The 57,671-nt window shown below is 30.4% G+C and carries 50 protein-coding genes (1 of these 50 running past the window's edge); 33 read left to right on the top strand and 17 right to left on the bottom strand.

What is annotated here, in order from left to right; all coding sequences use genetic code 11:
• The 3 genes from BVC87_RS12925 to BVC87_RS12915 all read right to left on the bottom strand — a co-directional run.
• Positions 1-242: the 5' portion of a hypothetical protein gene (locus tag BVC87_RS12925; RefSeq protein WP_075342805.1), read on the bottom strand. It extends 502 nt beyond the left edge of the window; the window shows 242 of its 744 coding nt (coding positions 1-242); it begins with the start codon at positions 240-242; the stop codon falls past the left edge of the window.
• A gap of 2 nt (positions 243-244) precedes the next feature.
• Entirely contained in the window at positions 245-982 is a 738-nt protein-coding gene (locus BVC87_RS12920) for a hypothetical protein (protein ID WP_075342804.1), read from the bottom strand.
• A gap of 202 nt (positions 983-1,184) precedes the next feature.
• Positions 1,185-1,910: a YebC/PmpR family DNA-binding transcriptional regulator gene (locus BVC87_RS12915; protein ID WP_075342803.1), complete on the bottom strand. Its 726-nt coding sequence runs from the start codon at positions 1,908-1,910 to the stop codon at positions 1,185-1,187.
• A gap of 390 nt (positions 1,911-2,300) precedes the next feature.
• Between BVC87_RS12915 and BVC87_RS12910 the strand changes: the two genes are divergently transcribed.
• A complete protein-coding gene (locus BVC87_RS12910; protein ID WP_075342802.1) occupies positions 2,301-3,161 on the top strand; it encodes a coiled-coil domain-containing protein in 861 nt (286 codons plus the stop codon).
• Positions 3,162-3,788: 627 nt separating this feature from the next.
• Here BVC87_RS12910 and BVC87_RS12905 read toward each other — a convergent pair.
• The 8 genes from BVC87_RS12905 to BVC87_RS12865 form a co-directional block, all read right to left on the bottom strand.
• The gene (locus BVC87_RS12905) at positions 3,789-4,127 is read right to left on the bottom strand and encodes a hypothetical protein (RefSeq protein ID WP_075342801.1); all 339 of its coding nucleotides are present in this window, start codon (positions 4,125-4,127) and stop codon (positions 3,789-3,791) included.
• 22 nt (positions 4,128-4,149) lie between these two features.
• The gene (locus BVC87_RS12900; RefSeq protein WP_075342800.1) at positions 4,150-4,515 is read right to left on the bottom strand and encodes a hypothetical protein; all 366 of its coding nucleotides are present in this window, start codon (positions 4,513-4,515) and stop codon (positions 4,150-4,152) included.
• 35 nt (positions 4,516-4,550) lie between these two features.
• Positions 4,551-4,859 (bottom strand): hypothetical protein, encoded by a 309-nt coding sequence (locus BVC87_RS12895; RefSeq protein ID WP_075342799.1) that lies wholly within the window; start codon positions 4,857-4,859, stop codon positions 4,551-4,553.
• A 4-nt stretch (positions 4,860-4,863) separates the two neighbouring features.
• Positions 4,864-6,120, bottom strand: coding sequence for an OmpA family protein (locus BVC87_RS12890; protein WP_075342798.1), 1,257 nt, complete (start codon positions 6,118-6,120; stop codon positions 4,864-4,866).
• Between the two features lie 567 nt (positions 6,121-6,687).
• On the bottom strand, positions 6,688-7,425 hold the full coding sequence (locus BVC87_RS12880; protein WP_075342796.1) for a LytR/AlgR family response regulator transcription factor: 738 nt from the start codon (positions 7,423-7,425) through the stop codon (positions 6,688-6,690).
• Entirely contained in the window at positions 7,422-9,251 is a 1,830-nt protein-coding gene (locus BVC87_RS12875; protein ID WP_075342795.1) for a tetratricopeptide repeat-containing sensor histidine kinase, read from the bottom strand. Before BVC87_RS12875 ends, BVC87_RS12880 begins: the two co-directional genes overlap by 4 nt.
• 9 nt (positions 9,252-9,260) lie before the next feature.
• Positions 9,261-10,889 (bottom strand): acyl-CoA carboxylase subunit beta, encoded by a 1,629-nt coding sequence (locus BVC87_RS12870; RefSeq protein WP_075342794.1) that lies wholly within the window; start codon positions 10,887-10,889, stop codon positions 9,261-9,263.
• A 60-nt stretch (positions 10,890-10,949) separates the two neighbouring features.
• Positions 10,950-12,434 carry a helix-turn-helix domain-containing protein gene (locus tag BVC87_RS12865; RefSeq protein WP_083629448.1) on the bottom strand — a complete coding sequence of 495 codons (1,485 nt, stop codon included), beginning with the start codon at positions 12,432-12,434 and terminating at the stop codon, positions 10,950-10,952.
• 127 nt (positions 12,435-12,561) lie between these two features.
• On the opposite strand from BVC87_RS12865, the gene aceB reads away from it, so the two are divergent.
• The 15 genes from aceB (at position 12,562) to BVC87_RS12790 (ending at position 29,120) form a co-directional block, all read left to right on the top strand.
• Positions 12,562-14,157 carry a malate synthase A gene (aceB, locus tag BVC87_RS12860; protein WP_075342793.1) on the top strand — a complete coding sequence of 532 codons (1,596 nt, stop codon included), beginning with the start codon at positions 12,562-12,564 and terminating at the stop codon, positions 14,155-14,157.
• 108 nt (positions 14,158-14,265) lie between these two features.
• Positions 14,266-15,894, top strand: coding sequence for an isocitrate lyase (locus BVC87_RS12855; protein ID WP_075342792.1), 1,629 nt, complete (start codon positions 14,266-14,268; stop codon positions 15,892-15,894).
• A gap of 365 nt (positions 15,895-16,259) precedes the next feature.
• Positions 16,260-17,603: a microtubule-binding protein gene (locus BVC87_RS12850; RefSeq protein ID WP_075342791.1), complete on the top strand. Its 1,344-nt coding sequence runs from the start codon at positions 16,260-16,262 to the stop codon at positions 17,601-17,603.
• A gap of 85 nt (positions 17,604-17,688) precedes the next feature.
• Positions 17,689-18,738, top strand: a complete 1,050-nt coding sequence (locus tag BVC87_RS12845) for a hypothetical protein (RefSeq protein WP_075342847.1) — start codon at positions 17,689-17,691, stop codon at positions 18,736-18,738.
• 42 nt (positions 18,739-18,780) lie between these two features.
• Positions 18,781-19,152 carry a four helix bundle protein gene (locus BVC87_RS12840; RefSeq protein ID WP_075342790.1) on the top strand — a complete coding sequence of 124 codons (372 nt, stop codon included), beginning with the start codon at positions 18,781-18,783 and terminating at the stop codon, positions 19,150-19,152.
• Positions 19,153-19,219: 67 nt separating this feature from the next.
• Complete coding sequence (locus BVC87_RS12835) at positions 19,220-21,181, top strand: AAA family ATPase (RefSeq protein ID WP_075342789.1); 1,962 nt, start codon at positions 19,220-19,222, stop codon at positions 21,179-21,181.
• 9 nt (positions 21,182-21,190) lie between these two features.
• On the top strand, positions 21,191-21,958 hold the full coding sequence (locus tag BVC87_RS12830; protein WP_075342788.1) for a YwqG family protein: 768 nt from the start codon (positions 21,191-21,193) through the stop codon (positions 21,956-21,958).
• A gap of 21 nt (positions 21,959-21,979) precedes the next feature.
• Positions 21,980-22,576: an NUDIX domain-containing protein gene (locus BVC87_RS12825; protein ID WP_075342787.1), complete on the top strand. Its 597-nt coding sequence runs from the start codon at positions 21,980-21,982 to the stop codon at positions 22,574-22,576.
• On the top strand, positions 22,564-23,805 hold the full coding sequence (locus BVC87_RS12820; protein ID WP_075342786.1) for a DUF6638 family protein: 1,242 nt from the start codon (positions 22,564-22,566) through the stop codon (positions 23,803-23,805). The genes BVC87_RS12825 and BVC87_RS12820 overlap by 13 nt, the downstream gene beginning before the upstream one ends.
• Before the next feature lie 73 nt (positions 23,806-23,878).
• Positions 23,879-24,403: a hypothetical protein gene (locus BVC87_RS12815; protein ID WP_075342785.1), complete on the top strand. Its 525-nt coding sequence runs from the start codon at positions 23,879-23,881 to the stop codon at positions 24,401-24,403.
• A gap of 77 nt (positions 24,404-24,480) precedes the next feature.
• The gene (locus BVC87_RS12810) at positions 24,481-24,807 is read left to right on the top strand and encodes a hypothetical protein (protein WP_075342784.1); all 327 of its coding nucleotides are present in this window, start codon (positions 24,481-24,483) and stop codon (positions 24,805-24,807) included.
• Positions 24,808-25,350: 543 nt separating this feature from the next.
• The gene (locus BVC87_RS12805) at positions 25,351-27,057 is read left to right on the top strand and encodes a hypothetical protein (RefSeq protein WP_075342783.1); all 1,707 of its coding nucleotides are present in this window, start codon (positions 25,351-25,353) and stop codon (positions 27,055-27,057) included.
• A gap of 148 nt (positions 27,058-27,205) precedes the next feature.
• Positions 27,206-27,589, top strand: a complete 384-nt coding sequence (locus BVC87_RS12800) for a hypothetical protein (protein ID WP_075342782.1) — start codon at positions 27,206-27,208, stop codon at positions 27,587-27,589.
• 223 nt (positions 27,590-27,812) lie between these two features.
• Positions 27,813-28,520: a hypothetical protein gene (locus BVC87_RS12795; protein ID WP_075342781.1), complete on the top strand. Its 708-nt coding sequence runs from the start codon at positions 27,813-27,815 to the stop codon at positions 28,518-28,520.
• Positions 28,521-28,526: 6 nt separating this feature from the next.
• On the top strand, positions 28,527-29,120 hold the full coding sequence (locus BVC87_RS12790; protein WP_075342780.1) for a hypothetical protein: 594 nt from the start codon (positions 28,527-28,529) through the stop codon (positions 29,118-29,120).
• 47 nt (positions 29,121-29,167) lie between these two features.
• Here BVC87_RS12790 and BVC87_RS12785 read toward each other — a convergent pair whose 3' ends face one another.
• From BVC87_RS12785 to BVC87_RS23930, 3 genes are all read right to left on the bottom strand, one after another.
• Positions 29,168-30,070, bottom strand: coding sequence for an EamA family transporter (locus BVC87_RS12785; RefSeq protein WP_075342779.1), 903 nt, complete (start codon positions 30,068-30,070; stop codon positions 29,168-29,170).
• A 152-nt stretch (positions 30,071-30,222) separates the two neighbouring features.
• On the bottom strand, positions 30,223-31,626 hold the full coding sequence (locus BVC87_RS12780) for a pyridoxal phosphate-dependent decarboxylase family protein (protein ID WP_075342778.1): 1,404 nt from the start codon (positions 31,624-31,626) through the stop codon (positions 30,223-30,225).
• Positions 31,627-31,641: 15 nt separating this feature from the next.
• Positions 31,642-32,601: a bifunctional helix-turn-helix transcriptional regulator/GNAT family N-acetyltransferase gene (locus BVC87_RS23930; RefSeq protein WP_083629447.1), complete on the bottom strand. Its 960-nt coding sequence runs from the start codon at positions 32,599-32,601 to the stop codon at positions 31,642-31,644.
• A 135-nt stretch (positions 32,602-32,736) separates the two neighbouring features.
• On the opposite strand from BVC87_RS23930, the gene BVC87_RS12765 reads away from it, so the two are divergent.
• The 4 genes from BVC87_RS12765 to BVC87_RS12750 are packed head-to-tail and all read left to right on the top strand — an operon-like array spanning position 32,737 to position 34,789.
• Entirely contained in the window at positions 32,737-33,093 is a 357-nt protein-coding gene (locus tag BVC87_RS12765; RefSeq protein ID WP_075342777.1) for a DoxX family protein, read from the top strand.
• On the top strand, positions 33,086-33,616 hold the full coding sequence (locus tag BVC87_RS12760) for an NADPH-dependent FMN reductase (RefSeq protein ID WP_075342776.1): 531 nt from the start codon (positions 33,086-33,088) through the stop codon (positions 33,614-33,616). The genes BVC87_RS12765 and BVC87_RS12760 overlap by 8 nt, the downstream gene beginning before the upstream one ends.
• Positions 33,617-33,619: 3 nt before the next feature.
• Positions 33,620-34,060, top strand: coding sequence for a MarR family winged helix-turn-helix transcriptional regulator (locus BVC87_RS12755; protein ID WP_075342775.1), 441 nt, complete (start codon positions 33,620-33,622; stop codon positions 34,058-34,060).
• A gap of 3 nt (positions 34,061-34,063) precedes the next feature.
• Positions 34,064-34,789, top strand: a complete 726-nt coding sequence (locus tag BVC87_RS12750; protein ID WP_075342774.1) for a pirin family protein — start codon at positions 34,064-34,066, stop codon at positions 34,787-34,789.
• A gap of 3 nt (positions 34,790-34,792) precedes the next feature.
• On the opposite strand, the gene BVC87_RS12745 is transcribed toward BVC87_RS12750, so the two are convergent.
• Positions 34,793-36,517, bottom strand: coding sequence for a T9SS type A sorting domain-containing protein (locus tag BVC87_RS12745; protein ID WP_075342773.1), 1,725 nt, complete (start codon positions 36,515-36,517; stop codon positions 34,793-34,795).
• Between the two features lie 151 nt (positions 36,518-36,668).
• On the opposite strand from BVC87_RS12745, the gene BVC87_RS12740 reads away from it, so the two are divergent.
• A complete protein-coding gene (locus tag BVC87_RS12740; RefSeq protein WP_075342772.1) occupies positions 36,669-38,696 on the top strand; it encodes an NADPH-dependent 2,4-dienoyl-CoA reductase in 2,028 nt (675 codons plus the stop codon).
• A 1-nt stretch (position 38,697) separates the two neighbouring features.
• Here the strand turns inward: BVC87_RS12740 and BVC87_RS12735 are convergent, their stop codons facing one another.
• Positions 38,698-39,657, bottom strand: coding sequence for a glycogen-binding domain-containing protein (locus BVC87_RS12735; RefSeq protein ID WP_075342771.1), 960 nt, complete (start codon positions 39,655-39,657; stop codon positions 38,698-38,700).
• 1 nt (position 39,658) lies between these two features.
• Positions 39,659-40,633 (bottom strand): aspartyl protease family protein, encoded by a 975-nt coding sequence (locus BVC87_RS12730; RefSeq protein WP_159439354.1) that lies wholly within the window; start codon positions 40,631-40,633, stop codon positions 39,659-39,661.
• A gap of 196 nt (positions 40,634-40,829) precedes the next feature.
• Between BVC87_RS12730 and BVC87_RS12725 the strand changes: the two genes are divergently transcribed.
• From BVC87_RS12725 to serA, 12 genes are all read left to right on the top strand, one after another.
• Positions 40,830-41,009, top strand: coding sequence for a CAL67264 family membrane protein (locus BVC87_RS12725; protein ID WP_075342769.1), 180 nt, complete (start codon positions 40,830-40,832; stop codon positions 41,007-41,009).
• Positions 41,010-41,085: 76 nt separating this feature from the next.
• Positions 41,086-42,777, top strand: coding sequence for an energy-dependent translational throttle protein EttA (ettA, locus tag BVC87_RS12720; protein ID WP_075342768.1), 1,692 nt, complete (start codon positions 41,086-41,088; stop codon positions 42,775-42,777).
• Between the two features lie 195 nt (positions 42,778-42,972).
• Complete coding sequence (locus BVC87_RS12715) at positions 42,973-43,314, top strand: hypothetical protein (RefSeq protein WP_143569779.1); 342 nt, start codon at positions 42,973-42,975, stop codon at positions 43,312-43,314.
• Between the two features lie 126 nt (positions 43,315-43,440).
• On the top strand, positions 43,441-43,797 hold the full coding sequence (locus BVC87_RS12710; RefSeq protein WP_200799191.1) for a hypothetical protein: 357 nt from the start codon (positions 43,441-43,443) through the stop codon (positions 43,795-43,797).
• A 137-nt stretch (positions 43,798-43,934) separates the two neighbouring features.
• Entirely contained in the window at positions 43,935-44,687 is a 753-nt protein-coding gene (locus BVC87_RS12705; RefSeq protein ID WP_075342766.1) for a hypothetical protein, read from the top strand.
• Positions 44,688-44,689: 2 nt separating this feature from the next.
• Positions 44,690-45,433, top strand: coding sequence for a PoNe immunity protein domain-containing protein (locus tag BVC87_RS12700; protein WP_075342765.1), 744 nt, complete (start codon positions 44,690-44,692; stop codon positions 45,431-45,433).
• Between the two features lie 97 nt (positions 45,434-45,530).
• The gene (locus BVC87_RS12695; protein WP_075342764.1) at positions 45,531-46,091 is read left to right on the top strand and encodes a T6SS immunity protein Tdi1 domain-containing protein; all 561 of its coding nucleotides are present in this window, start codon (positions 45,531-45,533) and stop codon (positions 46,089-46,091) included.
• Positions 46,092-46,108: 17 nt separating this feature from the next.
• The gene (locus BVC87_RS12690) at positions 46,109-46,330 is read left to right on the top strand and encodes a hypothetical protein (protein WP_143569778.1); all 222 of its coding nucleotides are present in this window, start codon (positions 46,109-46,111) and stop codon (positions 46,328-46,330) included.
• A complete protein-coding gene (locus BVC87_RS12685; RefSeq protein ID WP_075342762.1) occupies positions 46,314-46,667 on the top strand; it encodes a hypothetical protein in 354 nt (117 codons plus the stop codon). The genes BVC87_RS12690 and BVC87_RS12685 overlap by 17 nt, the downstream gene beginning before the upstream one ends.
• A 419-nt stretch (positions 46,668-47,086) precedes the next feature.
• On the top strand, positions 47,087-50,458 hold the full coding sequence (locus tag BVC87_RS12680; RefSeq protein WP_143569777.1) for an RHS repeat domain-containing protein: 3,372 nt from the start codon (positions 47,087-47,089) through the stop codon (positions 50,456-50,458).
• A gap of 9 nt (positions 50,459-50,467) precedes the next feature.
• Positions 50,468-55,033, top strand: a complete 4,566-nt coding sequence (locus BVC87_RS12675; protein WP_083629445.1) for a DUF6443 domain-containing protein — start codon at positions 50,468-50,470, stop codon at positions 55,031-55,033.
• A 695-nt stretch (positions 55,034-55,728) separates the two neighbouring features.
• On the top strand, positions 55,729-57,612 hold the full coding sequence (gene serA, locus BVC87_RS12670; protein WP_075342759.1) for a phosphoglycerate dehydrogenase: 1,884 nt from the start codon (positions 55,729-55,731) through the stop codon (positions 57,610-57,612).
• The last annotated feature ends 59 nt before the right edge of the window (positions 57,613-57,671 follow it).

Genomic DNA, 57,671 nt, shown 5'->3' with positions numbered 1-57,671 from the left:
TGATTGATGGCAATTTTATAATGTAAATATTGCTGATCAATGTAGTGATGGTGCATCTGATCATCATTGTATTCATCTTCTATATGTAAATCATCTAAAACAGTAACTTCTTTTATACCATCTATAAAAGGTAATTTTAATGTTTTTTTATTGTTTACTGATGATAATGCTTTGACTGGAGAAGGAACCAAATGTAATGCTAATGCACTAGTTCCTAACTTTAAAAATGTTTTTCTATCCATGATTAAATTCTTTTTTCTATAATTATTTCGTCTAATGCATAATTAGGACTAAGTGCATATTCTTTACCTGTGAGATAATATCTGGCTACATTGACATATTCGGTATAATCATTATCATATTGGAGGAAGAATTCCCCTTTTTCATGAAAATGTTGATTTCCCCAACCGGGTTGTAACTCAAAAAGTTCACCATTTAAAACATATAGTATACTAGATGATGTGCTATTAAATAATAGTATATCTCTTTGTTTAGGTTTAATTTTTTTGGGAGGTATACGAATATATGATGGCACTCGTTCTTTTGTAGTTTTTAGATGCTTTGGAGGAGATTGTTTTACGCCACCAGAACTAAGTAATTGAGATACTTCTTTAGACGCAACTTTCTGTAATTGTTCAAAAGCTACTTTTTCCATAACAGCAGTATTTCCACTCAATATGGCACCCGTTTCGAAAATTCGCTGCTTTAATTTTCCTGTTTTTAAGGTAGCGATACCCATATCTATGTACACTTTATCTTTAGATAAATCTAAATTAAGTATGTCTTTACCACCGCTACTTATTCGAATCCGATTAGGATCAATTTTTAAGGGGCGTTTGCCAATTACGGTTGGAATAGCTTCATTATTGATCCATTTTGTAAACTTTTTGGCTGCTTTTTTAAGAAAACCTAATTGAGCTTCTGATGTTTGTGGGAGTAATATCAAAGGAATAATAATTGCAAGTAGTCTGAGTTTTCTCATGAGATCTTGATTTTTGATTACTATTCAAAATAAATGATATTATCACTATGGAAGTATACCTATAGTTAGGTATTTATTTGTTGTTTAGGTGTTTAGGTTGTATTGTGAAGTTTGTTTCTAAATATGTAGATAAAGTAATGGCATAAAAAAATCTCATCTAAATTTTAGATGAGATTTTTTAAAATATTAATGTGTATTGTCATTAAGATAACTCCATACTATGGTAGACTTGGTTTACATCATCATCTTCTTCTAAACGCTCTAATAGCTTTTCAACTTCTTCTTGCTGTTCTGTACTAAGTTTACTAGTTGTGGTAGGGATTCTTTCAAATTCAGAAGAAATAATTTCAATATTATTTTCTTCTAAATATCCTTGGATTGCTCCAAACTGTCCAAAAGGAGCATATAACATCACGCTATTATCTTCTTCATCAGTAAACATTTCTTCAACCTCAAAATCGATCATTTCCATTTCAAATTCTTCTAGGTCCATTCCTAAAGTTTCTTCCTTTACTTTAAAGTTTACTACGTGATCAAACATAAATATAACTGATCCAGAAGTTCCTAAATTCCCATTACATTTATTAAAAGCAGCTCTTACGTTAGCAACAGTTCTATTATTATTATTAGTAGCAGTTTCTACAACAATAGCAATACCATGTGGCGCATAACCTTCAAATAATACTTCTTTATAATTGGCAGTATCTTTATCAGAAGCTTTTTTAATGGCACGTTGCACATTGTCTTTAGGCATGTTAGCTGCCTTAGCATTTTGAATAACTACACGTAAACGAGAATTAGTTTCTGGATTAGGTCCACCTTCCTTAACAGCCATTACAATATCCTTACCAATTCTGGTAAAAGTTTTGGCCATGGCAGACCAACGTTTCATTTTTCTTGCTTTCCTAAATTCAAATGCTCTTCCCATTTTTAAGTGTTAAAATTTTAATGATAGCAAATGTAAAAATTAGAAAGTGGATTTACAATATATTTTAGTGTTCACATATAAACATGTGAATAAAGGTTTTATGTTGCTATACTAGCATCCAATACTGAATATTAGAAAAATAGATTATGGAAAATAATAAAGGCTATAAGTTTAAAAAAGTCTCATTTTTTAGTAGAAATTACTATGGAAGTTTGATTGTTTAAGCTAAGACTTTGGTTTTAAGTATATTTTACTGAAAATTTGCTTGGTGTTAAATTAGGATTTATGGTATAATATTAGTTCTTTTGCGCCGTTAAAAACTGGATTAATAATCTTAACATAGATTATTGTCATTAGTTCGAATTCATAATATTAAAAATGTATATAAAAATGAGAATGTTAAAGTTTTTGATTCTAGTAATCACTTTTTCAACTGTAGCAAATGTTCACCAAGTTGGGGCACAAAACACTAAAGAGGTTAAAAAGAAAATTAAGAATTTAGAAGAGGAAATTCGTGCAAACGAAGAAATGTTAGTGAGTGGAGTAGAAGGACTAGATAGAATAAAGAAAAGATTTGCAAAGTCAGAAAAATCTAAAAAAGTAAGTCAACAAGAATTAGATAGAAAAAGAAAAATCTTTAAAAATGTTGAAGCTAGATTAGAAAGGTTAAATAAGCAGATTAAAAAGCAAAAGAGAAAATTAGAAGATTACAAGGAAGAATTAGCAGAGGTTAAGGGAGAAAAGAATGTAGCAACTAAAGTTGAGGAGACTAAAGTATCATTTGCAAATAATGAACAAGAATTAGCGCAGCGTCAAGAAAGATTAAAAGCAGCTAGAGAAAAATTAGAACAAGAAAGAAAAGCAATTGAGGAAGCTTATTTAAAAGAGCAACAAGAGCTACAGAAAGAAGCTAATAAATTGGCTCAAATAAACGATCAAATTAAAAAAGAGCAAGAAAAAATTGAACAGCAAAAGCAAGCAATTTTAAATAAAAAATTAGAAGAAAATAGAGAAAAAATTAATGAGCTAGAGGATGATGTTTTTGTAAATGAAGAAATGTTAGCTAGTGGTAAGGAAGGGTTGAAAAGAGCAGAAGCAAAATTACAAGAAGTAAAAGCAGATAGTAATTCAACTCAAAAGGATATTGAGAGAAAAGAATCTATAGTACTTAAAATTCAAAATAGATTAAATAAAATTCAAGCTGAGATTAATATCAAAAAGGGTGAAATTGAAAAATTAAAAAACCTTTAAGTTAATTAAAGTTAGAAAAAATAAAAAAAGCCTCAGTTCTATTTAGAATTGAGGCTTTTTTTATGCGGTAAAATTAAGGGTTATTTGTAGTAACGTATTCTTAAATAAGGAATTTTGTATGTTCGATACCCCGACAAAAATTTTGAGAAACGGCTGAAATGACATGTAACTAAGAAAAGTAACCTATTGACAAGAACTTTAAATAACAGAATATATTATAAAGCGATTACAAGCAGGGCTTTTGAATCTTCTTCACGGAATAAAATTTTATTTCGTGAAGAAATCTCAAAGCCTTGGACAGATTTTAGAAGTGAAATTTGGTTCTTAGCAATGCTAAAAAATTCATTGAAGAAGTGTCGTTTTTTTGGTTCGTTTTTTGGGACAAGCAAAAAAATGAACAGCAAACCTATAAAAGTACGAATATTTATAACTTGGTTATGTGACAGACAAAGGAGAGTAAATATAGGTTATTTGGAATATTAATGTAAATATTTGTTTTTCAGTATTTAAAAAAAGATGTCAATGATGGTAATTTTACTGATGATTGAGTTTATCAAAATCAAAAGTAAAATTGTACCGAATCTAGTTCAGTAGAACTATTGAGAACAAGATTATTATCTTCTACTTCTACATAAAACCATAATGATTCATAACTTTTAATGAGATTAGAATACCAATACAACCTGAAACAGTCCAAGCTATTTTATGCATTAGAGGTGCTGTACTCCATAAACTCTTTACGTTACCTTCTAATTTTAGTTGTTGGTAAGTAAAATCTCCACCAGAAAAAATGAGCATACTTAATCCAACCAATACAAAAGAAGGGCCAGCAAAAAGTATTTTATACAATGAAGATTTAGTTATGGATAAAAAAAGGATAATAGTTAATAAAGTACCGACAATTAAAAAAGTTAAACCAATTACAGTTGCTGCTTTATATTCTTTCTTTAAGTTAGAATCACTCATAGTATTTTGTTTTCAAAGTTGGTTAATATTCATCATCTGGTGGGCAATTAATTAAGAATTGAGAAACTATGCTGTCGTCTAGTTTCATAAAGTCATTATATAAAATTTCAATAACTTCTTCCTGAGTCTTATTAGTTTTAAATAGCTCATAAGCTTTGCTAGGAGCTTCTTTAATTGAAGGTTTTACAAGATCTTTTGTAAGTGCTATTATTTTAGATTTCGTAAAATTAAGATCGATAAAAGGCTTTACGTTTCCAACTACACTAACAGCTGCGCCTCTACATATTACATCTTTAGAAATTTGATTACTTTTTACTTCTTGTGAATAGATTTGAATTACACAAAAGCACAGAAATATAAATACGAATATTTTGTTTGTTTTGATCATTAGACTAGGTTTAATAATGTTTATAAGAAGAGAAATTATTCAACATCAGGTTGAACGCCGCAGTTTAAAGATATTTCTAATCTTTTAGCTAAGCCTTCAGGTGTTTCTGTTTCGCAAAGTGTAAGTTCTTTTGCAGTTGTTTCAACTGCGCAAGTACAAACTTCTACAGTATTATTAGTGGCAATGCAAGCTTCTATACCTCTATCAATCATTTCTTGAGTCCATTTTCTATCACAATTTGTGTTTTTATACTCATCATTATTTGATGTGGTGTTATCATTTCCTCCACAAGAGTAAATAAATAATGATATTGATAATACGCTTAAAATTATTTTTCTGTTCATGGTTTTATTTTTTTATGAATTCAACTCTTCTATTATTTGATTTTTCTAGTTCATTAGTGTTTCCGTTTAAAGGAACTGTTTCTCCTTTTCCAGAAACGGATAATCTATCTTTATTTACCCCTTGAGCAACAATAGCTTCTTTTACAGCTTCAGCACGTTTCACAGAAAGTGCTAAATTGGTGTTTGCATCACCATCGGAATCCGTGTGACCAATGATTTCAAAATTCCAATCTGATTTTTCTTTCATAACAGCAACTATCTTATTAATAATTCCCATAGATTGAGGTTTAATAATTGCTTTACCAGAGTCAAATAGAATACCATTGGTCACATATTTTCCTTCAGAAATTATTCGCTTATACATTTGCCCACCCCCATGCGCTATACGTATATTTTTAATGGCTACTTTTTGTTCCTTATCATAAGAATATAATTGAATAGCAAACTTTTCAATCGGTAATTGAAAGTTAGGTAAGTTTGAAATTCGATGTCCATCATAATAAATCTTTAGTTTCTTTTTGTAATATGAAATAGAAACATGATGCCAGCTATTGTTTAGACCGGTAGGTACAGTCTCAAAGTCAAAATTTCTATTATTATCTTTTACACTACCAGATACACCATTTTTATCTATTTCTATTTTGATATCACTAATACCAACATAAAAGCTCTCTTCTCTAAAAGAAATATGATACTTGGTGTCATGTTGGTTATCTGTATACTCATTTACATATACATCAAATTCAATAGTAAATTCATCTGAAAGATAATTTTTTGTGTTAAAAAGAGGAGTAATACGGTTGTAGTCTTCGCTAGTTCCATAAATCATTTTATCATTTCCCAATTTAGCGACTTCAACACCACCTCTAATTAAATCCCATTTAGAAGGGAATTCTCCAATTTCTTCATATTGCAAGTCATCGTAAAAAATGATTTTTTCCCCAGGGATAAACTTAAAAGTTCGGTATAACTCTTTTTTAGGTAAAGAAGTTTTAGAAGTTGTTTTTTCTTTTTGTTGTTTATCTTCCTGTACTGTTTCTTGAACCTGTTTCTCCTTTCGAGATCCTGATGAATCTGAAGATTCATCTTCTTTTTTCTTTTCCTTTTTACCGTTTACGACATCATTAATTTCTTTATCTGCTTTTTTAATGACTGCATTTTCAGCAGTCTTTTTTAGTTTTTTCCAAAATTGAGCTTCAACCGTATTGGGAATTAGAAAAAACATAGCTATGACTAGTAAATTAAGTAGTACTGGCTTCATTATTATTTGGTTTTTTAATTAAAAATAAACCAAATGCAATATTGAATTGAGGTGTTATAGAATTTGAAGCTGTTTTTCTTGAATTTAGTCAGTTTTGTTTAGAATAACATTAGTTCAATATAACTAAAAGGTATCAGTCCGAGGCCCTTGACAAAAGCTTTGAGAAATGGTTGTAATGACATGTTATTAAAAAAATGACCTATTGATAAGAATTTGTAAAAATCAAGGCGGCAGGGTTGGTTGTAAGATGAAAAGCTGTTTGAGCGGAAGCGAGTTCTTTTCATCTGTGGCTGGAGATGCCGTAGTATTTTTAAATTCTTATCATTATAGTCTTGATTTTTGCTCCTTTGCATCAAGGCAAAGGAGAGGAAATAAAGGTTACTTACATATTAATGTTTATTTTTCAGTATTTAAAAAAAAGATGTCAATGGTAGTGAAATACTGAAGTAATTTTGTGTCTAGAACAATCTTTTAGTGATCAAAATAGTCTTTCTCGATACGATTTTCTACTGAAAATCACTCGAATTGACAATTTAGATAATTTTAAATTCTTATATCGAACTTAGGTTAGAATAAATCTTTTAAAGCTTTTATAAGTACTTCTTTTTTACCTTTGGAAACAGGTAAAATAGTTCCATCTAATAATATAATTTCCTCGTTTCTTTTATGAAATTTATCAATATAATTAATGTTAATTAAATACTTCTGATGTATTCGAATAAATGAATATGGAGTCAGTTTTTCTTCAAATGATTTTAATGATTTTGTAACTACAATTTCCTCGTTACTTTTTAACTTAAATATAGTGTAGCTATTATCTGACTTGGCAAAAGCAATATTTTCTACGGGAATAACATGAATGTTTTCAGCATCAGATAGCACAATTTTTTTATGCTGCGAATTATAGTTATGAATAAAAGTGGTTAATTTTTCGAGTTGACTTTGATTTTTATGCTCTTGAATTACTTTATATATAGCATCATTAATTTCAAAAGGAGTGAAAGGTTTAAGTATAAAATCTAAAGCACTAAATTTAAAAGCTTCAATAGCATACTTGCTATAAGAAGTAATAAAAATTACATTAAATTCAGGGTTTGGAAATGCATTCAAAATTGAAAAACCTTCACCATCATCTAGATTTACATCTAAAAAAACAAAATCAGGTTGATGAGTTTTAATCAAAGAAATTCCATCAGTTATAGATGACGCATTCCCTGAAATTTCAATAGTAGGGAAATTATCACTAATGATTTGTTGTAGCATGGCTACTGTATGTTTATCATCTTCAATTAAAAGGCAATTCATAAAGTTTCTTTCTTTTTTGGAAAAAGTAAAGTGATTGTGGTACCATTGCTATCAGATTGTATATGATGTTCTATAGCGTACTTTTTGGTTTGTTTTAAGTTTAAAATTCGCTCTTGGTTTACGGTAGAGCTAGAATGTCTCTCTAATAGTTGATTGTTACTTTTACTTTTAAATCCTTTTCCGTTATCAAAGATAGTAACTCTTATGTTATTTGTATTATTGTAGTAGTGTATAGAAACTTTCCCGTTTTCAATATGCTTTATTCCATGTTGTATAGCATTTTCTATATAAGGTTGAATAAATAAAGGAGGGATTAAAAATTCATCAATATCATTGTCTAAAGTCAAAGAGAATTCAACATTATGTTCAAAATTAACACGTTGTAAGTCTAAATAAGCCTGCATTGCTTCAGCATCTTCTTTAATCATAATAAAGTCAGATGAGGAATTTTCAAAAATAGATCGCATCAATTTACTATAGCTTGAAAGGTATTGTATAGAATCGTCTTTTTTATTACTGTAAATAAATGATTGAATACTATTAAGTGAATGAAATAGAAAATGAGGGTTGAGCTGAGTACGTAATAACTTATGTTGTAAAGAAGCTTTTTGTAGCGATTGTTTTGTTTTTTGATTACGAAACCATAAAAAAGCAGAAGCCACTATTAAGAAGAAAGATAAAATTCCTCCGATGAGCAAACTTCGTTGATTTTGTATTTTACTTTCTTTTAATTCGTTTTCTGAATTGAGTAATTGGATTTGTTGTTCCTTTTTTTCTGATTCAAATTTTTCAGTGATTGCCGTAACTTTTTCTTTTTGTTGCGCATTGTGCAACGAATCTTTAATCTTGTCTTTAAGTTCAGCAAAAGCCATTGCTTTTTTAAAATTACCTAAGCCGAGATAAGCATCTTTTAAATTATTAAGTACATAACTTTTAAGTAATCCTTTTGCTTTGGGTAATGCACTATCTAAATAGGGAATAGCATTGCTAAATTGTTTATCTTTTAAATATGCGTATCCTAAATTGTTATAGGGTAACGCTAAAAAACTACTATGATTTAATTCTTTTTTTAGTGCAATAGATTTTTTACCATACAAAACAGCTTTTGTAATATCTATTTTATTACTTGTGTAATAATCCGAGAGATTATTGTAAATAACAGATAGTATTCTTTTTGAATTGAATTTTTTAGCCAATTTTTCAGCGACTAAAATATTGTCTTCAAATTTTTCAAATTGTTTGAGGTTTTTGTAAATGGTAATTAAGTTAGTCAATATTTGTAGTCGTAAAGGCGTGTCCGAATGAATATAAGTCAGTGCTTTTTCTAAATATTTTTGAGCGTTTTCAAAATTCTGAATACGAGCATGTATAACTCCCATATTGGTATATGTATTTACCAATAATTGTTTGTTTTTTGATTTTTCTGTGGTTTTAGCCGCTTCAACATATAAATCTAAGGCCTTTTCAAACTCTTGCTTTTTGTATTGAATAGTACCCAAATTATGAATTACTTGTCCTTTAATATGAAGAGGAAGTTTCTTTTTAAGCAACAAAGAAAGGAGAGAATCCGATTTTTTAAATTGATTAGAAAGAAGATGTAAACTACTTTGTTGCAATAACGATTTTGCTAAAAGTGTATCATTATGTATCTGTTTAGCTAATTCAATTGATTTTTCAGCATATAAAAAAGAGCTATCTACTGCTTTTTGAGATAGCTCTTTCGATTTTTTTATATACGATTCAATTAATTGTATGTTTTCTGTTTGAGCTTTTACAGTTGAGATAAAAAAACAACATGAACATAAAAAAGAAAAAAGATAACGCATATATGTATATTAAACTTGTATAACTCCTAAGTTAAAAGGTTTCTCAATAGGAGAATGATCCGCAGCTTCAATTCCCATAGAAATCCATTTTCTAGTATCTAAAGGATTGATTACTCCATCTGTCCAAATTCTAGCAGCTGCATAGTAAGGAGAAATTTGTTCGTCGTATCTAGATTTAATTTTAGAAAACAATTCTTCTTCCTTTTCTTTGGTAATTTCTTCCCCTTTTTTCTTTAAGGCTGCAGTTTCAATTTGTAATAATACTTTAGCAGCAGAGTTACCACTCATTACAGCTAGTTCAGCACTTGGCCAAGCAGCAATCAATCTAGGATCATAAGCTTTTCCGCACATTGCATAATTACCTGCTCCATAAGAATTTCCAATAACTATAGTGAATTTAGGAACCACAGAATTACTCACAGCATTTACCATTTTTGCACCATCCTTAATAATTCCTCCGTGTTCAGATTTACTACCTACCATAAAACCTGTAACATCCTGTAAAAATACTAATGGTATTTTCTTTTGATTACAGTTGGCAATAAAACGAGTAGCTTTATCAGCAGAGTCAGAGTAAATAACACCACCAAACTGCATTTCTCCCTTTTTTGTTTTTACGATTTTTCGTTGATTAGCAACAATTCCAACTGCCCAACCATCTATTCTAGCATAACCAGTTATGATGGTTTGTCCGTAACCAGCTTTATATTCTTCAAATTCAGAATTATCTACTAAACGTTCTATAATTTCAAGCATGTCATATTGTTCATGACGAGCCTTTGGTAAAATTCCAAAAATATCGCTTTCTTCTTTTGCAGGCGCTTTACTTTCTTTTCTATTGTAACCCGCTTTGTCGTAATCACCAATTTTATCCACTATATTTTTAATAGTGTCTAAAGCAGCTTTATCGTCTTTAGCTTTGTAATCAGTTACACCAGATATTTCACAATGCGTAGTTGCTCCTCCTAAAGTTTCATTATCAATCGATTCTCCAATAGCAGCCTTTACTAAATAGCTACCAGCTAAAAATATACTACCAGTTTTATCAACAATTAAAGCTTCATCACTCATAATAGGTAGATAAGCTCCACCAGCAACACAACTTCCCATTACGGCAGCAATTTGAGTAATCCCCATACTACTCATTACAGCGTTATTCCTAAATATGCGGCCAAAGTGCTCTTTATCTGGGAAAATTTCATCTTGCATAGGTAAATACACACCTGCAGAGTCTACCAAATAGATAATAGGTAATTTATTCTCAATAGCTATTTCTTGAGCTCTTAAGTTCTTTTTTCCAGTAATAGGAAACCAAGCACCAGCTTTTACAGTAGCATCATTAGCAACAACAATACATTGTTTACCCTGAACATAACCAATTTTTACAACTACACCACCAGAAGGACAACCGCCATGCTCAGCGTACATTCCTTCACCAGCAAACGCACCAATTTCAATTGAATTAGCATCTTCATCTAGTAAATAATCGATACGCTCTCTAGCAGTTAGTTTTCCTTTTTCATGATGTTTTTTTATTCTACTCTCTCCACCACCTAATTTTATTTTGGCTAACCTACGTCTTAAATCTGAAGCAAGTAATCTGTTGTGATCTTCGTTTTTATTGAAGTTGATATCCATTATTGTAGTTTGTTTGTTTTGTCCCCGCTAAAATAGCAAAATCAAAGCAGATTTGAATCTTTATTGGTAAGATGTCATAATATCATTTACCGTTTTTTCTATCGATTTATAACGAGATTTTTTCTCTAATATCCACGGACTAGCAACTCTTTCGCTACAATCTTTAACAGTGCACGATTCACAAGTTACTCCAACCAATGCTTTTTCAAAGGTATCTTCCTTAAGAAAATTGACTTTTCTTTTTAAATGAGGGGCAAGTAACATACCTATACTGATACTGCGATAAATATCTTTTTTAAAAGGATCTTTATTGGCAGACGATAACACTAAATATTCGTTGTTAGAATTTTCATAAGAAGATATCTGAATACCTGAGGAAGATTTTTTCTGATCAGAATTGATAAATTTTTGAATTGTTTTTAAAGAAATCCATCGTCTACAATAATGCTCTTGATTTCTATTCGCGTGTGGAGATTGTTGTTGAGTAATATGCAGTTCTTTACTTAGTCTATATTTAGTAGATCCTTCTTTATATGTAAAACGTAAAAAGAATAAATTTTTAATATTGAATACCTTAGGTAAGATGTTAGTCAATCTTTGATAAAATGTTTCATCGGAACAATTATAACTTTTTATAATTTTATGCAATCGAATAGGATTCCAATCTTCTTTATTGAATAATTCTTCCAATTGTTCTGATAGTTTTTGTTTTGGAATAATTAAAGCACCAGCAAAATAAGAGGCTATAAAGTTATTCAATACTTGGTCAAAACTTTCAAACTTTATCCAAGGAAAAGTATATAGTCGATTTTCAATTTTTAGAAAATTATAGGCAATTTCCTTCGCATAAATAAATGTTTTTTGAGCTTCAGAAATCTCTTTACTTAATAACAGAATGCCTTTTTTAGGAATAAAAATGCTTCTTAAATCAATTAGATCTTTATGTTTGGCAAGTTCATCAGTGTCTATTTTATAATTGAATTCTTCTATTAAAATTTCTTCTAAATCAACTGAAGTAATTTGTTGGGTCAAATCAATTTGGTAAGATTTGGCGAATTTTTCAACATGATCTTCGATTTCTTCAAAGTAATTATTGTGTGCCTCTTGATAAGAACGTAAAGAAGCTAAGAAAAAACTTTCTCGAGTTAAATTGTAATTTTGAGAAATCTTGATAATGGTACTAATGAATGCATTAACCTTAGCAGGAGCATTGGCTACAATATCGATTAGGTTATTTTCTTTTATCCCAAATAAGTCTAAAGGTATCTCTTTTAAAATTTTCGATTGTAAAATTTCACCAATAGGAGCAAGGTTCTTATCTAGTTTCAAAGAAACTAAATGGTCATAAGGAACTTCTAAACTATCAGAAAGTATCGCTATTTTATCTGTCTTCGGATATTTTTTTCCCTTCTCAATCTCGTTCAAATAAGATTTTGATAATCCAGTAAGCTTTGCTAAACCAAATAAAGAAAGGTTTTTTTTAGTACGTATTTGCTTGAGTTTTAGCCCAAAAATCAGGCGAATATATTCGTCTTCTATAATCATAAAATCAAATATAATGAATTAAGCGAATATGATAAAAATAAAAATTTTATAAAAAACAGCGAACGTTCGCTTGTTGTGTAAAATATTTTTTATATCATTGTAGTGTAATTGTAATTAAAGTTTAAAAATGGAAACAAAAGCAATGTTAAAAGAGATTCAATTCAGTGGATTTGAACAAGAGTCTTATCAGTCAATTTTAACGCCAGAAGCTAAAGCGTTTTTAATTGAGTTGCACACTAAATTTAATGCTAGAAGATTGGAATTGCTTAAGGAAAGGGTCAAGATGCAAGAGTATTTTGATAAAGGGAATTTTCCTTCGTTTCCTGAAGAAACTGAGGAAATAAGATCTTCGAGTTGGGTGTGTGCTCCATTACCAGAGGACTTATTAGATAGAAGGGTCGAAATTACAGGTCCAGTAGATAGAAAGATGATTATTAATGCATTGAATTCTGGAGCTAAAACATTTATGGCGGATTTTGAAGATAGTAATTCTCCTACCATTGAAAATATATTAAACGGTCAGCAAAATTTATTTGATGCTAATACGAAATCGATTTCGTTCCGTAATGAAAAGAAAAACAAAACGTATACATTAAATGATGAAGTAGCGGTTTTATTAGTACGCCCTAGAGGTTTACATTTAAATGAAAGACATTTTACTGTAGACGGAGAAGAAATGTCAGGTTCTTTGGTTGATTTTGGATTGTACTTCTTCCATAATATAAAGTGGTTGTTGTCTCAAGGTTCTGCAACATATTTCTACTTGCCAAAATTAGAGCATTACTTAGAAGCAAGATGGTGGAATGAAGTATTTGTATTCGCACAAGAATATTTAGGAGTCCCTCAAAATACTATTAAGGCAACGGTACTTATTGAAACGATTACAGCTAGTTTTCAATTGGATGAAATCATCTTTGAGTTAAGGAATCATATGGCTGGTTTAAACTGTGGTCGTTGGGATTATATTTTCTCATACATTAAAAAGTTTAGAAATCATGAAGGGTTTTTAGTACCTAATAGAGCGCAAGTAACTATGAGTTCGCCATTCATGAAAGCATATTCACAGCGAGTAGTTCAACGTTGTCATATGCGTGGTGTGCATGCAATGGGAGGTATGGCAGCTCAAATTCCTGTAAAGAATGATGAAGAAGCTAATAAAGCTGCTTATGCAAAAGTGTTTAAAGATAAGGAGCAAGAAGTGAAAAATGGTCATGATGGTACTTGGGTAGCACATCCAGCTTTGGTGCAAGTAGCTATGGATGTTTTTAATGAACATATGCCTAATGCAAATCAAATTGAAAATAAGAGAGCAGATTTACGTGTAGTAGAAGAAGATTTAGTTGAGTTGCCAGTAGGTACAGTAACTGAAAAAGGAATTCGTGAAAACATCAATGTTGGAATTTTATACATCGAAAGTTGGTTGTCAGGAAATGGTGCTGCGGCATTATATAATTTAATGGAAGATGCAGCTACTGCTGAAATTTCAAGAACTCAAGTTTGGCAATGGTTACATAAAGGTGTTCAGCTTGAAGATGGAAGAAGATTTACTTTAGAAATGTATCAAGATTTAAAAGCGGAAGAGATTGAAAAAATCAAGGAATTGGTTACGCCAACAGCTTTTGAAAGGAGAAGGTTTGAATTAGCAATTCAGTTATTTGATGATTTGGTGTTAAGTGAAGAATTCGAGGAATTCCTAACCTTACCGGCATATCAATACATATAATTTCAATAGGTTGAAAACCCATTGAATCAAAAAAGCCCCGATTAATGCGGCAACATTAACAAGGGCATAATTAAAAATTTTACACAACTTTTAAAGTCATACAAAAATATGAAAAATTTAGCACAAGCAAGTTATGGTTCAGCGTTAGAAACTGTAAGAGAATTAAAACAAAAGTATGGAAATACATGGAGTGCTATTAGTCCAGAAAGTGCTGCAAGAATGGCAACTCAAAATCGTTTCAAAACAGGTTTAGATATTGCAAAATATACCGCAGCTATTATGAGAAAAGATATGGATGAGTATGATGCAGATCCAGCGAATTATACACAATCTTTAGGGTGTTGGCATGGGTTTGTGGCACAACAAAAAATGATCTCAGTTAAAAAACACTATAAAACAACAAATAAAAGATATTTATACTTATCAGGTTGGATGGTAGCAGCGTTGCGTTCAGAGTTTGGACCGTTACCAGATCAGTCTATGCATGAAAAAACTGCAGTACCTAGTCTCATTGCAGAGATTTATGATTTCTTACGTCAAGCTGATGCGATTGAATTGAATGATTTATTCAGAAGATTAGAGAATGGTGAAGATGTACAGGATCAAATAGATAATTTTGAAACGCATGTGGTGCCAATTATAGCGGATATAGATGCTGGGTTTGGTAATGAAGAAGCTACGTACTTATTAGCTAAAAAAATGATTCAAGCTGGTGCATGTGCAATTCAAATTGAAAATCAAGTATCAGATGCAAAACAATGTGGGCATCAAGATGGCAAGGTAACTGTACCACATGAAGATTTTGTAGCAAAATTAAATGCTGTTCGTTATGCATTTTTAGAATTAGGAGTAGAAGAAGGAGTAATTGTTGCTAGAACTGATTCTGAAGGGGCAGGATTAACACAAAAATTACCAGTAAGTCAAGAGCCTGGAGATTTAGCTTCTCAATATTTAGATTTTGTTGAGTGTGAAGAGGTTTCAATAGATGAAGTTTCCAACAATGAAGTATTATTAAAGAGAGATGGAAAGTTAGTTCGTCCTGTACGTTTACCAAATGGATTATATAGATTCAGAGAAGGAACTAATATTGATAGAGTTGTGTTAGACTGTGTAACAAGTTTGCAAAATGGAGCAGATTTATTATGGATTGAAACGCCAACACCACACGTAGGGCAGATTGCAGCTATGGTAAATAGAGTAAGAGAAGTTGTACCAAACGCGAAGTTAGTGTATAATAACTCTCCATCGTTTAACTGGACATTAAACTTCCGTACACAAGTGTACGATGCAATGGTGGAAGCTGGTGAAGATGTTTCTGCTTATGATAGAGCAAACTTAATGGATGTAGCTTATGATGGAACTGAATTATCTAATCGTGCTGATGAAAAAATCAGAACTTTCCAAGTAGATGGGGCTAGAGAAGCTGGTATTTTCCACCACTTAATTACACTGCCAACCTATCATACAACAGCCTTACATATGAATGATTTAACTGAAGGTTACTTTGGTGAAGAAGGAATGTTAGCATATGTAAGAGGAGTACAACGACAAGAGATAAGAAAAGGTGTATCATGTGTAAAACACCAAAGAATGGCAGGATCTGATTTAGGAGATGATCATAAAACATTCTTCTCAGGAGATAATGCACTTAAAGCAGGTGGAACTAAGAATACATCAAATCAATTTGAAGTAAAAAGCGAAGAAGCAGTATTAGAAGAGGCTTCGGTAAACGCTTAAAAAAGAACACTGAGACTTTCGTAAGTTTTAGCGAGTTGTTTGTTTACATAAATTTCTAGTTTGAAGTGAAAAGCTACTTATTCAGTTAAGTAGCTTTTTTTATTGTTTTAAATCATTGCTAGTGATACCTATTATTTGTTATTGCGAACGGACCCTGAGTTTATCGAAGGGAAAGTGAAGTAGTCAAGATTCAATTTATTTCAATCCTAGTTTTGATATTTTTTCTAAAAAGTTTTTTTGAAGAGTAATGTGTAACATTTTAAGGGGAATACATACATATAATTGTTGAATAATTATTGTAACTAATTTTTTTTAACGAAATTGCTGACTTTAAAAATTGTACAACTAAAAAAAACTTATAGAAAATGTCTGACGATTTTGATTTACTAGAAACAAGCTCAAATGAGAGAACTGAAAAAGTAGATGTAAACTGGGGGAAAGCCATAGATACTATGAAATCTAAATTGGCCCAAGAAGATGATCCACAAACTCGACAAAAAATATTGAATGCAACATTGGATGATGTTGTAGATATGGCAGAAAAAGATAGAACTACTTTATTGGATGCTATCAAAGATCTGACAGATTATCAAGACGAAGTAGGTATTATTTTTGAAAAATTCTCTTCATTAAATGCTGAAGAGCAAAAAATTATAGATGATGCTCAAAAAGCATTAGAAAGAGCAAGAATTGAATTAGAAGATGCTCAAAATAAGCCAGATACTTGGTGGAATAACCTTTGGGGAAGAAAAAGTAAAATCCAAAAGGCTGAAGAAGAGTTAAAACAGGCAGAGAAAACTCGTAGTAGTGCTGATAATAAAGCAAAAGCAAAATTTCAAGAACGTATTGAAAGCGCTGATGTTCAAACGTTATTAAGTGAATTGTCATATAAATCTCAAGCGGCAGTTACACGTTTAAAGAATAGAGAAGTAGAAATTAAGGAGGTTGAAGAAAAATTACAGTCTGCTATTGTTGAAGCTTCTAAAAATCATACCAAAGCGTTAGAAAAGAAAAATGAAATTGAAGCGCAATTAGAAGAGCAATATGCATTATTAAAACAAGCGCGTCAAGAATTAGAAGAAATAGCAGATAAGCAATCTACAGAATATTCTGAAGCTATAGGTAAAGTAACTACATTAGAGCAAAAAGTAGAAGAGTTAGAAGGTTTAAAGAATGCATACACAACGCTAGCAGCAAGTAAAGATAGTTTTGTGCACAAACATAATTTAACGATCAAAGTATTAACATCCTTACGTAGTAACTTACAAACGCATAGAGCAAAATTAAAGTCGGATACAGAAGAGCGTTTAAAGTATTATGACGGATATGTAGTAGCATTAAAAGCTAGAACAGATCAGGAGTTTGCTGCTATTTTAGAACATTTAGGTGTTAAAACAGATGAACATATTGGAGAAACTTTAGCAGCGATGCATACAGCAAGTGCTAAAGCACGTCAAGAAATGATGGATAATATTCCAGTTCATGAAAAAGTAATGCAAGGGGTGTACAGTTCTTATGCTGAAGCATTACAAGAAATTAGAGAAAAAGACTCTGAAATTCAACAAAATTTTGCAGACCGTTATGGTATCGATATGAAGGAGTTATTTGAAGATTATTATAAAGCTGACGGAAGTACACCTTCTGGAGGTGGAGATGAGCCTTCAAATGATCCAGAACCAGAAACCAACGACGACGACTTATTATCTTAATAAATTAGTATTCAGTTAGCAGTTTTCAGTATACAGTTTTTCTGAAGACTGCAAACTAAAATGCTGTAAAACTGTGAACTTAAATATGATTGTAACTCCTTTAGATTCTGCCACGTTGGATTCAAAAGATCAATATGTGTTTTATCATAAAATGTTAGATTTTGTGTTAAAAGAATTATTGGTCAACATACAACGTCAGAATTTATGTAGTCAACAAGAATTGATAATCTTCAAACAATATTCAGATTTATTTTTATATTCAATTGAAGCCATGCGTATTAAATATATGTATGATGAAGAAGAAAACATGAAAATTGATCTTACAGATTCTGGATTTCCAAATTATTTAGAATTCAGGTATTTACATAATGATTTAGAATTGAGAAATGAATATTTAGATAAGCTTGAAAGTGTAGATGATATTAAAGAAGAATTTTTAGATACATTACTTAGAAAAAAGCAAACCATAAAAAGAAGAAGATTATTTCAAGCGGCTTCAACAGTATATTACAATTCCGTAAACCCCAAATACATTTTCAAAAAATTTGTACAAGGTAAGGTGATAAATGCGCCTGAAAATAGTCCAGCTAAATACATTACAAGCTGGAGTTTTTATGATGTCTCAGACAACAGACCTTACATATGTTTTATGTATTTCGATTATGAAGGTAAAAAATCAAGCGATTTTAAAGAAGATTTATATAAAGTTTTACAAGAAACAGCAGATAGAAAAATGCCATTAGATACCATGGCTTACAATATCGATAGAAAATTACCAGATATTCATCCTAAATATATAAAACGATTAGACTTAGGACCTTTACATAATGTTTTTGCTAAAGATGAAAATGAGATCACACATGCGATCTTATCAGGAATAGCTAAAAAGGAAATTCCTTTAGAATCGTATGCCTTATCATTTAAAACAGCTGAAGTATTTTCTGGAAGTTCCTTTAGAGAAGGAAATTTTTTCTCTAAACAAACCTATCAAAAGTGGAATGCAGTAGAACTAAGAAAATATGTTTTCGCACCCCATAGAATTATCCAGCTATTACATAACAAAACACCAGAAATTCTAAATAAATTAGCTAAAGAACCTATTCAAACATCTGACCTGAAAATTAGTTTACAGTAAACAGTTTTCAGTAGGCAGTAAAAATAAAAAGAGAAAAAGAAAATGAGTTATAAAACATTATTAGCTTATCAAAAAAGTTTTGATTTAGCTATGGAAATTTTTCACCTAACTAAAAAATTTCCTAAATCTGAGAAGTTTAGTTTAAGTTCTCAAATCATACGATCTAGTAGAGCTGTTTGTTCTGCAATAACAGAAGGATATAGAAAAAGACAGTATGTAAAGCATTTTAAAAGCAAGTTGTCTGATGCTGATAGTGAAAACTCAGAAACTCAACTTTGGCTGGATTTTGCTTTAGCTTGCGAATATATTTCAAAAGAGAGAAAAAGAACATTAGAAAGTAAGTGTGAAGAAATAGGGAAACTGATTAACTATATGATGTTTAACCCTGAAAAATTTGGAGTAAAGAAACAATAAACATTCAATAAACAGTAAAAATAAGTAGAACTGTTTACTACAAACTGAAAACTGCTAACTAAAAAATATGGAACATAATTCAACATTCCCAATTAAGAAAAACGAATTAGATGTACTTCGTGATGAAGCAAGTGGATATTTAAAAAGTATCCAATGGGAACAAAGTCAAAGAGCGAAGAGTAAAGATAAAGATGAAAAAGATGAATCAATCCTATTATTCTTATCAAGAGCAAAAGGAGGAAGTGGAGGAGCAGAAATCACTTCTGTATCCAAAACAATATTAGCACTCAAAAAGAGATTGTTACCAGATTCAATTGCAATTCCAGTATTCTTAAATCAAACATTATTTGCAGTACAAGAAGGAATTACACTAGGAATTTGGATTAAAGATAGCTATACAGATGCTTCAGGGTTATCAAGTTTAGCAGAACGAAAATCAGCATTAGATACTAGTGGTAAAAGAGAGTTTGAAAGTAAAATGCAAACCGCAACTGCCTTTCAATTATTTGCCACAGCATATAAAATTTTACACGATTTAAAGCCTCATGCTTCTGATGATTTATCAGTAATGAAACAAAAATTTGCTGGAATACCTGAAGTATCTTTTATGACACCATTGAAAGGAATTTCTTGTTGTTTGTTTTATTATGAAAAATACCTATCACATCCAGATATCATAAAATCTGATAAAGATGTTATTGATTTTACAGTAGTATATTTTGAAGCTTTAATTGATGAAATTAACCTTAGAAAAGGAAGTCTTGAGTATACAGAAACCATTACAGATAGAACGTACAAGTTAGAAAACTCTGACTTTGCTGTTTCAGGATGGGAAAATACATTTAGCGGAACAGCAAAAAGTGTAGAGTTTAATAAAATTCAGTTTGAGCAAATTGTAGGAAATAAAGATGCTAAGCACTTTTCACGCCGTTTAACAGAACGAATGTTGAGCTACGATTTTGAAGCACAAAAAAACCCATTTCAAGAATTAGGAGGGTTTATGCCAGTATTCATGGGATATGGAATTCCAGGAACAGGAAAAAGTATGTTAATTGCAGCTATTGCTACACGATTAAAAGAACATTGTGATAATTTAGATATTCCTTTCTTATTTCACCCAATGCCAGATACATTGATTTCCACTTTTCAAGGAGGATCAGCTGAAAAAATGGTGGAGTGGATGAAACCGATGCAAGATCCAACAAAATTAATTTTTGCACCAATTGACGATGCTGAAAATAATTTACAAGAACGTACAGCACAAGGAGTTTCTGCAGGAGTAAAAGAAGTAATTGGAGTATTCTTACGTTATACAGAGGGAGCATATGCAGTAAATTACGGAAATAGTTCTATTGGGTTATTTACCAATTTACCAGAGATGTTGGATAAAGCGGTAATTTCTCGTGTACAAGGTAGATTTAAAATTGATGGAGCAAGAACGGAGAACGATTTCTTAGATCAAGATCATATATGGTGGCGTAAATTAGAAAAAACAATGCCTGATTTTGTGAATATGTCAGGACCTTCAAACTATGATTATTTAGCAGATCAAGGATTTGTGAAAAATATGGGGGCTGTACTAGATAGTATAGAAAAGCCAACAGAACAACGTGTACATGAAGTATATGATAAGGTAGAGCAGCAGTTTAAGACTGACGAACATATGTTCTTTGCAAGTTTATACAAAGAAATTCAAAAGGTATTTCCATTTTTCTCTTCAAGAGATGTACGTAATATTCAATCGGCAATTTCATTACGTTTAACAGATTTTGATTTAGAAGAAGATTGGTTTGAAAATCCTGAAATTTATTTCAAAAAGGATTATGAAACGAAATTCAATATGCTGCAAGAGTTAATGAAAGCCAATATGAAAGGATTGAATTTCTCTGAAATCAGAAGACAAGAAGTAGTACGTTATTTAGACAACGTAGCTACCATTGCAGATACTGATTTCAAACGTAAAGTTGATGCTCGTATCAATCAAATGAATATTGAAGTAAAAGCCAGAGAAGAGTTCGAAAAACGTTAATTTAAAAATATGATTCCTGATTTTCTGAAAAAATATGAATCTGAGCTTAAAAAATACGAACGAGAGTTTGTAAAAATAATAGTAACACCTATACAAGAAAATATACTTGAGGATAGTTTAGGAATACAAGAAAGTAAGTTTTTAGGAAAACCATTTTTTCCTTTAAACAAAGAATATCCAAAAGACCTGAACAATAAACCTATGATTTTAATTGCTCAGTTGAATTTTGAGGAAATTCCTAAGTTAGAACATTATCCCAAAGAAGGAATTTTACAGCTATTCTTATCTTCTGATGATTGGTATGATGATGATTATAAAATTGTATATCATACCAAAGAAGAATTAAATAAATCTAGAATTGAAGATTTTTCTTTTCTTACGGAAAAAGATTATGATGATTCTCCCGTGTATATGGTACACAGTTTATCATTTGAGAAATCTATAGACAAAGGATGTTCTGAAGATTCTCAGTTCGATTTTCAATTTGACGGTTTAGGCTATTGGGAATTTGTAGAAAGTCTTGAAGGAGATAAAGAAGAGGAGATGGATGATTATTTTGATGCTAGAATTCATAAAATTGGTGGATATGCAGACTTTACGCAATCAGACCCTAGAAATTATGAAGAAGGAAAATCAAATGATGTTCAACTATTGCAAATAGCTGTTGATGATGAAATCATGTTTGGAGATAGTGGAGTTGGACATATTTTTATAGACAGAGAAAATTTGAAAAATAAAGATTTTTCAAAAGCCTATTTTTATTGGGATTGTTGTTGATTAATAGTATTGACATTAAAAATGAAAAACAGATTAAAAAATGTTGTGCAAACTATTTTGTCTAAAGAATGGGCAACATTACATAGAATAGATTACGACTTCTTGTTTAAAGATGGAACTTGGAAAAGACTATCTAGAGAAAGTTATGATAGAGGTAGTGGAACCTGTATTTTGTTATATAATACAAAGAAAAACTCGGTTATTTTGACTAAACAGTTTAGAATGGCTATTTATGATGAAAATACACCAGAGGACGCAATGTCTATAGAAGTTTGTGCAGGATCTATCGATGCTAATGAAAATCCTAAAGATTGCGTAATTAGAGAAGTAAAAGAAGAAGTAGGCTATGAAATAAAAGAGGTGAAACAAGTTTTTGAATCGTATATATCTCCAGGAGCGACTACAGAAAAATCATTCATGTATATTGCAGAATATTCTGATGATATGAAAATCAATGATGGAGGTGGAGTAGAGGAAGAAGGTGAAGAAATAGAAGTATTGGAGTTACTTTTTCCAAAAGTACTTCAGATGATCGAAAATCAAGAAATAAAAGATGCGAGAACAACCATGTTAATACAATATGCCCAAATTCATAAGTTATTGGAATGCAAAAACTAAAAGAAGCAGATTTATATAAAGGAGAATTAATTTCTATAAGCGGAAAACTTGTAGAGCGTTATAATAAATGTTTAGTAAAATTAGGTTTTACAGAAACTAAGTTAACTTCTTTTTTTATTGATGGAATTGGTTGGAGTCCTGAAGTAGCTGAAGAAAAAGGAGAAACTCATTATTTAAATAATGGAGAAGCAAATCCACATTGTATTATAATTACTCCACTTCAAAAAGGATTACCAGTGTACAATCCCTACCATTCGTTTGATAGGGAGTTAATGAAAATGGTATTTAAAACACATCAGCATAATATCGAAAATATTACTAGAGATTCTGCTATTTGTGTAGATTTTGATCAAAAAATAGATGTGTTTTATGAGCCTTTAGATGTATTAAAATATAAAGATGTCATTGTACGATTTCATTTGGCTGACGATTTAGATCAGGCTCGAAAAGATCAATTAGCATTGATAGAAGCATTTAATAAGGATAATAATTTTATTGATGAAGATTTACATCAAAAACTATTAGATTCTGCAAATCAATATGGTGATTTAAGAGAACGAGTTGTAGAGTTAAAAAATATAGTATATAATGTAGAATCGTTTCACACAGAAGCTTTCGGAGGTATTTTTGTGATTAAAAGTTTCTTATCACCAATTCTAGTATTTCAAGATATTGATGCTTATAAAGAAGCAATAAAAGATACTTCTAATGATGTGTTGATGTATCATATCGCTCACGATGAATTAATCGATAAACTACGTTCTCATTTAATTATTGAATTCGATATGAATTCTAAAATTACGCAAAAGCGTCATGAACGTATAAAGAAGTTTTTACTTTCGGAAGAATTAGAAGAAAAGAATCATCCTGTAGACAAAATTTTAGACGACCCTGTATTGTTTAAAAGTTACTTGAACAGAATAGATTTGAATGCTCGAAAAAAAGTAATGAGTATTGATCGATATCTAGAAAAAAAGGAATCAGGGACTTTTGTTAAAATAGAAGATATTGTAGATGAAGAAGTATATGTAGCTTTACATAATCCGCATTCATCATTAAAACCAAATGAACAAGATCTAATTTGGAAACTTTTAGTAAGTATTTCAGCTAAAGATGTTTTGTTTTTATATTGGTATGATAAAGAAGAGTTTTATAAACAGTATAAAACATGGGACGATGACATGAGAGACTGGGTAATTAAGACAATACAAGGAGCACTGAAAAATTAATAGTTTTCAGTTTACAGTAGGCAGTATACAGATTACTGCCAACTGAGGACTGAACACTTAAAACTAAAAAAATATGACACTAGAACTAATTTTATTTGTAGCAGCCATTTTATTCGGACTAATTTGGTACTGGAGAGAATCTAAGGGAAATAGTTTGTATCGTTTCTTTGATAAGTTAATGAATTCAAAAGAATTACAAATGAAAGCTGCGGATACTAAAGGCTTTGTATATAACCAACCTTTTGTATTACGATTGGTATTTGTTTCCGTATTATTTTTAGTCGCTATTGTAATCATACGATTTTTAATTCCTATTGATTTTGCAACTATTTCAGCATTTGCATCTATGATTGTAGGTACATTAATTGGAACATATATAGCAGGTGGAATATTTAAGTCGTCGGAAATTATTGATGAACATACAGATTCTATTGGAGATTTAGTACAAAATACTATTGAGAAAGGAAAAGATTTTATTGAAGATTTAAAATCTGAAGAAAAAGAAGAGGTGAAAGAAGAAATAAAAAGCACAAAAGAACAACCTGAAGAAGAGAAAAAGAGCGCAAGAGAACGATTAAAAGATAAAGGGTATTTGTAGATTTAAAGCCTGAAGCCTAAAGCCCGAAGCCCGAATCACGGAGTTGGAGGTGAAGTGATCAATAAATCTGATGTAAAATGAAAAAGATATATTATTTGATTTTCTGTTTTTTTAGTGTTTTTCTTTTTTCTCAAGAAAGATTATACGAAAATGAAGTGTACGAGGACGAAAATGGAATAGTAAGAAAAGAATCTAACAATGAGATATTTTCCGGGTATACCGAAAAAGTTAGAAGAAATGGTCATTTAGTTCGTGAGTCAAAATATGATAAAGGAGTTTTAAAATTTGTAAATATATATTTTAATGGAAAAGGGAAGGCTATTTCAAATAAATACATATATGGATATTACGATGGAGTTTTTTTATCAAAAGAGATAAAATACGGGTTACCTAAAAATAATTAGAAAGAGATAGTATACTATGATAAAAATGAAATAAAAAAATTAGTAGAGAAATATAGTTTAGGTAAACTAATTTATAGTTGTGAGTATAAAGGAAAGAAAAAACATGGAGAAGAATTTTGTTATTCTTGTGATAAAGAAGTAACAAAAAACTATTATACAAACGGAAAAAAAATAAAGAAATAGAATTTAGTTAAAGGTAAAATGTCAGATCGAGAAACCATTTAAACACTTTAAAAAATTGATAAAATGACGTATTACTAACAAAACGACCTATTGATAAGAATTTTTAAAAATCAAGGCAGCAGGGTTGGGTGAAAGATGAAAAGCTGTTTGAGCGATAGCGAGTTCTTTTCATCTGTGGTTGGATATGCTGTAGTATTTTTAAATTCTTATCATTCCAGTCTTGATTTTTGCTCCTTTGTATCAAGACAAAGGAGAGGGAATTATTAATTTATGTATTATTAAAATATCTTATTTTTATCACATTGCAAAAGACGTCAATAATAGTACAATCTAAATCTCAACATCAAAAAATCAAATAAAATGATAAAAAACTATTGGAATAAAGGAGCTAAACAAAAGTTCGTAGTTATATTTTGGAGTATTGTCCTATTAGTGATTTTATTTACACTAAGAGATGATATTCAACCAGCATTGCTTTACATCAGAAAATACTTTTTTATAATTCTATTATCATGTACAGTACTGTTTTTAGGAATTCGAAAGTTTAGAAGAACATCAGGAGCAGGCTACAGAATAGTTACTTTATTAGGAATGTTGTTATTCTTTGGCGTATTATATGTTGCAGGTTGGCACTATAAAATGTACGATTATGTAAAAACATATAATGTGTTCAACGATTTAAATAAAATTGAAATTAGTGAATTACCTCTAACTCAAAATGAACGAATTCAACCCTTAATGAATATTTTTTCAATGGCAAACGAATCAGTAGGAGAAACTAAAGATGTATCCTTACCTCACTTGGTTCGTATAGATTCTATTAATAAATGGACAATGGCCATACAACCGACAGAAAAATACGCATGGCAAGGTATGACAGACAATACTGAGGAGGTTTTTGCGGTATCTAGTACTACACCTTTTCCAAGATTTTCAAGTGAGAATAGAATTCCAGTTACCTTTTCTATAGGGGAATCATTAAAGTTTAGTAGAAACACTTACAATGCAGTAGTACAACGTTTCAATATTTTCCAATTATTTACCATGGAACCAAGCGATACTTACTATATGAAAAATGATAAAGGAGCTTGGGTACAAGTGGTCAGTTTAATTAAATGGAAAGGATTTTTCTTTCCTTATCCAAGTTTTGGAGGGGTGATGGTGATTGAAAATGGTGCTCACGACTTTAACGATTATCTTGAGCGTATTTTCTTTGGAAAGGGAACTTATATTTCACCAAAAGAGATGCGAAATTATCCATATTTAACACGTCAGAATACATTGGCTGAAAAAGTATCTCGATTACAAGCAGAGTCGTTAAAGTTTTTAGGAGGATTTAGTGATCCTTTACCGTGGAATATGAAAACTGCAGTGAAAATACCAGATTTACCCGACGATCAAAATCAACAACCTTTTGTAACAGATTTCAATTTTTCAGATACAAGTTTAGATGCGTATAGTGGATTATATCACTGGTTTGGATTAGAACCTGTAGGAGATGAGCGTACTAGTTTAACTTTTAGTGTTTTTATACCTGCTGATGGAACGGATAAATTATATTATTACGATCACGCATCTAAAAAGCAAGGATATGCTGGAGTTTCGGCAATGCCTTTAAAAGTAATTGAATCAAGAAAAGAATTTGATTGGTCGGTAAACAAACCTGTAGAGTTTAGACCTTACATTAAAAATATTGCAGGTAGAAAGCGTATGTTTTTCTTAGGAACTATTTCTGCTGTACGTGATGAATCAAGTAATTTTGATGGCTCTGCTACGCCAGACTTAGCGCTAATTGATAGTGAATATAGAGATGTAGTTTGGATAGATGCAAAACACCCAAGTAAATGGGATGTAAATGTATTTGAGCAGCTAGGAGAAGCTTGGAAAGAAAGTGAAAGGTCTAACGATTATTTTAAGATCAACAACAATTTATTTGAAGAGCAAAGTAAAGTGCAGTTAGATTCGATGAAAACTATGCTAAATGAACAGAAAAATAAAATAGAGATAGATAAACTTCAAAAACAAATAGATTCGATAAAAGCATTGGGAGAGAAGAAAGGAATGTAGTAATTTATCAATGTGCAAATTTGATAATGAAGTTTATATGGAGATTGAGCTTGTCGAAATCGAAGGTGATTATTATGTATAATTTGCTTTTTTCAAAATGAATTTGTACACAAAGATTTTAACTTCGAGATATTATTATTTATCAAATATGAGTTGGTTATCTCCAACTTGGTCAGCATTAAGCCATACTTCAATATTACATGCTGTCAATATCTTTCTAATTACATTACAATTAGATTTTAACATACAAAATATTGAAGAAACAATACTAAATACAAGTGTAATAGCACTAGCTATAGTATTAATAGGAGTTCATTATGTTTTAATAGTAAAGAAAAAATCATTTCCCGAAAGATTACAAAGTATAAAAGAGAGCACATTTAAGCAGTATGATTTTATACATTTAATATATGAATTGTCTACCATAGCTTTTTACTGTTCAGCATATAAAATTGCTTGGATAAATTTCTTTTATATATGTGCTGGTTTGATAGTTTTATTTGTATTTCGTCATTTTTCCTTTTCAAAATAGCGTAAAAAGAACTGTTTGAATAACTTTTTAACTGGATGTCGTTTTTTTACAATTGCACCTAATTTTTAGAAGGCATATTTGTAATGTAAAAATATATAAAATGGAAAAAACGATATTAGTTCATTTAGAAATTCAAAAAGAAAGCATTCTAAAGAATTTATAGATACTTTTCTAATTCTTGGAACATTTTTTGATACGTGTTTTTTGAATGTGAAAAAATGTTATGAATAAGAAATTATTACTGCTGGGGTTTATATTGTTTGTTTCAATTATAATAAATCTATTTTATTTTTATAATGCTACTAATAAGGTAAGTGCAGAGCCCTATTGGCACCCTTTTCACTTAAATTCACATCTAACTTTAAAATCATTAGTTAAAAATGGTTACAAGTTTGAAAGTATGCCCTGTGGTCAAGTTCAATATGCCAAACAATTAGGAGACACAGTAATTCAATATGAGGTTCTTATTGATTGTAAAAAATATAAAGGAAAGTATATTCCTTCATATGTTAATGGTATAGAGGAAGATTATGAATATGATCTAGATAATACAAAAGAAAAGAATCCCTATTATCCATTTAATATTAATGAAATATCTGGTTGCTATGAATCTATTCATTGGAGAGTTTTTTATGTCAATTTTGGAGAAACCTTAGATGTTGACAAAATTAAAAATTTCATATACGAAAAAGGGGGAATAATAGTAACAGAAGAATTGGATGGAAGAGAAGGATGGTCTGGGGTAGTTTACAATAGAGAAGATGATTTATACTTTGTATGTAATGTTAATAAAGATTTCTTTTGGAATAACGAGAAAAAGAAAACATGGGTTTTTAGCATTATCCGGAGCATACCTTTTCTAGATCAAAAACAGAAACAAAAAAAAGTTGAATATAGAAATAAGAGAGATCGTTATTATGATAATGAATAATGTAATATGAAAAAGAGAAAAAATTATAACCCAAAAGTGAGTGTTTTTTTTCCAATACTAACTTTTACATGTGTTGGTGTTTTATTTATATTTTCTAACTATTACACACCTAAATGGAATTTTAAGTGGGAAGGAATTCGAAAAGAAGTTAAAGATTCAATAGTTAAGTTTGATAAATATGGTATGCTTAGTTATACTGATGTAGATCAAATTAAAAGACAAAGATGGGTATTAAACAATTTGACTTCATTTGAGTATAATAAGTTATTATATTATCCAAGTGGAGAAGTACAAGCCATGTGTTACGCAGGATTAATGAAAAATTCCACATTGGATAAATATCATCTTTTTAAAAAATCTTTAAATGATACTTTAACCTTTGTAACTGTGAATTCAGGGTGCTTTATTAATGAATTTATGATCTCTGATTATGTAATCAATCAGATAACAAATTTATCTGGTAACTATCCACCTATATTTAATAGAAAGATCGAATATAATTTAACATTAGAAGAAAGAAATGAGATATTGAATCTGTACAAAGAAAGAAAAATAAAAGAAGACTATTACAAAGAAGAATTTCATAAAAGTATTAGATAACACTTCTTTTAAGATTGAATAAAATTTAACTTTTTAAATTTATAAAACTAATTAGAATACAAAATCAACAATACTCCAATCATAATCCCAGCTAGAGGTAAGAGCTTTTTACGTTTATTCTTTTCTTTAAATACAATACCACCTATAACTACAGCAATAATGAGTTGACTTCTTTTAATAGCGGATAATAACATAATCATAGCCTCAGGATCTTGTAAAGCTTTAAAATAAAAGTAATCTGCAGTTTGTAATAAAATTCCTACCGCAGGAATAGACCAACGCCATGTAAAAGCTTTTCTTTTTTCTAGTTTAGGAAACCAAATAATACTTAAAATGATCAGCAGAATAACAATACAATAAAAACAAAACCAAAACTGAAGTGTTTGTGGATTCAAATGTATTTTTTGAATTAAAAATTTATCATATAATCCGCTAGAAGCCCCTAAAAAAGTAGCACCAATAATTGCATAAATCCATTTGTTACTTTTAAAAATAATACCTTCTTTTTTTCCTACTTGAGAGTATAAATAGACAGAGAAAATTATCAAGAAAAAACCGATCCACTGATACAAATTAGGACGTTCTTGATAAATAAAAAGAGCGCCTAAAAAAGTGAAAAATGGTCCTCCTGAACGTATAGGAGCTACTATGGTTAAAGGTAGGTGTTTTAAGGCTTGGTATGCTAATATCCAAGAAGAGCACATAATCATGGATTTTATAAAGATATATCCATGTTTTTCTAAAGGAATATCTTGAATTAAAAATCCCGCTTGTAGCGTTTGTTCAGGAAAGAAGTGCGTACCTATATAAAAAGGTAATAAAACCAAAAGTCCACTGATGAGCGTACCTAAAAGTACAGGATATACTTCATTATTTTGAACCGCATGTTTTTTACATAAATTATGTAAACCTAAAAATAAAGCCGCCAAAAGTCCTAAATACATCCACATTAGCATTCAATTTAAAAATGAAAACCGCAAAACTAGGCATAAATTTATTTCTAGTTGTAATCTAGATGTAAAATGATTGTTGTGTAATAAAAAAGAATAATCTTTTTAAGAAATTAGAGCAATTCATAGTGCTAAAAATTATCTTAAAGTACCTAATCAGTAACAGCTAATTCTATAGCTAAAGCTTTTTGAAATGAGCGTATCGCTATATCTACGTCCTCCTCTGTAGTTGCCCAAGAACAGAAACTAACGCGCATTACTTTTCTGCCAAACCATGCTGAACCACCTAACCAACAATCACGAAGCTCTTGAATTCTTTTAAGTGTACTTTCTGTTAAAGTATCAGTTTCACAACGTACTATAACTTGATTAAATACTACATCATTTTCAACGTAAAATCCATCTACAACACTAATCTTATCAGTAAATAACCTAGCTCTTTGGTGTAGTGTATATACAAGTTCATCAATACCTTTTTTTCCAAGGTATTTTAACGTTGCCCAAAGTTCTATAACTCTAGCTCTTCTCGACATTTCAGGGGTATATAACATACCATCTCTTTGTTCACTATGAATAATATAGCTCCCAGACATATGTAAGGCAGAAACCAGTGCCGCTCTATTAGCACAAAGAATAATTCCACTATCATAAGGAGTATTCAGTGTTTTATGTGCATCCACAGCCCAAGAATCAGCCAATTCCATTCTTTGGGTTAGATAGTTTAATTTTTCAGTTGCTGCAGCCCATAAACCAAAAGCCCCATCTATATGTACCCAAGTACCAGCTTTTTTTGCTTTTTTACATAGTTGTTCAAAATTGTCAAAAGCACCACTATTAACATTCCCTGCTTGTAGTATAAGTATAGTGTTTTGATCTAATTCAGGTACTAATTCAGTATTTATTCTACCTTGATCATCGACATCGACCCATTCAATATTTTCTTTTCCTAAGCCTAAAATACTAATAGCTTTTACTACTGTAGAATGTGCGTGTTTTCCTGTTATGATTCTAATTTCTGGAGCATTTCTTAACCCCTTTTCATTAATATCCCAATTGTTCTTTTTTAAGATGTGATATCTAGCTGCTGCTAAACCACATAAATTAGCTGTAGATGTACCGCTTACAAAACCAGCACAAGTGTCTTTTGGTAAATTAAAAAGATCAACGAGCCATTTTTCTACTACAGATTCTAATTTACAACCAATAGGAGATAGTACATGCATAGCAGGAGCTTGATCCCAAAAAGTAGCTAAGTTTTTTGCTGCTATTCCTATGGGAGTTACACTACTCGCTACAAAACCAAAATATCGTCCACCTAAAGTAGCAGTCGTCGCTGGACTTCCGTATTGATGTAATTGATCTATAACATCTTTAGGGTTTGTTGAATCGACTGAAAGTTCCTCATCAAATTGTGTCAAATTCAATAAAGCTTCTTCACTGGGGTATACATTTCTATTAAAAATAGTTTCTAAATATGCTAAACCATTATCTAAAGCTTGTTTAAAAATTTCTTTTTGTTCAAGCTCACTATACATTTTTTCTTGAAGTGTACTCATAACATTGTTTTTAAATTAAATTTTACCTCCGTTGTATATCATTTTTATATCACTACGTTTGTATGGAGAGTTTTCTTCTAGAGGAACCTCTACAAAACCGTATTTTCTATAGATATATATAGCATTTTCCAGTTTAGTATTGGAGTAGAGAAGGAGTTCACCAAACTCCTGTTCTTTGGCAAAATCAATACACTTTGTAATGAGTTGTTGTCCAATTTTATGTCCTCTATGTTCAGGAGACACCGCCATTTTTGTCAATTCAAAAGTACCTTTTTCATCCAAGGGCATAAGAGCCACAGTTCCTACAATTTCTTCATTTAATTTAACAAAGAAAATATATCCGCCTTTGTCAATGATATACTTTTCAGGTTTACTAAGTACCTCTTCATCATAAGGTTCAACATAAAAGAAAGTTTGTAACCATTCTATATTTAAGTTATAAAAATGGATTGCATGTTCTTTTGAAAAATCAATAATCTCCAATTGCTTTTTGTGATTCAGTGTATAATGTTCCATAATTGCGTCGCTAAAACTTTTTTCAGTGAATTTTTTCTCTAAGGTGTTAATATGCTCTATTAAAGAATCAGAACTAATTCTAGTGAATTCTTTAATTGTATGTTCAATACTTTTCCATAAAGGTTTTATGTCTTGAATCAATTGTATTCCCTTTTCGGAAAGTGTTATTAATTTTTTACGTTTATCTATTGGATGTTCTTTAAGTAAAATCAACCCTTTTTTATCTAGTTTTTGTATAACTTGAGAGGTGGCAGGTTGAGATGTTTTTAAACTTTGGTTGATTTCTGTATTAGTAACTTCCCTTTTATTATGAATAACTTTAATAGTAGGAAATAAATAGGGATCAAAATCAAATCCTAATTTATCATACACCAATTGAGTGTCTTTCATCATGTATTCACTCAATCTTTTTAGTCTAGATCCTATTCCTATTTCACCGATTCCTTGTAATGCATCCATATTAATATTAATAAATATATAAGTGCTTATGCAAATTTAAAATTTATTTTCATATTGTCAAAAAAATAATATTCCCCATCTATTTATTTTCCATGGAAAATATTTTGTATCTTTGTAGTATAAAAATCAAATACCATGGATAAAAATAAAATCATTTATTACATTTCTACAGGGTTGCTGACAGCATTAATGTTAATGTCGGTTTCTATGTATGTTTTTAAAAATGCAGCAATTCAAAAAGCATTTGAAAGTTTTGGTTACCCAACTTATATTATTTACCCTTTAGCGGTAGCTAAAGTTTTAGGGCTTATTGCAATTTGGTTTATCAATACTAAATCATTAAAAGAATGGGCATATGCAGGTTTCTTTTTTGATTTTGTTTTAGCATTTTTTGCACATTATATGATTAGTGATGGAGAGCATATAGGATCAGTAGTAGCTTTGGTTTTATTATTTGTTTCATATTTTTCAAGAAAAAAAGTTTATGGGTAGAGTAGTAGTATTTGCGGGAAGCAATAGTAAAAATTCAATTAATAAAGAGTTAGCCACTTTTGCGGCAAGTTTATTGAATAATCAAGAGGTAAAGGTATTAGATCTGAATGATTATCCACTTCCATTATACGGAGTAGATATAGAAGCTGAAATAGAGTTTCCAGAGAATGCCATTAAATTTAATGAAGAATTAGCTGATAGCGATGCAATAATTGTTTCATTAGCTGAACATAATGGAAGTTATACAGCGGTTTTTAAAAATCTAATAGATTGGGTTTCTAGAAAAGACAAAAAGATTTTTAAAGAAAAACCAATGTTATTATTAGCAACTTCTCCTGGAGGTAGAGGTGGAGCTTCTGTATTGGCAACGGCTAAAAATACTTTTCCGCATTTTGGAGCTGATATAAAAGCCAGTTTTAGTTTACCTTCTTTTATGAACAATTTTGAAGGTGGTAAAATCGTAGATGCAGAAGCGCTTAAAGAATTAAAAGAGGCAGTACAACAATTGGAATCAGCTCTATAGTTTATGGGGAATATAAGTGAAGACATAAATTCGAAGTTTGATAATAATAGATTCAAGGCTTTTATTAATATTAAGTATACGGCAAATTGGATCAATAGTAAGGAAGTAGAGTTTTTTAAGTCTTACGGATTATCTCCACAACAATATAATATTCTTCGCATTTTAAGAGGGGCAGCAGATAGAATTAAAGTTCAGTTGGTAAAAGATAGAATGATCGAAAGAGCACCTAATGCCACTCGATTAATGGATAAACTGGTTGAAAAAAATCTAATTCATCGTTTTAGATGTGAGCATGATAGAAGAGTAGTATATGTTAATATTAATGATGAAGGTTTATTGTTACTTTCTGAAATAGATACAAAAATTGAGCATTTAGATATGTTAAAAAGATTGACTGAAGAAGAAGCACAATTACTGAGTGATTTATTAGATAAAATTAGATAAAACATGCAAATAGAACAATTTACAGCAGATACAAGAGGACAAGCAAATCTTGGATGGCTGCAAGCAAATTATTCTTTCAGTTTTGCAAATTTTTATAATCCTGAAAGAGTAAACTTTGGAGCATTACGTGTATTAAATGATGACTTAATAGCACCTAGTGCAGGTTTTGGAACTCATCCACATCAAAATATGGAAATCATCACTATACCATTATCTGGTGAATTAAAGCATAAAGACAATATGTCTAATGATTGGTTATATGTGAAACCCAATGAAGTTCAAGTGATGTCGGCTGGTACAGGAATTTATCATTCTGAAATGAATGGTTCAGCAGATAGCTATTTGAGTTTATTTCAAATTTGGATTATTCCTAATAAAGAAGGTGTGACTCCAAGGTACAATCAAGAATCATTTGATCCTTCAGGAAGAAAAAATAAATTACAAGTTTTGGTAAGTTCTATTGATGATTATAGTACTACTGAGGGATTAAAAATTCATCAAAATGCTCAATTGTCAAGAATTGATTTAGACGAAAACCAGGAATTTACATATGAGTTTAAGTCAAATACTAACGGAGTTTATATGATGAACATTTCTGGAGAAACTAACATAGAAAACATTACAACTTCTTCTAGAGATGCCTTAGGTATTTCAAAAACAGATCAGTTTTCTGTAAAAGCCAATACAGACTCACAATTACTATTCATCGAGGTTCCTATGGAATTTTAACTATTACTTTTTGATAAGTTTAAAAGTCTCTTTTTGACGATTAGTATTGTAAACTGATATATAAAACAATCCAGAAGCTAAAGAATTAATGTCTAGTACAAATTCTTTAGCTTCTACTTTTTTAGAGATGACGAGACTACCTAAAATATTATAAACTTCAATGGTATACTGATCTCTAGTAGTAAAACTTAAAGTTATAAAATCAGTACTAGGATTTGGATAAATACCTTGAGCTAGTAATTTTTCTTCTGTTATATTTAATGTATTTTGCTGTATAGAAAAATCCGCAACAACAGGAAAATGATCCGAAGCAGTACTAGTATCGAGTTGTTGCAAGCCAACAGCATTTAGACGGTCATTAGACATTACTTCAGTTTGTACAACATACGTCTTTTCAGCCGTTAAAACATGATCAGAATAAATAATAAAATCTAATTTTCCCGGAGGGAAAGCAGAACCATCTGATCTCCATGTGTATCCCATTCTAATGTCTGTTTGTAGTGCATCATCTTGTTTAAAATCAGTATTATCCCAATCCAGAGGAGCACCAGCGCCATAAATACTAGTATTCTGTATTTGTCCTGTTAAAAGTGTTGTTAGCTGATTGGATAAACCTACTAAATTTAAATCTCCAGAATATACAATTGGTGTATTTTCTGGAAGTGTAATAATTCCACCGTCAGATTTTGCATCTAAAACAAAGGCAGCGTACTGATCAACTTGACTTTGCCTTCTATCATCAGCTCCACAACAATTTAAATGTGCGTTGGTATATAGTAAATCTGTGCCATAACGTTCAGGTAAATCAATTAGTACTGGAAATTGGCGATCTAAATCCCATTCTTGTACAATATTCCATTTAGAAACAGTTACTTCACCTCCATGTTTTTTTACAAACCAACCTTCAGAAGTTCCTAGAGGTAGCCAATTATCGAATAATGATTTAATATATTGAATAGTAGTATCGGCACTTTCAACAAAGCCAATAATATCAGGATTAATAGCTTTTATTATTCTTTCATATTCATCAAGTTTACTGTTATCTAATAGAGAATTTAATTTTGTGTTATAAGCTAAAACTCTAATAAAATTAGCATCCGTTTTATTAAAATTGATGGGAGTATAAGTGGGGACTGGTGTTTCATCAAAAGTATAAGTAAAAACAGAGTTCAAATTTGGTACCCAATCAAAATTTGCAATATTCCTGATCAAAATTTTTACAGATGAAGAAGGAAAAAGAGGATTAACTCCATCAGGAATTACATTACGTCCTATAGCCATTTCAAATTCGTTAGAAGTAACGGTAGGCGCAGCTCTAAATTCAAGATCGGAAAATCGAACTTGATCATTAGGAGTGTTCGTGAAATTATTAAAAACAATGCGATCTGCAAAAGCTATACCTATTTCAGCTCCATAATCATCTCGTACTCTAAAACCTGTGCTTGAATCTAAATCTGTATCCAAATACAAAAAGAAATTATGAGGAATTAAAGATCCATCCGTTAAATCAAATTCCTTATTTGCTTTAACTTTTATATATAAATATTCAGCATCATTGGTCACTTGAAATTCTAAAAGATCAACTCCATCTTTCGTTTCATTAGTATCTGTATAGGTAGTAATAGTAGAATTCCAATCATCAAATTTGCCATCAATAGCAATAGGAGCTGATTGGGCATAATTAAATATTGAACACAATAAAAGAACAAAAAGTGAAAATCTCCCCATAATTAATGTTATTTGAATGTAAGCAAAGTTATATTTTCATTAAATTACAAATCAAAAAAAACATATTAAGAGAAAGTTAAGGATTAAAATTCGAAAAATAGAATTATCTTGCAAGTATTATGCATGCATAATAAAATTAAAATCAAACGAAATGACTAAGTATAAACATATTTTTGAGCCTTTAGATCTAGGATTTACAACTCTTAAGAATAGAATCTTAATGGGATCTATGCACACAGGCTTAGAAGAAGAAAAGAATGGGTATGAAAAAATAGCTGCATTTTATGCGGAAAGAGCTAAAGGAGGAGTAGGTTTAATTGTTACCGGAGGTATTGCGCCTAATATTCAAGGATGGACAGGGCCTTTTTCTGCTCGTATGAGTACTAAAAAACACGCAAGGAACCATAAAGTGATAACCGAGGCTGTTCATGCAGAAGGAGGGAAAATATGTATGCAGATTTTACATGCAGGTAGATATGGATATCATCCATTAAATGTAGGACCGTCTGCAATTCAAGCACCGATAAATCCATTCAAACCTTTTAAACTTAGAGAATCAGGAATTAAAAGAACGATTAAAGATTTTGTAAAATCAGCAAGTTTGGCCAAAGAGGCAGGGTATGATGGTGTTGAAATTATGGGATCTGAAGGATATTTAATAAATCAATTCATAGCTAAAAGAACTAACCATAGAAATGATGATTGGGGAGGTAGTTATGAGAATAGAATTAAATTACCTATTGAATTAGTAAAACAAACTCGAGAAAAAGTAGGTAAAGATTTTATCATCATCTATCGATTATCTATGTTAGATTTAGTAGAGAATGGTAGTACTTGGGATGAAATTGTTTTGTTAGCGAAAGAAATTGAAAAAGCAGGTGCTACAATAATCAATACTGGTATAGGTTGGCATGAAGCTAGAATACCTACAATAGCTACTTCTGTACCAAGAGCAGCATTTACTTGGGTAACCAAAAAAATGAAAAACGAGGTTAGCATACCATTAGTGACTTCTAACAGAATTAACATGCCTGAAACTGCTGAAAAAGTTTTATCTGAAGGTGATGCAGATATGATTTCTATGGCTCGTCCGTTTCTAGCAGATCCAGAATGGGTAAATAAAGCAGAACAAGAAAAAGATGATGAAATAAATACGTGTATTGCATGTAACCAAGCTTGTTTAGATCATGTATTTGAAAAGAAAGTAGCAAGCTGTTTAGTAAATCCTAGAGCTTGTCACGAAACAGATTTAAATTATGTACCAACCACGCAAAAGAAGAAAATAGCAGTAGTAGGTGCAGGACCAGCAGGTTTAGCAGCTTCAACTGTTGCTGCACAAAGAGGTCATGATGTTACCTTGTTTGACAGTGAAAGTGAAATAGGAGGACAATTTAATATCGCAAAACAAATTCCTGGTAAAGAGGAGTTTTATGAAACGTTACGTTACTTTAATAAACAAATTGAGTTGCATAATGTAAATGTAAAATTAAATACTAGAGTAAGTGCTGAAGAACTTGCCATGGGAGAATATGATGAAGTAATTTTAGCGACTGGTATTACGCCAAGAACTCCTAGAATAGCAGGAATAGATCATGAAAAAGTATTAACTTATATTGATGTTTTAAAGCATAAAAAACCAGTAGGGAAAAAAGTAGCTGTTATTGGCGCGGGTGGAATTGGTTTTGATGTATCTGAATATTTAACCCATGAAGGAGAAAGTACTTCTCAAAATATAGATGCTTGGCTGAATGAATGGGGTATTGATAAAAGTTTAGAAGCTAGAAGTGGAATAGAAGGAGTAGCAAAAGATATTCATCCTTCTCCAAGAGAAATTTTTATGTTTAAACGTAGTAAAGGTAAATTCGGAGGGAATTTAGGAAAAACTACAGGTTGGATTCATAGAGCGAATTTGAAGAAAAAGAAAGTTCAATTCATTAATGAAGTTCAATATGATAAAATAGATGATCAAGGTTTACATTATACGCAAGGTAACGAACAGAAAGTATTAGAAGTAGACAATGTAGTAATTTGTGCAGGTCAACTACCTTTTAAAGAATTATTAGAGCCTTTACAAGCCAAAGGAGTGAGTGTACACGTAATTGGAGGGGCTGATATTGCTGCCGAGTTAGATGCTAAAAGAGCTATTGACCAAGGTAGTAGATTGGCTGCAGAAATCTAAATTACTTGACCATTTTTACAGAATTAATATTACCATGTCCATCAAATTCTCTTACAGGATTTGATGGATCTACTTTCCACTTACCATCTACAATATATTTATAATGGTGTTTTCCTGAAGGTAACTTCATTTTATACGTCCAACCATTTTTTACTTTTCTCATTTTAAAAGAACTAGTAGACCAATTGTTGAAAGAGCCTGCTAAAATAACTTCTTCAGCATTTTTAAAATCACGTACAAAGAATTCAACGCTAACATTAATATCAATTAAAGAATTATATTCTCCAAATTCGTTAGGCACTTTAAAAGGATTACTAGGATCTTCCATCCATTGGCCATCAACAATAAAACGATATTCGTATTTGTCAGGTTTCATTTGTAGAATTAATTCCCAGCCATTTTCATTCCTTTCCATTTCAAAAAGATTCTGATTCCATTTATTGAAAGAACCAGTAACAATAACTTTTTTAGCATTTTTATACCCTTTGAGTTTAAATTTTACATTTCCTTTTTTACTAGGGTATGCTTTATACATCTTTAAGTTATAGGTGTAGTAACTTATAGAGCCTTCAGTAGCTGGAGTAATATTGGAAATATCTTTAGAAGGTTCAGCCCAAATAGAGTTATTGATAACAAACTTAAATTCCCAGTCAAATTCATCTTTAAAGTCAGTTATTTTCTTTCTTAATTCATAGATGTATGAATTAATTTTAGTCATTTTCCAACTATCTCTAGACCATAAGTTGAAATTACCAGATACTACAACGTTTTTAATATCAAAATCTTGGAAGTCTAGTCTCTTTTGTGTGCGCTCATCGGTAGCCTCAGTGTAATCTCTTTTATCGAAAGTAAAAACAACATAATCCCCTTCAATCTTATACCCTTTAACAGCTTTTTTTTGAGAAAAGCTACTAAAGTTTATAAAAACAAAACAAAGAAAAATGATGCTGAAATACTTCATGTTAATTTCTTATTAGCGGATAATTAATAAAATATAATTTCTCCTTTTTATAGTTAATGATAACTCTTTTTTGAGCAAAAAAGTCATACCCTAATATACCGTCTAAATTCGTGCCAAAAGCTTTATTCATATTGTAAAGACTAGTTAACATAGTTTTCATAGGACCAAAGTAAATTTTATCATTAAGTTTCACTCTGAATAAATTACCACATAAAACTTCTATTTTTCTTTTGCTCGCTCCCATGAGTTGAACTCGTTTTTTAGGATAAAAATGTTGCAACGCTTTTTTACTTATCCTTTTGTTGATCTGATTAAACTCTGCACCAGAATCTAGCCCAAAGGTAACTTTTTCATTACCAATAAAACCATTAACTACTATAGTATGTTTTTTTAATTTAAAATCTAAACTATCTACTATTTTTTCTAAATATACTTCTTTACTTAAGGTATTTCCTTGTGAATCAATTTTTGTTAATGTAATTTGATGTAAATGTAAATCTATGAATACTTCATAGTCTTTTAAAATGCTAAAACCGATAATACCTAATAGCTTGATCTTTTTACTTTTCTCAATATGAGATAGATTTATAATATCGGATTTTTTATTGTGAAGTGTAAAGTCTTTCAGTGATAAGTTTTTGATTCTTTTTTCATAAGGATTGTCAACAAAATCAATAATCCCAGTTGTATTTTTCTTTTCTTTTTCAAAAGGATAGGTTTTAAAATGAACTTTGTTTAAAAGCATAGTTTCTGAGCCAGTGTCTATGATAAAGTTTCCTATCTTATTTTTTATTTCACCTTCAATAACAATAAGTCTGTCTACAAGTTTGAAAGGAATACGTGTAGAATGTTTGTTAATAGTTTTGGCATTTTTAAAATAAATAGGAATAGAATTTACAGTAATCTTAACATCATCAGTAGCCAAAACAGTTTTACTGACGATGAAAAAAAATAGAATGTACACTAACTTGTTCATATAATAATGACTCATATTGAGAAATTCTGTTACACACATTTAAAGTTACATGAATTAAAATTTCTTCATCTTAAAAAGAACTAAAAATAAATAATAATTAGTATATGTATCACTACTTCAGTTTTTTTAATCCTTAGGTAAATTGTGAAATCTAAATTATTGTCGATATTTGTATATCACTAATAGAAACTAATTTATGGCAATGAATAAAAATACAGTGTTAGCCTATGCAACACTTTTAATGATTTTTATAGGAGTATTATTAATAGGATTAGGAGTTTATAGATACGAAGATATAGGTTGGGGATTTGCATCAATCGGCTTAGGTTTTTTCGCTATAGCTTGGGTTTTTAATGCATTAAAAGGAAGAGTATAACAAACGATTACTTTTTAAAATAGAGGAGCTTTTACTTCACATATTTAATCAACTAACGAAAATAACAATCATATAAATGTCAGACGATAAGAAGGTCATTTTTTCAATGAATAGGGTTTCCAAAACCTATCAATCTACAGGAAAACAAGTTTTAAAAGACATATATCTAAGCTTTTTTTATGGAGCAAAAATCGGAATCTTAGGTTTAAATGGTTCTGGTAAATCTACATTACTAAAAATTATAGCAGGAGTAGAAAAAAACTATCAAGGAGATGTTGTTTTTTCACCAGGTTATAAAGTAGGATACTTAGAACAAGAGCCACAGCTAGACGAAAATAAAACGGTATTAGAAGTTGTAAAAGAAGGTGTAGCAGAAGTTGTAGCTGTTTTAGATGAATACAATAAAATCAACGATATGTTTGGTTTAGAAGAAGTGTATTCAGATGCTGATAAGATGCAAAAATTGATGGATCGTCAGGCAGAACTTCAAGATCAAATTGACGCTTCAAATGCATGGGAATTAGATACTAAACTTGAAATTGCAATGGATGCGTTACGTACTCCAGATGGTGATAAAAAAATAGGTGTTTTATCTGGAGGAGAAAAGCGTAGGGTAGCTTTATGTAGATTATTATTACAAGAACCAGAAATTTTATTATTAGATGAGCCTACTAACCATTTAGATGCAGAATCTGTACATTGGTTAGAGCATCATTTAGCGCAATACAAAGGAACGGTAATAGCCGTTACGCACGATCGTTATTTCTTAGATAATGTTGCAGGTTGGATTTTAGAACTAGATAGAGGTGAAGGCATTCCTTGGAAAGGAAATTATTCATCTTGGTTAGATCAAAAGGCAAAACGACTAGAGCAAGAAAGTAAAACAGCCTCTAAGCGTCAGAAAACATTAGAACGAGAGTTAGAATGGGTTAGAATGGCTCCTAAAGGAAGACAGGCTAAATCTAAAGCTCGTTTAAAGAACTATGATAAATTATTAAATCAAGATCAAAGACAAGCTGAAGAAAAATTAGAAATTTATATTCCTAATGGACCACGTTTAGGGACCAACGTAATTGAAGCATCAGGAGTTTCTAAAGTATTTGGAGAGAAATTATTGTATGAGGATCTAGCGTTCAATTTACCACAAGCTGGTATTGTAGGAATTATTGGACCAAACGGAGCAGGTAAAACTACCATTTTCAAAATGATTATGGGAGAAGAAAACCCAGATGCAGGAACATTTACTGTAGGCGAAACTGCTAAAATTGCTTACGTAGATCAAACACATTCTAATATTGATCCGAAGAAATCAATTTGGGAAAATTTCTCAGATGGACAGGACCTTGTTATGATGGGAGGGAAACAAGTAAATTCTCGTGCCTATTTAAGTCGATTTAATTTCTCTGGAAATGAACAGAATAAAAAGGTAGAAACCTTATCAGGAGGTGAGCGTAACCGTTTACATTTAGCAATGACGTTAAAAGAAGAGGGTAACGTATTACTATTAGATGAGCCAACAAATGATTTAGATGTAAACACCTTAAGAGCTTTAGAAGAAGGATTGGAAAACTTCGCAGGCTGTGCAGTAGTCATTTCTCACGATCGATGGTTCTTAGATAGAATTTGTACACATATTTTAGCATTCGAAGGAGATTCTCAAGTGTATTTCTTTGAAGGGTCATTCTCTGAATATGAGGAGAATAAGAAGAAAAGATTAGGAGGAGATATTATGCCAAAAAGAATTAAATACAAGAAGTTAATTCGATAATTATAAAGCATTCTTAAAGAGCGTTAAAAGTTCTAAATAACTCATATTTTGTTGTTAAATACAGTTAAACTGTTAAAAAGCAATGAAATATGAGTTTTTATTTTCCGTTTGGATACTATAGCAACAAAGTTTCTGCGCAGTTAATTGTTTGTTCTATAATCAATCATTTCGTTTAACAATCAAAAACAAGTAAAAATGAAAAATTATTTTAGAACTATAACATTTGTAATGTTATGTATCGGAACAGGATTTTTTGGAACTTTACAAGCAACTAATACATTAGAAGCTGTTGAAATTATAAAACAAGATAAAAGTTTAGTAGCTACTTATGTAGAATATTCAGAAGAAGAAGGCTATAAGTTTTCCACAAAAGATGGCGATATAGTAATTTTTCACCATGTTTCTGAAGAAGTATCGGAAGCAATAGATCTAAAATCGGGAGATTATAAAGGAAAAACTTTTGAAATTGCTTACACCGTTTCGGAAGCAGAAGGTCAAACTAAGTATGTAATAACTGGGTTAAAAGAAGTCAGTTAATAAACTATTAAAAGTAAGTAGAAGACCAGCAATACTATATTGCTGGTTTTTTTATGTAGTAATTTATTTTAAAATGTTTAAGTTTAGATACTTTATTAAATATAAACAGAAAACAAAATTTGAGTTATGAAAATTTTAAGATACGGCAGTAGTATACTTTTGTTTCTATCTATAGTTTCTTTTTCTACAAAAGAAGAACGTAAAGTTTATGAGAGTTTTAGGAAGCTAGATTCTTGTGAATTTGAAGGTAAAAAACTTTACGGAAGAATACAATTTGTAGAATATGCTTCTCAAGCAGATATTAAAGTAAAAATTGTTAATAGTTTTCCAGACCTTAAAGTAAAATTTGTCGAAAGCTTTGCAGATGATTGCGGAGAATGGCAGATTGTTGAAAGTAGTGGAGATTTAAAAGTATATATAACCGAAAGTTTTCCAGATATTAAAATCCAGCCAGTAAGCTCGTTTCCAGGCCTAACAAACTAATGTGAAGTTAAAACTAGATGAATTGAAATAAAATTTTCAAGAGTAAGCTATTTGCACTATTAATTTCATAATTGATAATTTTTTGGGTAACATTTTCTTAATGATTACACTACTAATTAGAAAATGTAAAGCATCAAATGAAAACAAAAATCTATAACAAAAGAACGAACTACATAGCAACTATATTGGCCATAATTAATGTGCTATTATTTATCTATCAAATTATTAAAAGTTATAATGATGTAGCAAAAATGATATTATCTATAGGTATACCTTTTTTACTACTTTCAATTGTAGTTTTTGCTTATAAAAAGTTTATGGCATATACTGAGCCAGAGCAAACAAAGTTAATTCAACGTACAGCTATGCTGGCTATGTTAGGGTTGGTTTTTATAAACTTTCAAATTGTTTTTAATGAAGTTTTAACTAGCAAAGTAATTTTGGCTGTTATTTTTCTAATAAATATATTTTGTTTATTCATACTATACATGAAATCATTTTCATCTAAAGCAAATAACTATGACTCGATTCAATTATTAAAAGAAAATAAAAAACAGCTCTCCAATGCCATGACAATTATAGCTGTTTGTATTGTAGTAAATGCCATTTTTGTTTTTGTAAATAGTTCTGATATGCAACATGTAGTATTAAGTATGTTTTTTCTTTTACCATTGGTAATACTAAAATATATAGATCAATTAAACTCAAAAAAGAAGTTTCATTATATTATTTTATTGACTGTATTAATTTTAATGTTAGTGTTTATCGTATTCGTTGCTTACACAAATAAAATAGCCACTTTAGCTTTTTCTATATACTTTATAATAGTATTGGCATTACTATTATCTAGTTTAATATCTTTAAAATTATTTGTTACAAAAAAGGAGTAAAAATGGAATTAAGAGATACATTAAATACATGCAATGGATATATAGAGATAATTGAGAAAAACAGTTCTTATATTGAAAAGAAACTTAAAAAAATTTCAAGCTTAGAAGAAGATGAATCTATGAGGGTTAAAAGATTTCCCAGAGATAATAAAGATATTATAAAATCGACATACGGGACTATTTTTAAATATTTGTTTGATATTTTAAATGCTAAATATTCTAAAGGCGATAATATTGAGGATTTAAAGGAAATAGCAGTTAGTTGTATTTCATATTTACAAAAGTCATGGGAGGCAGAAAATAATTATGTTCAAATGGTAAATATGTTATCTATTTGTATAATATTGGATATAGAGAATATTGAGTTTGAAAAATTAGTAGATCTAGTAGATAAAAGTACAACGAAAGATTTTTTAATTGATTTTTTAATTAATTACCGAAAATCTAATCGGCCAATTTCTACAACATTTTTATGGAAAAAGCCTTATGAATCAATTAAGGAAATAGTAGATTTAGCTTCTGAAAATAAAGGTTTGTGTATTAGTAGATTAAGTGTTTATTTGGCCAAAGAATGGTATAAGAATTACGATGCAAAAGATACGCATAAGAGTGAATGGAATATTCATACTGGTTATTGGAGTTATGAATCTGGAGCTATTGTTAAGATTTTGGGATTAAATGATGCATCATTGAAAGGAATACAATATTATCCGTATGATATGAATCGTTATCTAAAAAGAGAATGAATAATTTATTAAATAAGAAGAAGTAAAAACATACTTTATAAAAATGAGGTGTTAAAAATTGTGTGTTTGGAGAAGTATAGTTTAGTTACTGAAAAATATGTTTAAAGAGTTTTTTGAAAAATACCCTGATTTTATAATTTCGGAAAAGCCAAGTTTTGAATTAATTAAAGAATACTCCGATATTTTACCAGATGAAATGATGTCTTTTTGGGAAAAGTATGGATTTGGAACATTTATGAGTGGTTATATAAGAATGATTAATCCAAATGATTACAAAGAGCTATTTTCTAATTCTTATCAGGATGCTGAAATAGAAACTCCTTTTGCTGTAATAGCTTTTGGAGATATTATTTCTTGGAGAGGTGAAGCAATTAATATGGTATGTTATAGATATAATTATTCAGCTATTATAGGAGCGGATGAATTTGATTGGTTCATGAATATGGATCTAACTAGTAATTTATTTAAAACAGAAGATTTAAAGTCACAACAGTTTGAAAAAGCAAAAGATAGACTAGGAAAATTAACAATAAATCAATCTTATGGATACTTTCCTCTTCTTGCTTTAGGAGGAAATGAAAAAATCGAGAACTTACAAATTGTTGATACTAAAATCCATATTGATATTATAACTCAGGCTGTGGGCTTGGTTGAATGAATTAACTATAATAACTTATGATGATTTCAGATAAAGAAAATATTAAAATAAAATACTTTGGTCATTGTCCTATTGAAGGTTTTATAGAAAACTTTAGTGAATATCTGGGATATGAAATTGAGAGAGAAACAGAAAAAAAACTAATAGGAAACGAGAACACATATTATATTATTTTCAATATTGATAGGTACACCAATAGACAGAGAATCAGTCCTCAATTAATTGCATTATCTATATAAAAATGATATACTAAATGAATTTCAGTTAGCTAAAAAAATTAAAATTGAAAAGAAAGAAATAGAAAAACTATGTAAAGAGTTAGTAGGTAATAATTATATACAGAAAATAAATGATAGCTATAGTATAACAGAATCAGGGATAAAGGAGTATGTTAATAGTAGTAAAAAACAAGATATTAATTCAAAAGTAATACAACTATCTACAGGTGTGAAAAAAGTTTTTTCATTTATAGTTAAGACTGTAATGGTAGTTTCTGTAATACAATTGGTATTTAAAATCTTATTTCAAGTTAATTTATTAAAAATAGTATTTTACGATGTAGGTAAGTATTTTTAAGTAAAGTTTTAAAAGCATTTTTTTCTAAATGTAAAATATAACTATTTAGGCATCCTTTTGCTGTAAAATGACTGAACAATATCTCATAAATAATAAAAACACTTCCTTCTAAAGCAGACCACCTACCTTAAAGTAAAATTTGTAGAATTTTTTTGCAGACAATTATGTTGATTGGCAGATTGTTGAAAGTAGTAGAGGTTTAAAAGTATATAACCGAAAGTTTTCCAGACATTAAATCTAGCTAGTAAACTCGTTTGCAGGTCTAACAAACTAATGTTAAGGTTAAAACTAAATTAATTAAAATCTCCATAAACATACTTCATACACGATTAATTTCATAATTGATAATTTTTTTGGGTAACATTATTTTATCTGAGGCACATAGGATAGAATGATCACTAAAAAATAAGTTTTAAATTATGAAAAAATATGTGCTAAGCATAAGTGTTTTTCTACTCACAATTGCTATGAGTGGACAAATAAAACTTGAAGGAAGTCCTAAAGGAGGATCGAATGCTACAACTCCTCAAGGGAATTTCTTACCTGAAGTTATTCCTCCATCTCCAGAAGCAGCTGCTTTATCTAGATTTACTGAAGTTCCAGTTTCTCATTATACAGGATTAGCTAATATTTCTATTCCAATTCACACCATTTCTGTAAAAGGTATTCAAATTCCAATTAGTTTAAGTTATCATGGAAGAGGAGTAAAAGTATCTGAAACTGCTCCAAGAACAGGTATGGGATGGTCTTTGACTTACGGAGGAGATATTTCTAGACAAATACGAGGAAAGGCAGATGATGGACTAGGAAATTTTACATATTTCGAAAATAGCTCATCTTTTATGGTGTTTACGGAGAGCGAGCAGAATAGAGATGTTATTGAAACGAGACATACTTACGATCACAGCTATGATTTTTATCCAGATCAATTCTCTTTCAGTGGAGGAGGAGCAAGTGGGAAATTTGTATTTGATTATGAAAATTTACAACCAGTTATACAAAGTTTTGGAGATGTTAAAATTACTTATGAAAGAGAACGTGTAGGTTCAGGAGCAATTTTAGGTAGAATAATTGCTTTTCAAGTAACAGATAGTAATGGAAATATTTTCTATTATGGAATTTCAAAAGATAGACAACGTGAAGCAAGAGACTTTCAAAACTCTTCTATTGGTCAGTCAATTTATCTGAATGGAAATGTAGTAAATGATGGACATACACCTTCAGAACAAAATTTTAGCTCTTGGAAATTAATGGATATTGAAACACCTTATGGTGAAGTTATCAGTTATCATTATGAAAAAGAACGTACGCAACGATACGATAAATCTTATGACAAACATGATGCAGCTCCAGGATCTAATCCTAATTCATCAGTAAACCTAACTAATATTTTAAAAATTAGTTCAAAAATATCTAGGATAGATGAAGAGACGTATCAATTAAGTAAGATTACATATAACCAAGGAAGTGTTGTTTTTACGAAGGAAACCAATTTACGTCAAGATTATGAAGGACACGCTTTAGATAAGATAACTATATATGACCAAAACAATAAAAAGGTTAAAGCATATGATCTGAACTATATATATACTACAAGTACAGATCGCACTAATGTATTGAGTCATATAACTCAATTACCATTATTTAGTAAGTCACTTAAACGAATGTTTTTAAGTACCGTTGAAGAAGAAGGTAACGATGGTGCAAAATTACCACCATATGAGTTTACTTATAATTCAACAGTATTACCAAGTCGTTTTTCTACTCGTCAAGATTATTGGGGATATTATAATGGAGCTACAAATAATGGTCCTTTTTTAAGAATTTTTGAATATGGATTCTATAAACCAGATAGACGAGTACATATTGAAAACTCTAAAGCAGGAATATTAGAACAAATTAAATATCCAACAGGAGGAATTACTAAATTTTCTTACGAACATAATAAAGGACAAAAACCTTATTTTTTTAATGAAGTACTCACTCCTCCTATCAATCCAACATCGGAAGTTGGTGTAAAAATTGAGTTAACTAAGAAAGACTTTTATGATACAGTTACAGGCACATTTAAGTCACTGAATTATACATTTCCAGCACGCACTAAGATAACTTATAAATTAGAATGTTTTCACTTAAGGCATGTTGATGGAGATCCTAATATACCTAATTGTATTTTTCAAGTTTTAAAGGATGGAAATCTTATGGAAATTGGTAAGGAAGTTAGTTTCTCTTTATGTCAAGGAAGTGAAACGGTTAGTTTCCGACCTTCAGTGCCTAGGCATCCTAGTGTACCTTTAGGCTTACACTTAGATCCTAATTACGATTTTAAATTAATAATTTCTTACGATCAACCTAGTCCAATATTGTATTCTAGTGGAAAACGAATAAAAAAAATAGAGTATGTCACAGAAAATGATACTAGAATAAAAGAGTTTGATTATACAAAAGGAGGAGGAGAAACAGGTATTGTAATTGGTTTGCCATCTTATATCAATTTTGATAAGAACAATAACTTTAATCCATGTGTTAATCATTTATCAAGTTATTTTGATCAAACCAGTGCATTTAGTTCTTATCAAGCTAATAGTATTGGATATTCATTTGTTACAGAATATAATGGGACAAAAACGAATAACGAAGGAAAAACAGAATACTATTTTACCAATTTACCAGATGGCGGTGGTGATTATTACGATTTTCCTTACCATCCACCAACAGATAATGAATGGTTACGTGGAAAAAATGTAAATACTGTAGTCTACAGTAATGATCCTACTGAAGGTTATGTACTAGAAAAAGAAGTAATCACTAATTATTTGTATGGAGATCATTTTTATGGTTTCAATTTTGTCGGTGGGGCACTTACTTATCCTGATTTTGCACTTAATCCTCCAGCAGAATATTATCAATGGAAGGATAATAAAAGGAATTCAGGTAAAGTAAATTCTAGAACACTTTTCAAATTACCATTATTTATGAAGGATGGTTATGGAGATATTACAGATAAAACTACATGGAACTATAGAGTGTATTATTTAACAGGAGGAGCAGTTAATGTATATAGTACTACAGAACGCAATTATTTCGAAGGAAAACTTTTAGAAAACGAGACTAAATATTTTTATGACTACAATAAGCATTATCAAGTAAAGAGTTCTGAAACGACAGATAGTAAAGGTGATGTTTATAAAACAGTTAATGACTTTAGTACAGCTTTAATGAATGAAAATAGAATGCAACCTGTTACTACGAGTACTTTTGAGAATAATATAATTAAAGCTAAACAGCATACTGTATTTAATAAAACAAATGGGGTGTTATTACCATCAATCATACAAACAAGTAAAGGAAAGCAACCTTTAGAAGACCGTGCTATTTTTCATAGCTATGATCGTAATGGAAATCCTGTAGAGGTTAGTAAAAAAGATGGAACTAAGATTTATTATGTATGGGGATATAATAAAACACAACCCATAGCTAAAATTGAAGGATATTCTTCAGTGAATAGTACCCAATTAATAGCAATAAACGCAGCAATTACAGCTTCAGATAACGATAATAGTACTACTGCTGAGAATACTTTACGTAGTAAACTAACAGCATTACGCAATGCATTTCCCAATGCATATGTTACCACATTTACTTATGATCCTTTAGTAGGTGTTACAAGTATTACTGATCCGAGAGGAGAAACGGTATATCATGAGTACGATAATTTTAATCGATTAAAGTTATCGAAAAACTCAACAAAGGAAATCTTAAAAGAACACATCTACAACTATAAAAACTAAGCGAGGAACATGAAAAAGTTATTATTACTATTAGTAGTGCTACCATTTATGGTGTATGCACAGAGCACTAATGAAAATCATGTAGTTACTAAAGTATATAAAAAGGCAACTACCAGTCCAGTAAGTGGGCATAATAAAGATCAAGTAATGACTACCGTTCAATATTTTGACGGGTTAGGGAGATTAAAGCAAACTATAGGTGTAGAAGCAGGAGGAAATATTGTTTCTAATAATAGTGTGCCTATTGATTGGTCAATAAATGCAACGGCTACTAATTTTTACAATAGAAATGGAAGTAGTACAGAGAATAAAATAATAAATGGAACTACTCCTTTTGGAGAAACTGATTTATTATGGGAATGTATTCCAGATTCAACAAGCAATGCTGACGGAGGTTGGAACACAGATTACTTTACTATTGATAATACAAAAACATATCGTTATACAATTTGGGTAAAGAAAAATAAAGTAGGTGGAGTAGCACAAGGAAGGACATATCATGGTACGCAGAATGTAAATAATTTAAGTGGTTCAGCTAATGGTAATCCATATTTTTCACATTTATTGTTGCCAAAAGCCAATACATGGTATTTATTAGTTGGTGTTGTACATCCGTATACTTACAAAGGAGCAGATACAGGAGTAAGTGGTGTTTATGATGTGAATGGAAATAAAATTTCAGATGGAGTAGAATTTACATGGAGAGAGAATGTAAATACAACTAGACTAAGAAACTACCTTTATTATTGTACCGATACTAGTGTTCGACAATACTTTTGGAATCCAGTATTTCAGGAAGTAGATGGAGGTGAAATGCCGTTAGACAATGTATTTAATGAAAAGTCAACATTCATAGCTCAAGAACAGGTAAAAGACATTGTTACACATGTAGAATATGATCATTTGGGTAGAATGACTAAAGAGTATTTACCTGTAACTAACGGTAACGGAAATGCCAATTTAAGAACAGAAAATATGGCAGTAGCTACTCAAGAATACTATCAACAAAAATTTGCAAAAGATTTTGCTGGAGTAAGTTTACCAACACAAGTAAACGCCTATTCAGAAAAAGCTTTTGATTATTCTCCCTTAAATAGAGTAGAAAAACAAGCAGCTCCAGGAAAAGATTGGAAATTAGGAAATGGTCATGAAATTAAGTTTGATTATCAGGTTAACTTGGCTAATGAGGTTAAAGTATATGAAGTAAGTACTACTTTTGCTAACAATACCTACTCACCAACATTACAGGGAGGTACAACGTACTACACTCAAGGAATGTTATTAAAAACAATAACTAAAGATGAGAACTGGGTAGTAGGACAGACCTACAGTAAAGATCATACTACTGAAGAATTCAAAAACAAAAGTGGACAAGTAATTTTAAAGCGTAACTATAATAAAAATCAAAGACACGATACGTACTATGTATATGATGATTTTGGAAATTTAACATATGTAATTCCACCAAAAGCAGAAGGTACTATAAGTAAGCCCAGTAGTACTAAATTAAACGAATTATGTTACCAGTATGTATATGATTATCGTAATCGATTAATAGAAAAAAAGATTCCAGGAAAAGGATGGGAATATATAGTATATGACAAGTTAGATCGTCCAGTACTTACGCAAGATGCTAACTTAAAACTTAAAAAACAATGGTTGTTTACTAAATACGATAAACTGGGTAGAATTGCTTACACTGGTACATTTGTAGATGCATCTAATTTAAATAGAAGTAGTATGCAGAATCAATTTAATTCGATTAATAGTACCGCTGCAAAACAGTACGAAACACAGTTGGCTAGTCCTGGAGGTTACGGAGTTTATTATACAGCGTCAAATTTTCCAAATTCTAGTATAGACATCTTAACATTGAATTATTACGAAAGTTATACTTTTGATAGAGCTGGTGCACCAAACTCAGTGAATACGTATGGAGTTAGCAATACAACTCAATTAAAAGGATTACCAACAGGAACTAAAACAAGAGTTTTAGGAGCAGGTAATACTTGGGTTACTACAGTTACTTATTACGATGCTAAAGCACGACCTATATATGTATTTAGTGGAAATGATTATTTACAAACAACAGATATTATTGAAAGTAAATTAGATGATTTTACAGGAAAGGTTTTAGAAACTAAAACTACACATAAGAAAACAGGAAAAATAGATATTGTTACTACAGATCGTTTTGAGTATGATCATATGGATAGGCTGATAAGTCAGAATCAACAAGTAAATAGTCAAGTATCTGAGCGTATTGTAAAAAATAATTATGATGATCTAGGGCAATTAGAAAGTAAAGTTTTAGGAAACGGGACTAAAGTAGGATATAGATATAATGTTGAATCCGTTGTTTCGGTTTCTGATGATATAATTACTAAAGTAGGGGGAGGAAACACCTCATGGGATGGAGACATTTCAACTCAAGGAAGTATTTTAGGAGATGGTTATGTTGAATTTATTTCAGAGACCAAAGGTAAATACTACATGGCGGGTTTATCAAATAATAATAACTCAGCTACATTTTCAAGTATTAAGTATGCTATTTATATAAATCATTCAGTTTATATTTATGAATCTGGTTCAAATAAAGGAGTGAAAATTAGTTATGAGGCAGGTGATGTATTTAGAGTAGAGCGTATTGGAAATACAGTATATTATAAAAAGAATGGTGAAACCTTTTATATTTCTCAAACACCTACAACTGAAGAATTGTTTGGAGATGTTAGTATGTATCATATAGGAGGAAAAATCAAAGATTTTAAAATTGTAGACAATACTAAAGGTTTACAAAAAGTAGATTATGACTATAATGTTAGAGGATGGTTAACAAATATTAATGATGATGTGGTAAATGATGGAGATTTATTTAATTTTAGTATTAAATATAATGATCCAAGTGTGGTTACAAACAAGCGTTTATATAATGGAAATATAGCCCAAACTAGTTGGCAAACCGATAATATAGATAAGTCTACCAAAACGTATAATTATTCTTATGATGCCTTGAATAGAATAACTTCAGCTTTAGGAGCAACGACTACAAAATATGATTTATCTCAAGTAGGATATGATAAAAATGGAAATATTTTAAATCTTGTTAGAAATGGTCATACCAATACAAGTGCTACTACTTTTGGCTTAATGGATGATTTATCATATAATTATGATGCAGGAAATAAACTTTTAGGAGTAGATGATGATGGGGCTGCTAATTTTGGTTTTAAAATAAAGCCAAGTTCTGGTAATGCCTATACGTATGATGTAAACGGAAACTTGAAAAGTGATAAAAATAAAGGGATTAATACAATAGAGTATAATCACCTAAACTTGCCTACATTTATTGAAATTAATTCTGCACCTGATGAAATTGGCTATACATATACAGCAGATGGAATTAAATTAGTTAAGAGTGTTTACAACGATAAAACAGGAGAAACTACAGAAACAATATATGCGGGTAATTATATATATGAAGATAATAAGTTACAATTCTTTAATCATTCTGAAGGATATGTAAAATTTGAAAATAATAAGTTTGAGTATGTTTATCAATACAAAGACCATTTAGGAAACATACGTTTAAGTTATACAGATAATAATGGTGATGGTGTAATTACATCAAGTACTGAAATCATAGAAGAAAAGAATTATTATCCTTTTGGATTACAACATAAAGGATATAATAATGTAATAAATTCATTAGGAAGTAGTGCAGCGGAAAAATTTAGTTTTGTTGGTAAAGAATTAAATGAAGAACTCGGCTTAGAATGGTACGATTTTGGAGCTAGAAATTATGATGCTGCTATAGGTAGATGGATGAATTTAGATCCTTTAGCAGAAGAAATGCGTAGACACTCACCTTATAATTACGCTTTTAATAATCCTATTTTCTTTATAGATCCAGATGGAATGAAACCTTGTCCTAATGGTGATTGTTATGATCATGAGAATCAAATAACTAGGACTAAAGATGTACCAGATGATCTTAAATTTCACACAACTGTTAATGCTGTTAAAAAAATAGATGAAGCATTAGATGTCATAGGTAATAGTATTGGTTATTCAAACTTTTCTGAGAAATTAGAAGATAGTCCTTCAAAATCTTTTAAGGACAAGGTATTAAAAGATGAACAAAGGTCTGGCAATACTTCAACAGAAACAGATACAAATATTGATGGTACAGGATTTATATTTGATACTGATGCAACAGTAAAAATTGAGATTACAGGTTTTTCTTTTGATGATAGAGATAAGCATGCAAGTACATCAAGTTCATCAAATAGTGAGTTTTCTAAGGAGCATGATATTAAAGTAAAAGGAGTAGCAGAAACTGATGCACCAGTTTCTAAATATTCAGCAGAATTTGAAGCAGGTTTTAAATCAAGTGGAACAATTTCAGGTGAAAATGGATCAACATATAATGTTTATACAGTAAATACCCATGTAAATGTATCCGTAACTACAACTAATCCTAAAGGAGTAAAAGTCACAACATCACGAGATATAACAATTAAAGCAACAATTAGTAGTATGTATAATTTTAAAACAGGTGCAAAGTTCAAATAGAAATTATGAGAAAAAAGATTTTTTTTTATTCGTTAATTTTATTGTTGTCAGTTTCAATTTATTCAATGTATAAGTTGGTAAACTTAGATTTTAATAGGCCTTATATAGAGATCGGGGTAGGTAAAATTGTAATGTATCCTGTAAAAGAAGGAGTTTTATCGTTAGGAATAATAATAAGCACTATAATTTATTGCATAACTAAGCTATTAGATAACTCTAAAAATTAGTATTCTTTAGAGAAGCTAAAAAGAGTAAAACATTTCAAGTAAGATGCACTGCGGTGCATCTTTTTTATTCCCTACTGGGTAAATACCTCTAGGCTTGCCCCGGAGAAATTTACCTAAAAGATAACTCAGGTTTGTAATCCTTACCTATTTTGAGTTAACTAATAGAATTTTAGTTTTATACATAACCACGTTATTTATTAATATAACGTGGTTTTTTTAGTTTTAATTAAAGAGAAGTATGTGTAAATAGATTATTTAAAAACTAATAACCCAAAAAAATATGCTGTTAGTTATACGTTACTTTTCTTATTCCTCAATCCTTGTAGTTAAGATTGATTTTTAAATATTTATAAAAATACAGCTACTAAATTATCAGTTTACTAAAAATGATAACTTTATTTCAATTATTTGCTGTTTTCTACAAAATAGATCGTAATTTTCTAGCTTCAATCGATAGTATTTAACATCATGAGCAAGTATTACATTTTTGATTTTGATAGTACTCTCACAAAAGTAGAGGGGCTAGACGTTTTAGCTGAGATTACCTTAGCAAACAATCCAAAAAAAGATCAAATTATTGAGGAAATCATCAATATTACCAATCTTGGTATTGATGGTGAAATATCCTTTACGCAATCCTTGGAGCGTAGAATTAAGCTCTTAAGTGCTAATCGATCCGATTTAGAACTTTTAATCCAAGAACTTAAAAAACGAGTTTCAAGTTCTATAGAAAGGAATAAAGAGTTTTTCGAATTATTCTCGGAAAATATTTATGTAATTTCAGCAGGATTTAAAGAATTTATAGATCCTATCGTAGCGGAATACAATATCCCATCAGAACGCGTATATGCGAATACTTTTGAATTCAATTCAGAAGGAGAAATCATAGGTTTCGATAGAGATAATGTATTATCAACACACAATGGTAAAATAGCCTGTTTAAAAAACTTACAGCTTGATGGTGAAATACAAGTAATCGGAGACGGTTATAGCGATTATGTAACCAAAGAAGCTGGAGTTGCAGACAAGTTTTTTGCCTATACAGAAAATGTTCAGCGTGCAAAAACAATAAAGAATGCTGACCATATCACACCAAATTTAGACGAATTTTTATTTATAAACGATTTGCCAAGAAATATATCTTATCCAAAAAACCGTATCAAGATGTTGTTATTAGAGAACATACATCCAGATGCGTATGAAAAATTTACCAAAGATGGATTTACAGTAGAAACTGTAGGAAGAAGTCTATCTGAAGATGAATTAATAGAAAAACTACAAGATGTACATGTAGTAGGTATTCGATCAAAAACTCAAATTACACAAAAAGTAATTGAAAATGCACCAAGATTATTGGCAGTTGGAGCATTTTGTATCGGAACAAAACAAATAGATTTAGAAGCGTGTAAAGAAAATGGTATCGTAGTTTTCAACGCTCCTTATAGTAACACCAGATCTGTGGTAGAGCTGGCTATTGGAGAAATCATTATGCTAATGCGTAGTGTTTTTCAACGTAGTTCAGAAATTCATAGTGGACAGTGGAACAAAACAGCACAAGGTTCTAAAGAAGTTAGAGGTAAAAAACTCGGTATTGTAGGTTATGGTAACATAGGAAAGCAGTTGTCTGTTTTAGCAGAGGCTTTAGGAATGGACGTATATTATTATGATGTAGAAGATAAGTTAGCTTTAGGAAATGCAACTAAAATGAATTCATTAGCGGATTTATTAGGCGTTTCTGATGTAGTTACTTTACACGTTGATGACAATTCGTTGAATAGAAATTATATAGGAGAAAAAGAAATCTCACAAATGAAAGATGGAGCTCACTTAGTGAATTTATCAAGAGGTTTTGTTGTAGATATTCCTGCTTTAACAGCAGCATTAAAATCTGGTAAATTAGCTGGAGCAGCTGTTGATGTATATCCTGAAGAGCCAAGAAAAAATGGTGAGTTTATTACCGAATTAAAAGGATTACCTAATGTAATTCTTACGCCACATGTTGGTGGTAGTACAGAAGAAGCACAACGAGATATCGCTGATTTTGTACCTGGTAAAATAATGGGATATATCAATTCTGGAAATACAGTTGATGCAGTTAACTTCCCGAATATTCGATTACCAAAGCAACAAAATGCACACCGTTTCTTACACATTCACCAAAATGTATCTGGAGTAATGGCAAAGATCAATAAAGAATTGGCTGAATATGGCTTAAACATCTTAGGTCAATACTTATCAACAGATTCAAAAGTAGGATATGTAATTACTGATGTAGATAAAGATTATGATCAAGAAGTAATTCAGAAATTGAAAGATATCGACGGAACTATCCGATTTAGAGTATTGTATTAAAAAGAAAACAGGTCGATTAAAAATCGACCTGTTTTTTTATTATTGGTCTCAACTAAGGG

It is taken from the genome of Tenacibaculum agarivorans, assembly GCF_001936575.1.
GTDB lineage: Bacteria > Bacteroidota > Bacteroidia > Flavobacteriales > Flavobacteriaceae > Polaribacter > Polaribacter agarivorans.
This window is presented reverse-complemented; position numbering and strand designations above follow the sequence as displayed.

What these genes read in the sequence shown, in the direction of transcription:
- BVC87_RS12875 (WP_075342795.1), bottom strand. Translation starts at nt 9,251, where the DNA reads ATGCGTTATCTTTTTTCTTTTTTATGTTCATGTTGTTTTTTTATCTCA.
- BVC87_RS12845 (WP_075342847.1), top strand. Translation starts at nt 17,689, where the DNA reads ATGATTGTAACTCCTTTAGATTCTGCCACGTTGGATTCAAAAGATCAA.
- BVC87_RS12755 (WP_075342775.1), top strand. Translation starts at nt 33,620, where the DNA reads ATGGGGAATATAAGTGAAGACATAAATTCGAAGTTTGATAATAATAGA.
- BVC87_RS12740 (WP_075342772.1), top strand. Translation starts at nt 36,669, where the DNA reads ATGACTAAGTATAAACATATTTTTGAGCCTTTAGATCTAGGATTTACA.
- BVC87_RS12675 (WP_083629445.1), top strand. Translation starts at nt 50,468, where the DNA reads ATGAAAAAGTTATTATTACTATTAGTAGTGCTACCATTTATGGTGTAT.
- ettA (WP_075342768.1), top strand. Translation starts at nt 41,086, where the DNA reads ATGTCAGACGATAAGAAGGTCATTTTTTCAATGAATAGGGTTTCCAAA.
- BVC87_RS12735 (WP_075342771.1), bottom strand. Translation starts at nt 39,657, where the DNA reads ATGAAGTATTTCAGCATCATTTTTCTTTGTTTTGTTTTTATAAACTTT.
- BVC87_RS12910 (WP_075342802.1), top strand. Translation starts at nt 2,301, where the DNA reads ATGAGAATGTTAAAGTTTTTGATTCTAGTAATCACTTTTTCAACTGTA.
- BVC87_RS12760 (WP_075342776.1), top strand. Translation starts at nt 33,086, where the DNA reads ATGGGTAGAGTAGTAGTATTTGCGGGAAGCAATAGTAAAAATTCAATT.
- BVC87_RS12710 (WP_200799191.1), top strand. Translation starts at nt 43,441, where the DNA reads ATGAAAATTTTAAGATACGGCAGTAGTATACTTTTGTTTCTATCTATA.
- BVC87_RS12725 (WP_075342769.1), top strand. Translation starts at nt 40,830, where the DNA reads ATGGCAATGAATAAAAATACAGTGTTAGCCTATGCAACACTTTTAATG.
- BVC87_RS12705 (WP_075342766.1), top strand. Translation starts at nt 43,935, where the DNA reads ATGAAAACAAAAATCTATAACAAAAGAACGAACTACATAGCAACTATA.
- BVC87_RS12790 (WP_075342780.1), top strand. Translation starts at nt 28,527, where the DNA reads ATGAAAAAGAGAAAAAATTATAACCCAAAAGTGAGTGTTTTTTTTCCA.
- BVC87_RS12855 (WP_075342792.1), top strand. Translation starts at nt 14,266, where the DNA reads ATGAAAAATTTAGCACAAGCAAGTTATGGTTCAGCGTTAGAAACTGTA.
- BVC87_RS12780 (WP_075342778.1), bottom strand. Translation starts at nt 31,626, where the DNA reads ATGAGTACACTTCAAGAAAAAATGTATAGTGAGCTTGAACAAAAAGAA.
- BVC87_RS12815 (WP_075342785.1), top strand. Translation starts at nt 23,879, where the DNA reads ATGACACTAGAACTAATTTTATTTGTAGCAGCCATTTTATTCGGACTA.
- BVC87_RS12795 (WP_075342781.1), top strand. Translation starts at nt 27,813, where the DNA reads ATGAATAAGAAATTATTACTGCTGGGGTTTATATTGTTTGTTTCAATT.
- BVC87_RS12915 (WP_075342803.1), bottom strand. Translation starts at nt 1,910, where the DNA reads ATGGGAAGAGCATTTGAATTTAGGAAAGCAAGAAAAATGAAACGTTGG.
- BVC87_RS12750 (WP_075342774.1), top strand. Translation starts at nt 34,064, where the DNA reads ATGCAAATAGAACAATTTACAGCAGATACAAGAGGACAAGCAAATCTT.
- BVC87_RS12820 (WP_075342786.1), top strand. Translation starts at nt 22,564, where the DNA reads ATGCAAAAACTAAAAGAAGCAGATTTATATAAAGGAGAATTAATTTCT.
- BVC87_RS12805 (WP_075342783.1), top strand. Translation starts at nt 25,351, where the DNA reads ATGATAAAAAACTATTGGAATAAAGGAGCTAAACAAAAGTTCGTAGTT.
- BVC87_RS12890 (WP_075342798.1), bottom strand. Translation starts at nt 6,120, where the DNA reads ATGAAGCCAGTACTACTTAATTTACTAGTCATAGCTATGTTTTTTCTA.
- BVC87_RS12810 (WP_075342784.1), top strand. Translation starts at nt 24,481, where the DNA reads ATGAAAAAGATATATTATTTGATTTTCTGTTTTTTTAGTGTTTTTCTT.
- BVC87_RS12905 (WP_075342801.1), bottom strand. Translation starts at nt 4,127, where the DNA reads ATGAGTGATTCTAACTTAAAGAAAGAATATAAAGCAGCAACTGTAATT.
- BVC87_RS23930 (WP_083629447.1), bottom strand. Translation starts at nt 32,601, where the DNA reads ATGGATGCATTACAAGGAATCGGTGAAATAGGAATAGGATCTAGACTA.
- BVC87_RS12870 (WP_075342794.1), bottom strand. Translation starts at nt 10,889, where the DNA reads ATGGATATCAACTTCAATAAAAACGAAGATCACAACAGATTACTTGCT.
- BVC87_RS12840 (WP_075342790.1), top strand. Translation starts at nt 18,781, where the DNA reads ATGAGTTATAAAACATTATTAGCTTATCAAAAAAGTTTTGATTTAGCT.
- BVC87_RS12690 (WP_143569778.1), top strand. Translation starts at nt 46,109, where the DNA reads ATGATGATTTCAGATAAAGAAAATATTAAAATAAAATACTTTGGTCAT.
- BVC87_RS12785 (WP_075342779.1), bottom strand. Translation starts at nt 30,070, where the DNA reads ATGTGGATGTATTTAGGACTTTTGGCGGCTTTATTTTTAGGTTTACAT.
- BVC87_RS12900 (WP_075342800.1), bottom strand. Translation starts at nt 4,515, where the DNA reads ATGATCAAAACAAACAAAATATTCGTATTTATATTTCTGTGCTTTTGT.
- BVC87_RS12920 (WP_075342804.1), bottom strand. Translation starts at nt 982, where the DNA reads ATGAGAAAACTCAGACTACTTGCAATTATTATTCCTTTGATATTACTC.
- BVC87_RS12680 (WP_143569777.1), top strand. Translation starts at nt 47,087, where the DNA reads ATGAAAAAATATGTGCTAAGCATAAGTGTTTTTCTACTCACAATTGCT.
- BVC87_RS12745 (WP_075342773.1), bottom strand. Translation starts at nt 36,517, where the DNA reads ATGGGGAGATTTTCACTTTTTGTTCTTTTATTGTGTTCAATATTTAAT.
- BVC87_RS12715 (WP_143569779.1), top strand. Translation starts at nt 42,973, where the DNA reads ATGAAAAATTATTTTAGAACTATAACATTTGTAATGTTATGTATCGGA.
- serA (WP_075342759.1), top strand. Translation starts at nt 55,729, where the DNA reads ATGAGCAAGTATTACATTTTTGATTTTGATAGTACTCTCACAAAAGTA.
- BVC87_RS12895 (WP_075342799.1), bottom strand. Translation starts at nt 4,859, where the DNA reads ATGAACAGAAAAATAATTTTAAGCGTATTATCAATATCATTATTTATT.
- BVC87_RS12825 (WP_075342787.1), top strand. Translation starts at nt 21,980, where the DNA reads ATGAAAAACAGATTAAAAAATGTTGTGCAAACTATTTTGTCTAAAGAA.
- BVC87_RS12800 (WP_075342782.1), top strand. Translation starts at nt 27,206, where the DNA reads ATGAGTTGGTTATCTCCAACTTGGTCAGCATTAAGCCATACTTCAATA.
- BVC87_RS12850 (WP_075342791.1), top strand. Translation starts at nt 16,260, where the DNA reads ATGTCTGACGATTTTGATTTACTAGAAACAAGCTCAAATGAGAGAACT.
- BVC87_RS12835 (WP_075342789.1), top strand. Translation starts at nt 19,220, where the DNA reads ATGGAACATAATTCAACATTCCCAATTAAGAAAAACGAATTAGATGTA.
- BVC87_RS12880 (WP_075342796.1), bottom strand. Translation starts at nt 7,425, where the DNA reads ATGAATTGCCTTTTAATTGAAGATGATAAACATACAGTAGCCATGCTA.
- BVC87_RS12830 (WP_075342788.1), top strand. Translation starts at nt 21,191, where the DNA reads ATGATTCCTGATTTTCTGAAAAAATATGAATCTGAGCTTAAAAAATAC.
- BVC87_RS12700 (WP_075342765.1), top strand. Translation starts at nt 44,690, where the DNA reads ATGGAATTAAGAGATACATTAAATACATGCAATGGATATATAGAGATA.
- BVC87_RS12765 (WP_075342777.1), top strand. Translation starts at nt 32,737, where the DNA reads ATGGATAAAAATAAAATCATTTATTACATTTCTACAGGGTTGCTGACA.
- BVC87_RS12865 (WP_083629448.1), bottom strand. Translation starts at nt 12,434, where the DNA reads ATGATTATAGAAGACGAATATATTCGCCTGATTTTTGGGCTAAAACTC.
- BVC87_RS12730 (WP_159439354.1), bottom strand. Translation starts at nt 40,633, where the DNA reads ATGAACAAGTTAGTGTACATTCTATTTTTTTTCATCGTCAGTAAAACT.
- aceB (WP_075342793.1), top strand. Translation starts at nt 12,562, where the DNA reads ATGGAAACAAAAGCAATGTTAAAAGAGATTCAATTCAGTGGATTTGAA.
- BVC87_RS12695 (WP_075342764.1), top strand. Translation starts at nt 45,531, where the DNA reads ATGTTTAAAGAGTTTTTTGAAAAATACCCTGATTTTATAATTTCGGAA.